60 protein-coding genes, 1 tRNA gene, 1 other RNA gene and 4 pseudogenes (2 of these 66 running past the window's edge) are annotated in these 57,671 nt (G+C 34.5%); 21 read left to right on the forward strand and 45 right to left on the reverse strand.

Annotation, left to right across the window (positions count from 1 at the left end):
• The 7 genes and pseudogenes from guaA to IPH11_04785 all read right to left on the reverse strand — a co-directional run.
• A pseudogene (gene guaA, locus IPH11_04755) lies at window positions 1–1,451 on the reverse strand (glutamine-hydrolyzing GMP synthase); it reaches 87 nt to the left of the window's first position.
• A 78-nt stretch (window positions 1,452–1,529) separates the two neighbouring features.
• A complete protein-coding gene (gcvH, locus tag IPH11_04760) occupies window positions 1,530–1,910 on the reverse strand; it encodes a glycine cleavage system protein GcvH (GenBank protein ID MBK6912995.1) in 381 nt (126 codons plus the stop codon).
• A gap of 16 nt (window positions 1,911–1,926) precedes the next feature.
• Entirely contained in the window at window positions 1,927–3,261 is a 1,335-nt protein-coding gene (accC, locus tag IPH11_04765) for an acetyl-CoA carboxylase biotin carboxylase subunit (GenBank protein ID MBK6912996.1), read from the reverse strand.
• 26 nt (window positions 3,262–3,287) lie between these two features.
• The gene (accB, locus tag IPH11_04770) at window positions 3,288–3,731 is read right to left on the reverse strand and encodes an acetyl-CoA carboxylase biotin carboxyl carrier protein (protein ID MBK6912997.1); all 444 of its coding nucleotides are present in this window, start codon (window positions 3,729–3,731) and stop codon (window positions 3,288–3,290) included.
• Window positions 3,732–3,767: 36 nt separating this feature from the next.
• Window positions 3,768–4,331, reverse strand: coding sequence for an elongation factor P (gene efp / locus IPH11_04775; protein MBK6912998.1), 564 nt, complete (start codon window positions 4,329–4,331; stop codon window positions 3,768–3,770).
• A 176-nt stretch (window positions 4,332–4,507) separates the two neighbouring features.
• Window positions 4,508–5,197, reverse strand: a complete 690-nt coding sequence (locus tag IPH11_04780; protein MBK6912999.1) for a tetratricopeptide repeat protein — start codon at window positions 5,195–5,197, stop codon at window positions 4,508–4,510.
• A gap of 84 nt (window positions 5,198–5,281) precedes the next feature.
• A tRNA-Arg gene (locus IPH11_04785) sits at window positions 5,282–5,355 on the reverse strand.
• A 149-nt stretch (window positions 5,356–5,504) separates the two neighbouring features.
• Between IPH11_04785 and IPH11_04790 the strand changes: the two genes are divergently transcribed.
• The 15 genes from IPH11_04790 to IPH11_04860 all read left to right on the forward strand — a co-directional run bounded on the left by IPH11_04790 (window position 5,505) and on the right by IPH11_04860 (window position 16,109).
• A complete protein-coding gene (locus IPH11_04790) occupies window positions 5,505–6,410 on the forward strand; it encodes a tyrosine-type recombinase/integrase (protein ID MBK6913000.1) in 906 nt (301 codons plus the stop codon).
• Window positions 6,379–6,543, forward strand: coding sequence for a tyrosine-type recombinase/integrase (locus tag IPH11_04795; protein ID MBK6913001.1), 165 nt, complete (start codon window positions 6,379–6,381; stop codon window positions 6,541–6,543). The genes IPH11_04790 and IPH11_04795 overlap by 32 nt, the downstream gene beginning before the upstream one ends.
• 513 nt (window positions 6,544–7,056) lie before the next feature.
• Window positions 7,057–7,854 carry a tetratricopeptide repeat protein gene (locus IPH11_04800; protein MBK6913002.1) on the forward strand — a complete coding sequence of 266 codons (798 nt, stop codon included), beginning with the start codon at window positions 7,057–7,059 and terminating at the stop codon, window positions 7,852–7,854.
• Between the two features lie 69 nt (window positions 7,855–7,923).
• Window positions 7,924–8,349, forward strand: a complete 426-nt coding sequence (locus tag IPH11_04805; protein MBK6913003.1) for a tetratricopeptide repeat protein — start codon at window positions 7,924–7,926, stop codon at window positions 8,347–8,349.
• Window positions 8,350–8,441: 92 nt separating this feature from the next.
• The gene (locus IPH11_04810) at window positions 8,442–8,867 is read left to right on the forward strand and encodes a hypothetical protein (protein ID MBK6913004.1); all 426 of its coding nucleotides are present in this window, start codon (window positions 8,442–8,444) and stop codon (window positions 8,865–8,867) included.
• Window positions 8,868–9,014: 147 nt separating this feature from the next.
• Entirely contained in the window at window positions 9,015–9,983 is a 969-nt protein-coding gene (locus IPH11_04815; GenBank protein MBK6913005.1) for a hypothetical protein, read from the forward strand.
• A 2-nt stretch (window positions 9,984–9,985) separates the two neighbouring features.
• Window positions 9,986–10,747, forward strand: a complete 762-nt coding sequence (locus tag IPH11_04820) for a hypothetical protein (GenBank protein MBK6913006.1) — start codon at window positions 9,986–9,988, stop codon at window positions 10,745–10,747.
• A gap of 239 nt (window positions 10,748–10,986) precedes the next feature.
• Complete coding sequence (locus IPH11_04825) at window positions 10,987–11,160, forward strand: hypothetical protein (protein MBK6913007.1); 174 nt, start codon at window positions 10,987–10,989, stop codon at window positions 11,158–11,160.
• Between the two features lie 864 nt (window positions 11,161–12,024).
• The gene (locus tag IPH11_04830) at window positions 12,025–12,441 is read left to right on the forward strand and encodes a hypothetical protein (GenBank protein ID MBK6913008.1); all 417 of its coding nucleotides are present in this window, start codon (window positions 12,025–12,027) and stop codon (window positions 12,439–12,441) included.
• Window positions 12,441–12,722, forward strand: coding sequence for a hypothetical protein (locus IPH11_04835; GenBank protein ID MBK6913009.1), 282 nt, complete (start codon window positions 12,441–12,443; stop codon window positions 12,720–12,722). The genes IPH11_04830 and IPH11_04835 overlap by 1 nt, the downstream gene beginning before the upstream one ends.
• 342 nt (window positions 12,723–13,064) lie before the next feature.
• A complete protein-coding gene (locus tag IPH11_04840; protein MBK6913010.1) occupies window positions 13,065–13,331 on the forward strand; it encodes a hypothetical protein in 267 nt (88 codons plus the stop codon).
• Between the two features lie 164 nt (window positions 13,332–13,495).
• Window positions 13,496–15,319 (forward strand): primase C-terminal domain-containing protein, encoded by a 1,824-nt coding sequence (locus IPH11_04845; protein ID MBK6913011.1) that lies wholly within the window; start codon window positions 13,496–13,498, stop codon window positions 15,317–15,319.
• 44 nt (window positions 15,320–15,363) lie between these two features.
• Window positions 15,364–15,654 (forward strand): hypothetical protein, encoded by a 291-nt coding sequence (locus IPH11_04850; GenBank protein ID MBK6913012.1) that lies wholly within the window; start codon window positions 15,364–15,366, stop codon window positions 15,652–15,654.
• A complete protein-coding gene (locus IPH11_04855) occupies window positions 15,641–15,898 on the forward strand; it encodes a hypothetical protein (protein MBK6913013.1) in 258 nt (85 codons plus the stop codon). Before IPH11_04850 ends, IPH11_04855 begins: the two co-directional genes overlap by 14 nt.
• Entirely contained in the window at window positions 15,885–16,109 is a 225-nt protein-coding gene (locus IPH11_04860; GenBank protein ID MBK6913014.1) for a hypothetical protein, read from the forward strand. The genes IPH11_04855 and IPH11_04860 overlap by 14 nt, the downstream gene beginning before the upstream one ends.
• A 9-nt stretch (window positions 16,110–16,118) precedes the next feature.
• Here IPH11_04860 and IPH11_04865 read toward each other — a convergent pair whose 3' ends face one another.
• The 19 genes from IPH11_04865 to IPH11_04955 form a co-directional block, all read right to left on the reverse strand.
• Entirely contained in the window at window positions 16,119–16,349 is a 231-nt protein-coding gene (locus IPH11_04865) for a hypothetical protein (protein MBK6913015.1), read from the reverse strand.
• Between the two features lie 11 nt (window positions 16,350–16,360).
• The gene (locus tag IPH11_04870; GenBank protein ID MBK6913016.1) at window positions 16,361–16,663 is read right to left on the reverse strand and encodes a hypothetical protein; all 303 of its coding nucleotides are present in this window, start codon (window positions 16,661–16,663) and stop codon (window positions 16,361–16,363) included.
• Window positions 16,664–16,683: 20 nt separating this feature from the next.
• Window positions 16,684–17,049, reverse strand: a complete 366-nt coding sequence (locus IPH11_04875) for an SET domain-containing protein (protein MBK6913017.1) — start codon at window positions 17,047–17,049, stop codon at window positions 16,684–16,686.
• Window positions 17,036–17,191 (reverse strand): hypothetical protein, encoded by a 156-nt coding sequence (locus IPH11_04880; protein MBK6913018.1) that lies wholly within the window; start codon window positions 17,189–17,191, stop codon window positions 17,036–17,038. Before IPH11_04880 ends, IPH11_04875 begins: the two co-directional genes overlap by 14 nt.
• Before the next feature lie 42 nt (window positions 17,192–17,233).
• Window positions 17,234–17,383: a hypothetical protein gene (locus IPH11_04885; GenBank protein MBK6913019.1), complete on the reverse strand. Its 150-nt coding sequence runs from the start codon at window positions 17,381–17,383 to the stop codon at window positions 17,234–17,236.
• The gene (locus tag IPH11_04890; protein MBK6913020.1) at window positions 17,320–18,063 is read right to left on the reverse strand and encodes a hypothetical protein; all 744 of its coding nucleotides are present in this window, start codon (window positions 18,061–18,063) and stop codon (window positions 17,320–17,322) included. The genes IPH11_04885 and IPH11_04890 overlap by 64 nt, the downstream gene beginning before the upstream one ends.
• Window positions 18,064–18,950: 887 nt before the next feature.
• On the reverse strand, window positions 18,951–19,988 hold the full coding sequence (locus IPH11_04895) for a CehA/McbA family metallohydrolase (protein MBK6913021.1): 1,038 nt from the start codon (window positions 19,986–19,988) through the stop codon (window positions 18,951–18,953).
• A gap of 83 nt (window positions 19,989–20,071) precedes the next feature.
• Window positions 20,072–21,103, reverse strand: coding sequence for a hypothetical protein (locus tag IPH11_04900; GenBank protein ID MBK6913022.1), 1,032 nt, complete (start codon window positions 21,101–21,103; stop codon window positions 20,072–20,074).
• Complete coding sequence (locus IPH11_04905; GenBank protein ID MBK6913023.1) at window positions 21,060–21,623, reverse strand: hypothetical protein; 564 nt, start codon at window positions 21,621–21,623, stop codon at window positions 21,060–21,062. The genes IPH11_04900 and IPH11_04905 overlap by 44 nt, the downstream gene beginning before the upstream one ends.
• Window positions 21,624–21,725: 102 nt before the next feature.
• A complete protein-coding gene (locus tag IPH11_04910) occupies window positions 21,726–22,382 on the reverse strand; it encodes a hypothetical protein (GenBank protein MBK6913024.1) in 657 nt (218 codons plus the stop codon).
• 32 nt (window positions 22,383–22,414) lie between these two features.
• Window positions 22,415–26,722 carry a hypothetical protein gene (locus tag IPH11_04915; protein ID MBK6913025.1) on the reverse strand — a complete coding sequence of 1,436 codons (4,308 nt, stop codon included), beginning with the start codon at window positions 26,720–26,722 and terminating at the stop codon, window positions 22,415–22,417.
• Window positions 26,701–28,251 carry a cytochrome C gene (locus IPH11_04920; protein MBK6913026.1) on the reverse strand — a complete coding sequence of 517 codons (1,551 nt, stop codon included), beginning with the start codon at window positions 28,249–28,251 and terminating at the stop codon, window positions 26,701–26,703. The genes IPH11_04915 and IPH11_04920 overlap by 22 nt, the downstream gene beginning before the upstream one ends.
• 43 nt (window positions 28,252–28,294) lie before the next feature.
• On the reverse strand, window positions 28,295–29,566 hold the full coding sequence (locus IPH11_04925) for an NAD(P)-binding domain-containing protein (protein ID MBK6913027.1): 1,272 nt from the start codon (window positions 29,564–29,566) through the stop codon (window positions 28,295–28,297).
• A 229-nt stretch (window positions 29,567–29,795) separates the two neighbouring features.
• On the reverse strand, window positions 29,796–30,398 hold the full coding sequence (locus IPH11_04930) for a tetratricopeptide repeat protein (GenBank protein MBK6913028.1): 603 nt from the start codon (window positions 30,396–30,398) through the stop codon (window positions 29,796–29,798).
• Between the two features lie 8 nt (window positions 30,399–30,406).
• Window positions 30,407–31,330, reverse strand: coding sequence for a hypothetical protein (locus IPH11_04935; GenBank protein ID MBK6913029.1), 924 nt, complete (start codon window positions 31,328–31,330; stop codon window positions 30,407–30,409).
• 112 nt (window positions 31,331–31,442) lie between these two features.
• Complete coding sequence (locus IPH11_04940; protein MBK6913030.1) at window positions 31,443–31,742, reverse strand: hypothetical protein; 300 nt, start codon at window positions 31,740–31,742, stop codon at window positions 31,443–31,445.
• A 14-nt stretch (window positions 31,743–31,756) separates the two neighbouring features.
• Window positions 31,757–32,623 (reverse strand): diaminopimelate epimerase, encoded by an 867-nt coding sequence (locus IPH11_04945; protein ID MBK6913031.1) that lies wholly within the window; start codon window positions 32,621–32,623, stop codon window positions 31,757–31,759.
• A gap of 212 nt (window positions 32,624–32,835) precedes the next feature.
• The gene (locus IPH11_04950) at window positions 32,836–33,021 is read right to left on the reverse strand and encodes a TM2 domain-containing protein (protein ID MBK6913032.1); all 186 of its coding nucleotides are present in this window, start codon (window positions 33,019–33,021) and stop codon (window positions 32,836–32,838) included.
• The gene (locus IPH11_04955; GenBank protein ID MBK6913033.1) at window positions 32,984–33,214 is read right to left on the reverse strand and encodes a DUF2752 domain-containing protein; all 231 of its coding nucleotides are present in this window, start codon (window positions 33,212–33,214) and stop codon (window positions 32,984–32,986) included. The genes IPH11_04950 and IPH11_04955 overlap by 38 nt, the downstream gene beginning before the upstream one ends.
• Window positions 33,215–33,339: 125 nt before the next feature.
• On the opposite strand from IPH11_04955, the gene IPH11_04960 reads away from it, so the two are divergent.
• On the forward strand, window positions 33,340–34,434 hold the full coding sequence (locus IPH11_04960; protein ID MBK6913034.1) for an alpha/beta hydrolase: 1,095 nt from the start codon (window positions 33,340–33,342) through the stop codon (window positions 34,432–34,434).
• Between the two features lie 103 nt (window positions 34,435–34,537).
• Here IPH11_04960 and IPH11_04965 read toward each other — a convergent pair whose 3' ends face one another.
• Complete coding sequence (locus tag IPH11_04965) at window positions 34,538–35,176, reverse strand: NAD(P)-binding domain-containing protein (protein MBK6913035.1); 639 nt, start codon at window positions 35,174–35,176, stop codon at window positions 34,538–34,540.
• Between the two features lie 248 nt (window positions 35,177–35,424).
• Between IPH11_04965 and IPH11_04970 the strand changes: the two are divergent.
• Window positions 35,425–37,230: pseudogene (locus tag IPH11_04970) on the forward strand (hypothetical protein).
• A gap of 98 nt (window positions 37,231–37,328) precedes the next feature.
• Here IPH11_04970 and ssrA read toward each other — a convergent pair.
• The 5 genes and pseudogenes from ssrA to IPH11_04995 all read right to left on the reverse strand — a co-directional run bounded on the left by ssrA (window position 37,329) and on the right by IPH11_04995 (window position 41,802).
• Window positions 37,329–37,683, reverse strand: a transfer-messenger RNA (tmRNA) gene (gene ssrA / locus IPH11_04975).
• A 67-nt stretch (window positions 37,684–37,750) separates the two neighbouring features.
• Window positions 37,751–38,298 (reverse strand): annotated as a pseudogene (locus tag IPH11_04980) (cob(I)yrinic acid a,c-diamide adenosyltransferase).
• Entirely contained in the window at window positions 38,295–39,398 is a 1,104-nt protein-coding gene (locus tag IPH11_04985) for an aminomethyl transferase family protein (GenBank protein ID MBK6913036.1), read from the reverse strand. The pseudogene IPH11_04980 and the gene IPH11_04985 overlap by 4 nt, the downstream one beginning before the upstream one ends.
• A 151-nt stretch (window positions 39,399–39,549) precedes the next feature.
• Window positions 39,550–40,407, reverse strand: coding sequence for a hypothetical protein (locus tag IPH11_04990; GenBank protein MBK6913037.1), 858 nt, complete (start codon window positions 40,405–40,407; stop codon window positions 39,550–39,552).
• A 30-nt stretch (window positions 40,408–40,437) separates the two neighbouring features.
• On the reverse strand, window positions 40,438–41,802 hold the full coding sequence (locus IPH11_04995) for a dipeptidase (protein ID MBK6913038.1): 1,365 nt from the start codon (window positions 41,800–41,802) through the stop codon (window positions 40,438–40,440).
• A 245-nt stretch (window positions 41,803–42,047) separates the two neighbouring features.
• Between IPH11_04995 and IPH11_05000 the strand changes: the two genes are divergently transcribed.
• Window positions 42,048–43,430: an LptF/LptG family permease gene (locus tag IPH11_05000; protein MBK6913039.1), complete on the forward strand. Its 1,383-nt coding sequence runs from the start codon at window positions 42,048–42,050 to the stop codon at window positions 43,428–43,430.
• Window positions 43,417–44,499 (forward strand): LptF/LptG family permease, encoded by a 1,083-nt coding sequence (locus IPH11_05005; GenBank protein MBK6913040.1) that lies wholly within the window; start codon window positions 43,417–43,419, stop codon window positions 44,497–44,499. Before IPH11_05000 ends, IPH11_05005 begins: the two co-directional genes overlap by 14 nt.
• 59 nt (window positions 44,500–44,558) lie before the next feature.
• Here IPH11_05005 and IPH11_05010 read toward each other — a convergent pair whose 3' ends face one another.
• From IPH11_05010 to IPH11_05025, 4 genes and pseudogenes are all read right to left on the reverse strand, one after another.
• Complete coding sequence (locus IPH11_05010; protein ID MBK6913041.1) at window positions 44,559–45,917, reverse strand: hypothetical protein; 1,359 nt, start codon at window positions 45,915–45,917, stop codon at window positions 44,559–44,561.
• A gap of 16 nt (window positions 45,918–45,933) precedes the next feature.
• A complete protein-coding gene (locus IPH11_05015; GenBank protein ID MBK6913042.1) occupies window positions 45,934–47,502 on the reverse strand; it encodes a hypothetical protein in 1,569 nt (522 codons plus the stop codon).
• 183 nt (window positions 47,503–47,685) lie between these two features.
• Window positions 47,686–48,010, reverse strand: a pseudogene (locus IPH11_05020) (DUF3467 domain-containing protein).
• Between the two features lie 13 nt (window positions 48,011–48,023).
• Window positions 48,024–49,193: a tetratricopeptide repeat protein gene (locus IPH11_05025; GenBank protein ID MBK6913043.1), complete on the reverse strand. Its 1,170-nt coding sequence runs from the start codon at window positions 49,191–49,193 to the stop codon at window positions 48,024–48,026.
• A 253-nt stretch (window positions 49,194–49,446) separates the two neighbouring features.
• On the opposite strand from IPH11_05025, the gene IPH11_05030 reads away from it, so the two are divergent.
• Entirely contained in the window at window positions 49,447–49,794 is a 348-nt protein-coding gene (locus IPH11_05030; protein ID MBK6913044.1) for a cyclic nucleotide-binding domain-containing protein, read from the forward strand.
• A gap of 83 nt (window positions 49,795–49,877) precedes the next feature.
• On the opposite strand, the gene IPH11_05035 is transcribed toward IPH11_05030, so the two are convergent.
• The 9 genes from IPH11_05035 to IPH11_05075 form a co-directional block, all read right to left on the reverse strand.
• Window positions 49,878–50,309 carry an Rrf2 family transcriptional regulator gene (locus IPH11_05035; GenBank protein MBK6913045.1) on the reverse strand — a complete coding sequence of 144 codons (432 nt, stop codon included), beginning with the start codon at window positions 50,307–50,309 and terminating at the stop codon, window positions 49,878–49,880.
• A 72-nt stretch (window positions 50,310–50,381) separates the two neighbouring features.
• Window positions 50,382–50,696: a cupin domain-containing protein gene (locus IPH11_05040; protein MBK6913046.1), complete on the reverse strand. Its 315-nt coding sequence runs from the start codon at window positions 50,694–50,696 to the stop codon at window positions 50,382–50,384.
• A gap of 11 nt (window positions 50,697–50,707) precedes the next feature.
• Window positions 50,708–52,936 (reverse strand): nitric-oxide reductase large subunit, encoded by a 2,229-nt coding sequence (locus IPH11_05045; GenBank protein ID MBK6913047.1) that lies wholly within the window; start codon window positions 52,934–52,936, stop codon window positions 50,708–50,710.
• A gap of 20 nt (window positions 52,937–52,956) precedes the next feature.
• Window positions 52,957–53,553, reverse strand: a complete 597-nt coding sequence (locus IPH11_05050; GenBank protein MBK6913048.1) for a hypothetical protein — start codon at window positions 53,551–53,553, stop codon at window positions 52,957–52,959.
• 21 nt (window positions 53,554–53,574) lie between these two features.
• On the reverse strand, window positions 53,575–53,961 hold the full coding sequence (locus IPH11_05055) for a cupin domain-containing protein (GenBank protein ID MBK6913049.1): 387 nt from the start codon (window positions 53,959–53,961) through the stop codon (window positions 53,575–53,577).
• 14 nt (window positions 53,962–53,975) lie between these two features.
• Window positions 53,976–55,319 (reverse strand): NAD(P)/FAD-dependent oxidoreductase, encoded by a 1,344-nt coding sequence (locus tag IPH11_05060; GenBank protein MBK6913050.1) that lies wholly within the window; start codon window positions 55,317–55,319, stop codon window positions 53,976–53,978.
• 148 nt (window positions 55,320–55,467) lie between these two features.
• Window positions 55,468–55,698 (reverse strand): 4Fe-4S binding protein, encoded by a 231-nt coding sequence (locus IPH11_05065; protein ID MBK6913051.1) that lies wholly within the window; start codon window positions 55,696–55,698, stop codon window positions 55,468–55,470.
• Between the two features lie 153 nt (window positions 55,699–55,851).
• Entirely contained in the window at window positions 55,852–56,553 is a 702-nt protein-coding gene (locus IPH11_05070; protein MBK6913052.1) for a methyltransferase domain-containing protein, read from the reverse strand.
• 1 nt (window position 56,554) lies between these two features.
• Complete coding sequence (locus IPH11_05075; GenBank protein ID MBK6913053.1) at window positions 56,555–57,010, reverse strand: hypothetical protein; 456 nt, start codon at window positions 57,008–57,010, stop codon at window positions 56,555–56,557.
• Between the two features lie 274 nt (window positions 57,011–57,284).
• On the opposite strand from IPH11_05075, the gene IPH11_05080 reads away from it, so the two are divergent.
• Window positions 57,285–57,671 carry the 5' portion of a cytochrome c gene (locus IPH11_05080; GenBank protein MBK6913054.1) on the forward strand. 57 nt of this gene lie beyond the right edge of the window, so only the first 387 of its 444 coding nucleotides appear in the window; the start codon lies at window positions 57,285–57,287; the stop codon falls past the right edge of the window.

The raw sequence follows: 57,671 nt of genomic DNA on the forward strand, positions 1-57,671 counted from the left end.
GGAAACATCTACAAGGAAATCATGATCAAAAGTGAACCAATCGGCGGTCATACCGTCAACGGAAGTTACTGCACGAAGAGCTAAGACACTTTCATAAGTGCGTGCATCCCCATTACACCAACCGATTGAACCGGCAGCAGAACTGCAAAAGCCTGCCAGATTGAATTGTAGATTCCGGCTTTTTTAATTTCTGAAATAAAAATATCATCTGCTTCCCGAAGTACATTTAATTTTTGCTCTGTGATATTACCAAGGATTCTAACAGCTAATCCCGGGCCGGGAAATGGATGACGATCAATAAATTCATCGGGAATATTTAACTCCCTCCCTACATTTCTTACTTCATCTTTGAATAATTCTCTGAATGGTTCGATAAGTTTCAGATTCATTTTGTCCGGAAGTCCGCCAACATTATGATGTGATTTTATTGTGGACGATTTGCCTTTTACTGACACAGACTCAATAACATCAGGATATAAAGTCCCTTGTACAAGAAAATCAACTTTGCCAAGCTTCAGTGCTTCCTCTTCAAACACTTCGATAAATGTGTTTCCAATAATTTTTCTTTTCATTTCAGGATCGGAAACTTCTTTCAAGTTCGCTAAAAATTTTTCTGACGAATTAACATGAATATAGTCGAGGTTTAATTTTTCATTAAAAAGTTTTCCTATCAAATCGCTTTCGTTTTTTCTCATCAGCCCGGTATCAATGTGAATTGAAACAAGCTGATCACCTATTGCCTTTTGAACAAGAACTGCAGCGACAGTCGAATCAACCCCTCCGCTGAGGGCGCAAATAACTTTTGATTTACCTACTCTATTTTTTATCGTTTTTATTGTTTCATCAATAAAATTTTTAGCAGTCCAATCACCTTTACAGCCGCAAATTTCAAATAGAAAATTTTTAATAATTTTTTCACCCTCCTGCGTGTGAGCAACCTCGGGATGAAACTGTACGCCGTAAATTTTTTTTTCTTCACTATAAATTGAGCAAATAGGAGAATGGTCGGACTTGCCTGATACTTTAAATCCTTCGGGAAGTTTTGTTAGATAATCACCGTGACTCATCCAAACAATTGACTGCTCGTTTACATCCTTAAAAAATTTATTTTTTTCAGTTATAATCAGATTTGATTTACCGTATTCTCTATCTTTAGCGGGCTGTACTTGCCCGTTAAACTTTTTACAAAGTAATTGAAGCCCATAGCAAATGCCCAGAACAGGAATATTCATTTGCAAAATTTTAAGGTCAATATCAGGAGCATCCGCATCGTAAACACTCATTGGTCCGCCGGATAAAATAATCCCGGAAGGATTTAATTGGTTAACCTGCTCGAAGGAAATTGTGTGTGGATGAATTTCAGAATAAACATTGGACTCTCTAATTCTTCGCGTGATGAGCTGAGTAAATTGAGAGCCGAAATCAATGACTAATATCGTCTGATGATTCATTTATTTTTTGTTCTATTTAAAAAAGAAAAACAAAACCTCAAGGATTTTGTTTTTCGAAATAAATTTATGAAGCAAATTTTACTGCCCTATTAATTTCTTATATGCCGCTGCATCGAGAAGTTCAGATAAATCAGAAAGATTGGTAATTTCCATTTTCACCATCCAACCTTCTTTGTAAGGGTCAGAGTTTACAATTTCAGGATTGTCGGCAAGTTTAGAATTAACTTCGATTACATTACCACTGCAAGGAGAAAAAAGATCGCTAACAGTCTTGACTGCTTCAATAGTTCCGATGGATTGTCCTTTGGATACACTTTTTTGATTTGGGTCAATATCAACAAATACCACGTCGCCCAGCTCACCTTGAGCATAGTCGGTAATTCCAATAGTGCCGGTCTTACCATCAACCAAAATCCATTCGTGATCTTTTGTATATTTTAAATTCTCTGGAAAATTCATAACACCTCTTTAATATTTATAATTGAAAATTATCTAAAAAACTTGTATCAAATTTACCGCTTAAAAATCTTTGATCTTCAAGAACTTTAAGGTGAAATGGAATAGTTGTTTTTATTCCTTCAACTGTAAATTCTTCAAGGGCTCTTCGTCCCCTTGCAATTGCGTGTTCGCGATCTCTGCCCCATACAATTAGTTTTGCAATAAGTGAATCATAGTATGGAGGAATTGTGTACGATTGATAAATGTGAGAATCAATCCGCACACCAAACCCGCCTGGAAAATGTAATGATTGAATAACGCCGGGCGAAGGTCTGAAGCCATGTTCAGGGTCTTCAGCATTAATTCTGAATTCGATGCTGTGTCCGAAAGGTTTTCCCGGTTCTGCTTCGATTGCATGCCCGGCAGCCACTAAAATTTGCTGCCGTATAAGATCTACTCCATAAACTGATTCGGTAACAGGATGTTCAACCTGAATTCTTGTATTCATTTCCATAAAATAAAAGTTCCCGTTTTTATCAACAAGAAATTCTACCGTGCCAGCGCCTTCATAGTTAATTGATTTTGCACCAAGAATTGCCGCGCCGCCCATTTTGTCTCGCAACTCATCATTCACAATAGGTGAAGGAGACTCTTCAATTAATTTTTGATGCCTGCGTTGAACGGAACAATCTCTCTCGCCGTAATGATAAACATTCCCGTGGGTATCACCCATGATTTGTATTTCAACATGACGGGGATTTTCAACAAACTTTTCTAAGTAGATAGCTGAATTAGCAAAAGATGCTTCGGCTTCATTACTCGCCGTTTGAAAAGCTTTCTCAAATTCACTTTCTTCCCAGACTACTCTCATTCCTTTGCCCCCACCTCCGGCAGAAGCTTTGAGAATTACAGGAAATCCTATTTGGTGGGCGAGGGCGATCGCAGATTTTATATCTGTGATTACTCCATCACTGCCAGGAATAACCGGTACGCCGTTTTTTTTCATTGTATCTTTTGCAAATGACTTATTACCCATAGCATTTATCATTTGCGGTGATGGTCCGATAAATTTAATATTTGATTCTTCACATATTTCGGAGAAGTTCGCATTTTCGGCAAGGAAACCATAACCGGGATGAATTGCATCTGCACCTGTAATATGCGCTGCAGAAATTAGACTGGGGATTTTCAGGTAACTTTCTTTACCTAAAGGAGGACCAATACAAACAGCTTCATCGGCGAACGTAACGTGCAAAGAGTCTTTATCGGCTTCTGAATAAACGGCAACTGTTTTAATTCCTAATTCCTTGCAGGTTCTTATTACGCGGAGAGCAATCTCTCCCCTGTTTGCTATTAAAATTTTATTGAACACTTTTTTCTCTAAATTAATAGTTGAGATCAACTTAGTTCAATTAGAAACAAAGGCTGATTATATTCTACAGGCTTTCCGTTTTCGACAAGTATCTTTATAATTTTGCCGGTAACATCTGATTCTATTTCATTCATTAGTTTCATCGCTTCAACAATGCACAGAACGGTTCCGGAAGTTATCATATCACCAACTTGAACATAAGCATCTGCATCCGGTGCCGGAGCCCGATAAAATGTTCCAACAATTGGTGATTTAATTTCGTGGACGTTCGTTGTTTTCGTTTCTTCCGTTGCGGCAATGTTTTTTTCAATTTCTGACCCGGAAATTTGAACTGAAGTTTGAGATGGCTGGGCAAATGCCGGTTGAATTAAATTGCCATTTACTCTAATCTTTTTAGCAACTTTAATTCTTAAACCATTTTCCTCAACCTCAAGATCGGTTATCTCACTTGCATCAACAAGTTTGATCAATTTTTTATGAGATTTAAATCCATCATTTTCCTTTAATTAAGATTTTACTCTTTCGACGTATTCACCAGTTCGAATATCTACTTTTAAAACATCTTCAGCATTTACAAATAGGGGCACGCTGATAGTCGCACCAGTCTCTAATTTAGCTGGCTTAAAAGTATTGGTAGCAGTGTTTCCTCTAAAACCAGGTTCAGTTTCAACAACTTTTAGATTTGCAAAATTTGGAGGTTCAACTGTTATTATTTCTGATCCGTTAAAAAGTATCTCGATTTCTGAATTTTCTTTCAGATAAAGAACGCTGTCACCAAAAAGATTTACCGGAACATTTATTTGATCATAGGTTTCATTTTCCATACAAACAAGAAAGTCAGCGTCACGGTAGAGATACTGATATTTTCTTCTTTCAACCCTTACGATATCAATGCCTTCGCCAGCTCTGAAAGTATTATCTAAAACTCTTCCAGTTTTAAGGTTTTTGAGCACCGTACGAACAAAAGCTCCGCCTTTACCGGGTTTGACATGTTGAAATTCCACAAGAGAATAGAGATCATTTTTAAATTTAATTATTAAACCAGTTCTGAAATCTGAAGTATCTGCCATAATTCTTTAATATATAATTATTAATAAGTGAATGAAAAAATATCTATCTGCCGCCTGAAAGTCAAGAAGTATAGTTTTAAAGTTTTAGTCAAAATAAAAACATTTTGACCTATTTAAAACAAAAAATCAGGCAGATTATTAAAAAAATGCCTGATTTCTTCAAGTCAGTTTATGTTTTATTCGTTAATTAAAACAAGGTATTTATTAACCTCACGAGCGGCAGGCGAGGTTTGATAATTCTCGGTAATCTCTTCCAGTATCTCTTTAGCTTCATCTTTTTTACCAAGATTGAGGTAATTGATTCCTGCTCGTAAAAGATAATCTGAATTGGATGGATTAGTAGCAGAAATCTTTGAAGCTTGTAAATAATAATCTAGTGCCTGTTCAAAATCCTTTTTATATTCAAAATATCCAGCTTGCCCTGCTAATGAGGCGGCATTCAGAACATCAATGCTGCCGCTGTAATCTTCATAATATTTATATGCTTCTTCATGTTTGCCAAGCATATTGTAAGAGCTGGCTAGATAGATTTTTGCAGTTTCACCGTTTTCAGAGTTTCCATATTCTTCAACAATTTTTTTCAAGCCTAAAGTGTTAGTGCCTTGTTTACCTTCAATTGCTTCAAGGAAAGCTCCAGAATCATAACTCTTCATCACTCTGGAAAGTTCGATAGCTGCTTGCTCGTTGGTTTTATCTTTCTGGGAAATATAAAAATATACTGCTGCTACTATCGCCAGTAAAACACCAATTCCGATCAGTACATTTTTTTTATTTTCTTCAACGAAACCATAAACTTTATAATAAGTGGTTACAAGTTTATCTTCTTTAATTTCTTTTTTAGAAAGTTTTTTACGCTTAGTTAACATTATTAATCCTTAAAATTTCATTTTTATAAAAAAGCAGGTTAAAAATAGCATGAAATTGTCAATGTTCCATAACAAAATATGAAGTACGCCCAGAAGGATTCGAACCCTCAACCTTCGGAACCGGAATCCGACGTTCTATCCAGTTGAACTATGGGCGCATTTGTGATTCAGCTTAATTTCAAAGGTTTCTTTACCAAATATAATAATTCAATCCTTACAAAAAGCATATTTGGTTAACGTTTTGCTTAACACTTTACTTAACACTACTTTTATTTAGATCACCAGAGAATAGAAAGGAAAGTTTCTAATGAGAAAACCCTTTTTATTCAAGAGGAATAAATATTATCACCTTCAGTATTTTGATGAATCCGAGCAAAGGATTAAACGTATCTCAACAGGTGAAGGTAAAAAGAATGATGCTTTAAGCTTTCTTATGGAGTTTCAAAAAAATCGGATAAACAAACCTCAATTAAAGTTTATTCTGCTTTCAGAATTCTCTAAAGAATATTTTCAATTTGTCCAGGATAACCTTTCAAAAAAATATCTCAATGATATTAAAACAACTTTTAAAAAGTTAACTGAATCAACAAGTGATATTCCTTTGCAGAAATTGACTAACCGGTTGATTGAGCAATTTATATCAGATGTTTTCAAAGGAAGCAAACACCAGGCAAGAAAACACTACGCTACTTTAAGGAGTGCTTTCAATAAAGCTATTACCTGGGGATATCTTTCGATTAATCCTATGACTGGTATTAAGTCTCCTAAAGTCCCTCAAAACAATCCATCGTTTATGGATGAGAAGGAACTGAACCAAATCCTTAGTTATGTTGAGAGTAATGATATGAAGGACATTTATGTATTCGCCTTTCATACCGGAATGAGGTTGGGTGAAATAATAAACCTTCAATGGAATCAGGTTCAGTTTGACGAAAGAATACTCCGTGTAATCAACTCGGAAGAATTTACTACTAAGGGTAAAAAAGAAAGAGTGATTCCAATAAATACTAAACTCTATTCCCTCTTACATAACAGGCTCCCGAAAGTCATAAATATTCAAGGTAAAGATTATGTATTTAATAATAATGGTTTCAGGTTCAACGGAGATTATGTCAGTAAGAAATTCAAGAAAGCTGTAAGAGATGCAGCAAAGGAATTTTCTATAAATTTAAAAACTTCACCTGCACGATTTAAGGCATTCATTCGCCTCTAATCTGGCTAAGAATGGAGTATCATTATTTATTATCAAAGAATTACTCGGACAGAGAGACTTTAAAACAACTCAGATTTACGCTCACTTAACAATAGACTCATTAAAAAATGCTGTCAAAGTTTTGGAGGGATAAATTTCAAAATCTATAAATTTTCTTAACTGATAACGAAGTATTTTTTTGACCGGAACTGAGTATGTCAATTCAATTTCTAAATGCGCTCATTTCAATAAAGTTTTTAAGTTATATCTGATAATAAAAACTTTTTAAGGAATTATTATGTTTGATTTCTTTGCGCAGCGATTTAGCTTAGGTAAGTTTATACACCCTCCTCTTTTCAAATTAAGCATTTACATCCTTTCGCTTCTTTTTGTTTTCTCACCCAATATTTATTCTCAGACTTTAACAGCAGAAAACATTTATAAAAAAAGTTTCTGACGCTGTAGTGGTTATTCTTGCTTATGATTCTAATGATGAATTATCAAGTCAAGGCAGCGGTGTTGTTATTAACGATAAAGGTTATGTTGTAACTAATTATCACGTCCTTGCCAAGCAATGATAGGCTTGAAGTTTTACATAATAAAGAAATTATCCCTTATGTTGATATAATTGGAATTGATGTAGAGAAGGATATTTTAATCATAAAAATTGAAGATAAAAAAGTTTCCCTCTATAAAAATCGGTGATTCAAAAAATTTAACAATTGGTCAAAGAGTATATGCTATTGGGAGTCCTTTAGGTTTTGAAAACACTATCTCAGAAGGTATAATAAGCGGATTAAGAAGCTACGAAGAGTCAGGTAAGGATTTTATTCAGATAACTGCAAGCATATCACCCGGAAGCAGCGGCGGCGCTGTTGTAAATGATAAAGGAGAATTAATAGGTATAAGCACGCTTACCGTTAAGGAAGGGCAGAACTTAAATTTTGCTATTCCGATTGATGATGTTCTAAGTGTTGAAATTAGTTCATACTCAAAAAATGATGCATATAAAGAGTTTGAACTGTTTAATAAAGGATATGATGCTGCTAAAAAAGGTGACTATAAAAATGCAGTTAAATATTTCACAAGTTATATTAAAAAATTTCCTAATGATGCAACAGCATATTATAATCGTGGTCTTGAAAAGTATTATTTAGAAGACTACAGAGGGGCAATTCAGGATTACAACAGAGCGATTGAGATTAATCCGAATCTTGCAGCAGCATATAATAATCGTGGTCTTGCAAAAGCTAATTTAGAAGACTACAAAGGAGCAATTCAAGATTACAACAAAGCGATTGAGATTGATCCTAATGATGCTGATGCATATTCTAATCGTGGGAAGGCAAAATACAGTTTAAAGAAGACTACAGAGGGGCAACTCAAGATTACAACAAAGCGATTGAGATTAATCCGAATCTTGCAGCAGCATATTATAATCGTGGTCTTGCAAAATACAGTTTAGAAGACTACAGAGGGCAATTCAAGATTACAACAAAGCGATTGAGATTAATCGAATCTTGCAGCAGCATATATTAATCGTGGTCTTGCAAAATATGATTTACAAGACTATAGAGGAGAAATTCAAGATTACAATAAAGCGATTGAGATTAATCCGAATCTTGCAGAAGCATATATTAATCGTAGTCTTGCAAAATATGATTTACAAGACTACAGTGGAGCAATTCAAGATTACAACAAAGCGATTGAGATTGATCCTAATTATAAAGCATATTATAATCGTGGTCTTGCAAAATACAGTTTACAAGACTACAGAGGGGCAATTCAAGATTACACCAAAGTGATTGAGATTGATCCTAATGATGCAACAGCATATTATAATCGTGGGATTGCAAAATATCTAATAGGAGATAAGTCCGGCGCTTGCTTAGATTGGAGTAAAGCAGGAGAATTAGGAGATGATGGTGCTTATGATTTGATTAAAGAATATTGTCATTGATATTATCGTTGCACTCATATTTCTTATATCTTTGATTGCATCAAAGGAGTATCAATATTTAAAATATTTATTAAAAATTAAGAAGTGATAAAATGAAAAAATTATTAAGTTTCTTACAAAATCATATATTCAAAATTTTCATCCTCCTTTTTTTAATTTACATTATCATTAGAATTGAAGTAATAAACAATAAAATTAATAGTATTGAAACTTTCGTTTCAATTCTGAATAATGATTTATCCTCTATAGAGAGAACGGTAGACGACATTGATTCTAAAGTTGATGATATTAGATCTAAATTTGGCGACATGCCCAAATTGTTAGGTCTGAAAGATGTAACATTCAACCACAAACCTTATGAGCCTAAAGAACAGCCAAAGAAGATGTTAAATAGAGACTTTAATAGCATTAAAAAAAGGGTTCAATATAAACTCAAATCTGCGTTACGTAATGCACTTTCCACTTTAATAGCATTAAAAGGGTTCAATATGGCAAACACCAATAAAATGGAACAGTGATAAAAAAACTAATTAGGAAACTAAATTGAAACCTTATGATTTATTTAATAAAAAACTATACGAATTAATTCAAGAATGTCTCAGAGGTCAAATTCATTATAGAATTTGGAAAAGGTTAAATGAAAGTTTTGAGAAGGAAAAAACACAATTGAATTATTCCCCCTATTCTTTGAGTTCACTGCCGAAGCTCATTTTAACTGCACAAGATTACATTTATTTAGAATTATTGACGACACTAAAGGCGCTAACTCAATTAAAGCGCTTGTTGAATTTGCTGAAAAACATCCAGAATTTTTTAGTAGTGAAATTCGGTTTAAAGACGTTATCCAAAGGCATAAGAAATTACTTAAGGAAGCCAAACCCAAAATAGATATACTGCTTAAACAACGTCATAAGCATTTCATTCATAAATCGAATGAGTATTTAATTAGCGGTTATGATAACCTCTATAAAGAATACAAATCATCATACCTTGATTATTTTGAACTCCTCGAATTAATCGGTAGAATGTTAAATGAATATTTAGAAAACCTGAAAGGAGAATCTTATTTTTTCAGTGTGATGGATGAGCAGCAGGAATTTGATGCGCTAATAAATTCTTTGAATAAAGGGACTGAAATTATAGAAAAGACGAATTTATCGGATCAGACGGAGAAGCAGATGAAATTATCGGAGGAACAAATCCAGCAGAACTCGAAAAACTTAAAGAAATCTCTGATACTGTTGGGGAGTTTGGACAAAGACCTGCTACAGGAGTTGAAGGAATTAGCTCCGATATACAAGAACCTAAAGCAAAAAGCGATTCAGAAGGACAAAGAAATGAAGCAATCTCAAAAGTCTAAAAATGTAGGGATACAAAATATGATTACAAAAGAACAAGCAATTGAAATAGCAAAAAATATTATCCCAGATATAGAAGAAAGAATCTATAAAGTTTCACTGGAAAAACCAGAAGGAGTAGCAATGTATGGTGGTGTTCCTGATGGTTGCTGGTATATCATTTATTCTTATCAGCCCAAAAAATCTGGTGATTTAACAAATCTCTCAAGAGCAATTTTTATTAATAAAAATTCCGGGGAAATAGTCTATAATGATGTATTGAACGATGAAGGATAAGAATGGATTTTTCAAAATATAAACTACGGTTAAATAGAAACAATATTATTCTTATTGCATTTCTTTTACCTGCACTTATAGTATCTCTTTTTCCACCTTTTGAATGGGGCAAGGAGAAATTAAAAACTTTGAGTGAGAGAAGATCAAATTCAATTATTGATGAACTTCCTATTAAATGTTATGATTTAGTTTTTAATAGCAATAAAAAGTATTTCAAAATTGGCGATTATAATTTTGAGAAAAAGTATTACCCAGTGGATTACAAAAGGTTAAATAAAATACTCGGAGATGCACTAAGTTATAGGTATGAAAGTGGCGTTGATACTTTCAAATCAAACTTCAGATTAGCTTATAAAAAGACTAAGGAAATGCTATTGGAAGAAATTAAAACAAAAGAGACGATCAATAAATCAAATAATAGTAAAAAAAATGATGATGATTCCTATCGCACTGTTCGCCAAAGAATAAAACAAATACAATTTAATAATTTTGATTGGAGCGAAATGGAGAATGACTACTTTATAAAACAATCTAAAAATTACAAAGAGATAAAAAACGATTTTGAAAAGAATCCCAAAGAATGGACAACAAGGATTGAATCACATATAGACAGCGTTAAGATTTACAGACTATACAATATTAAAAAACCTGAATATTATTTACTGAACAGAGAGATTTTAACATTAGAGTTAATCATCAACTATATTTTGTCATTCTTTGTGGGTATTGGTTTAAGTTTTATTATTGCAAAAATTAGAAAGTAGTTTGATGAAAAAATCTCTGATAGAATTTATTTAATTATAACGAATATTTTAATTTATATATGAATAAACTCATTTGATAATTAAACCCACTTGAGTTTTTAAGTGTAAAATTATAATTTTATTATGAACTTATTAATAATTGCCAATAAAAGTTTCATCCTTCACTTGTGTCCCTTTAGGGAGGCTGTGGCAACAGCTACTAACACAGGTGAGGGATTTTTTATTAGTGAGATGAAAAAATGGATAATGTAGTCCAATATTTCTTAGATAATCCACAACCTAAATATTTTACTCTTAAGGATATAGCAAATAGAAATAAAAAATCTAATGATTTAAAAGGGGAAATACCAAGAATAGATTATCAGCATCTTCGATTGGGTTCATTTCGAGCCTTTATGCCAAAAGACATATAATTTAGTTCTTGAAATAGTTGAGAATTTCATCTCTGAACTCAAGACTGATTATTATTTTATCGACAGCAGGAATAATAGTCTCATTGGAGATGCTATACGTGATTATTTTTTATTAACCATATATAAAAAAATAGAAAAGGATGAGACTTTTAGAAAAAACATTGGAGATTATGAAAGAGACGCTAATAAAGGAGATTTAGCCAAAATAATAAAAGCATTCCATAAAGACTTATTATATTTTCAGCTTGAAGATTATTTCAAGCTTCTTAGAATGTCCTCATTATTTTTTATTACTAAAAATAATCAAAAAGAAATTATGCAAAAAAGCTTGGCATCTACAAACCATATAAACCACAGGGAAACAAATATTCTGAAGAACGTGAGATAATTTATGCTTTTATACCTGCTATGCAATTAAGATTAATCGAAGAGTATGGGGGCATTAAAAATGGAAAATCTGATAAAAAAACTGCGGTATATAAGGCAATAAAACAATTGAAATTTAGGAAGGTAATTTCAAAGGAACACACTAGACAAAGTATATGATGGATTTCTTAAATATAATCCCGACAAGGTATATCAAGATTTAATAAAAGAGGCACAAACCAAAAAAGACTGAAGTTTCATTTTTTAACGAGGCATACTGTTTCAAACCGAAAATAACCCACCAAAAATAATTTGTCCACTTCCGCCCAAAAAAGAATAAAATAGTTTTAGCAATAGACATAATAAGTTGACTTAAATAAAAAGTTTACAATGATTTTGAAATGCCGGTTGTCTATTGCATAAGACTTTCCGGCTTTTCTTTTTTAAAAAATTGTCGGTCTGAAGTTCAGAATCAGCCGGCAATAAAGGATTTTTCAAATGCAAAATACACAAACCAGTTTTGTCAATCAATTGATTGAAAAGCAACTGCGCAATGGCAGAATAGCTATTTATACGAAGGTCAATAACTTTAAGTGTGGTGAACTCGACCTGAATGATTCAACTTTTTATTGTGCTCATCGCAGCTCGAAAAATATTATGAGAATGTTTAATAATGGCTTAGGCATTAATGAGCAGATATTATCTCTATACAATTTTACATTCATCGTAATTCCATTCAATGATTCCGTATTAAAGACAAGCAGAATTAAATGGTTAAAAGAGGGAATTCTAAGTCCATTCTATAATACCTCAGTTGACCGACAAATCATACTACCGCTCAACAAGATCAACCTCCAGGAATCATTTCCGGTTCAAGATCAATCACAGCTAACACTTTTTCAAGGATTGGGTTAATGGTAGATTCAGAACGACAGATATTGAACAACTATTATGATAGCATCCGCCGTTTGTTACAAATAACAGAGGGTTATTATTCATCCTTTGATATAGCTTTCATAGAGACGGACAAAATAGAAAGCGAAATAAAAAAATCTATCCTTAAAGCAATCAGAAAAATCCAGATAGATTTATTCTCTGCGCTTGATCTGATTGATATAATTCAAAGCACTGAAAATGAATTTGAACTTCAGAAACTTCTTGATAAGCAGCAGGAACATTTCGAGGAGGTGAGTTAATTGGATGGGTGGGTTAAACTTTGGCGGAAATCTATTGATAGCGAAGTCTTTAGGAATCCTAATCTATGGAAAGTTTGGTGCTATTGCTTAATGAGAGCTACACACAAAAAGACTCAATTTAAGTTTAATGGAGAATAATTTCCTTACAACCTGGACAATTTGTAACCGGAAGATTCGAAGGAGCAAAAGACTGTAAAATGGAGTCCTTCAACTTTTCGAAATCAAATAAGTAAGCTAAAAGCTGGTGGAAATCTGGACAACAAATCGGACAACAGAAAATCCATTATAACTATTGTTAATTGGGCTTCCTATCAAGCTGACCAAATAAAAGAGGACAGCACTTTGGCGGAAAACAGGACACAAACAAGAAGAAAGAATAAACTAATTGAATTAGCTAAATCTCTTATCGAATCAGTAAACAAAGAGACTTCTTTCTACTCGATATTAAATAAATATTCAGTCTCGCTCGGTGAAGAAAAGATGCTGACTATTCTGAACGGCTGTCTTAATAGAGAAAACAAATTCCCGAATGAAAATAGACTCGCTGCATATCTCGAAACGTGTGTAAGAATCCTGACCTGCGGGGCAAGAAAAGAAGCGGTCAAATAACAGAATCATTACCAGAACTTACAGGGAAGGAACCGCAATGGTTATAAAGAAAAAATATTTTGCAAAGAATTCAAACCTTAAGGATATAATTTCAATATGGTTTGCTCTGCCACTAAAAGAAAAAGTCATAATGATACTAAAACAATTTTATAGAGGATTTTAGAATGTCGAATCAATTAAAAGATTATTGCTATGCCGAATTCGTTACAGGCGGAATTCAAAACAGAAATAAGATTTACCGCCTAAATGAATTTAAGTTGAACGGTATTCGTAAAGATTGTTACAGGTCTTTATTCCTGTATAACGAAGAATTAAAATTTTATGTTGAAAAAACGGGCTCGATAAAAGGTTATGCAGGTAAACATATTTCTGATTCATTAGTTTTTGATTTTGATGGTGAAGACCTTGAAGCTGTTAAAAACGAAACTTACAAATTCATAATGTATCTCTATCATACTTTTGATATTCCATTTGAATATTTAAGAATTGCATTCTCCGGCTTAAAAGGTTTTCACATTTCCATTCCTATGAATGCAATCTGTGATAATCCTCAGCCCAAAGAAGATTTCTATAAAACTTATAAAAATATTGCTGAAGACCTTTCAACAGATTTTAAGTTTATTGATGCAACGATCTATGAATCTAAAAGATTATTCCGTATGATGAATACGATTAATAGTAAGTCCGGTCTTTATAAAATCCCTTTAATATATGATGAGTTAGATGGCTTCAGTATTAATGAAATAAAAGAGCTTGCAAAGAACCCAAGAACCATTGAGCAATTACCTATTTCAGAAATTGCAGTGGTCAAACCTCTGAATGAGCTATATCTAAAATGGATTAACATAAACACCCAAACCTTAACACCACCCCGCAACGCCGTAAAGCAGAACAAAGAGGGGCAGAAACCCAAGCGTGATGAAATACTTGACCTTCTGACAGATGGCGCTCCAGAGGGCAACAGGCACAGTGCATTGATAAGAATAACAGGTGCATTAAGGAAAAAGAATCTTGATTATGATTTTATTCTTGAAATACTCCGGCAATGGAATGAGAAAAATTCACCTCCCTTGAATGATGCAAGGTTAGAAGCAGAATCCTTAAGAGTTTTTAATGATAGTTTTTTGTCTCAGGAACAGCCCGAAATTTATTCTCTTAGAGATGCAGGCAGGAAATACAGCGAATACATATCTCAGATAGATCATTGCAAGGTTAAGACCGGATTTAATTCAATTGATAATAAGATAAGAGGACTGATGCCCGGTGAAACTTGCTGCATACTTGGGAAAACTTCAGTAGGCAAAAGTGCATTTTTACAGAATATAGGATTGAACTATGCGAAGTCATCCGGCGAACCAATTCTCTTTTTCTCAATGGAAATGCCTCTCACCTCAGTCTATGAAAGAACTTTACAAATAGAAACGGGGCTGTGCGGTTATGATATTGAGAACGCAGTCAAACGAAATGATCAGGATATTCAAATCAAAGCCGATATTATATTTAATCAGTTACCTAACTTTTACATCATCACTAAAAGCGGACTGAACCTTGAGCAGATTGAACATCTTATTTCATTTGCGGAACAAAATATTTATCATCGAAAATCAGGATTAGTTTTAATTGATTATTTAGGACTTGTCAAATCAAGCGGAAAAGATTTATACGAACAAACCTCCAGGGTTGCAAGGGGTATGAAAGACTTAGCAAAAGAATTAAATGTTCCTGTTATCTATCTAAGTCAGGTTACAAAGCAATATACAGAGTATGACGAGCTTCAGATCAACAGCGCAAGAGATTCCGGTTCAGTGGATGAAGCAAGTGATTTCGTTTTAGCGTTATGGAAAGAAAAGGATAAAAGACTTGACGCTGATCAAACCGATATTCCTCAAATGCTGGGAATTCTTAAAAACCGTAAGGGTGGATTAGGAAAAACTAAGATTGAAATGGATAAGAGAAGTCTTAGGATAAAAGAATCTGAATTGAAATAATTATACAAAAATAAGAACGATATATTTATCAAAAAGAGGTTAATATGAAGCAAAAATTAAATCAAAATTCTCTGCAAGTAGTTGAAGTAAAGGAAATTCCAGAAACTCCCGGCAGGTTAAGATTGTTTACCCGTGATGTAAGGTATCTAAAAGTAAAGGATGTAAAGCGAGCATATTCAAAATTGATTCAGGATTACTGCAAGGGCTTAGTCACTAATGAGGATGCGAAAACAGTTACATATATGTTCAGCGGCTACCTTCAGCTTATAAGAGATGTTGAGTTTGAGGATAGATTGAAAGAAGTAGAGGAGAAAATAAGTGATGAGAAATTATGAAATCCGGCTGGAGAAACTTAGAAAAAAAATAATTCCTAAAAATGATTCCAGAGTCTTTAGCATTGATGAAGTCAATTCAGCAATTTCGGCAATTGAAGAATACAACCTTGAAACGGGAAAAAGTGTGACGATTGAAGAAATAATTAAGCGGGCGCAAAATATTCCTGAATTGCCGGATGACGATTTGAAGGAATTAAGCTACTTGTTAAAACATATTTTTAGGACTCCTGATGAAAAACTATGAATCCAGAATATCAAAATTAGAGCGAGTAGTTCAAGAAATACTGAATCCGGATTATAATAGATCGTTTACAATAATAGTTGATGAAAGGGTAGGAGAAACTTTGGAAGGAAAGATATTAGAAATGGAGAAGGAATTAGGTAAAAAAATAAACAGAAGTAATTTATCCCTTCTATTTATCCGCAATTATGGAAGTAAAGATGAGAGTCTGTAAAAGAATTTTTTACTGCTTTCTCCAGCTTCTTATAAGAAAGCCTAAAACAATTAAAGCTGCTCCGATTGATGCACCAATTATATATCCTTCTTGGTAATAATAGTAACCAGTAATTGAATTATCAAAACTGTATCGAGAGACATTAGTATGATCAAAATTCAATAAACTAAATATTAATAATAATGTTCCTCCGATAAAACAGGTAATATCTAAGATGATTGTATATAATTTATTTGACATTTTAAATCTCCTTAATCTTTTTTTCGCCATAAATAAATAAACAAATAAATCACAACAGGAGCTATTAAATAAATTATAAATTCGGAATAGTCATATACTCTTAGGTCAAATTGCTCCATTCTCAGAGGAAATGAATCAGGAAAAGTGAGGATAAATTCTCCTGTGGCTGCTCCTTTACTAAACGGATAAAAATATTTTAAATAGTTGCTGCCTGTAAAACTCCAATTTATTAAAAGCAATACTAAATGTAATGTGAACCATAAAAGATAAATAGCTTTAATTTTATTTGGTATGGACTTTAGAAATGCTTTCATATTATTATTCAAGTTGGCAATTATATTGTTTTAAATTTAAACCTTTTTTCTTCTCCATCCCATCCGTAATCAATCGTTAGTTCTTCGCCGTGCCTAATATCTTCTAATGCAATTATCCTTACCTTATTCCCCACTTCATCATAATCTATATTCGGATTTTCAGAATGATTCAAATATTTTAGTTTGCATTCTCTTAAATCATATATGCTTTCAAAAAAGAAAAATCTTTCTTTATCCTCAACCAAATTATCCCATTCGTCCTCCTCTATAATAGGAAGTATGTATTCGCAATATTCATCTTTGTTTATCTTTTGTTCTGAGAATAATCCTAATCCGTTTATTTTGGACTTTTTAACCGAAAGATTGAACCTGTCATTTAGACTCATAATTACCTTTTAAAAATATTGGTATAATATACGCCGGAATATCGCAGCAACCACCGCCCCATAATTTCGGGGTGTATGGGGGTAAATCAGGTTGAATTTTTACAATAAAAAACCCCTGCCAACTTTCATTAACAGAGGTCATAAAAAAAATCACTCTTAGTTATTACTATTACGACATTTGTCTCTATTTTAATAATATCATTTTCTTTGTTGAAGTATTTGAACCAATAACAAGCTGATAAAAATAAGTTCCTGATGAAACCTGAGTTCCTATATCATTCCTTCCATCCCATACAATAGAATATTCCCCTGCTGAATTATGTTCCTTTTGAATTTTTTTATCAGTTCACCTTTTAATATCGTATATGAATATTTGCAGCCCCCTGGTTCATTTATACTGTATCTGATGGTAGTAGTAGGATTAAAAGGATTTGGAAAATTTTGTTTCAGATTGAAATTAATAGGTCTCGTGTTGTTGTCATCCGATATTGCAGTTAGTGGAACACCAGTCGAATAAATTAGATTTAAAAATTCACCTTGAACATCATCTACTATCAATAGTTCTAATATACCATCATTATCAAAATCATTAAGGGTTTTAAACTTATCACGTATAGCTCCACTCTCTGAATCATATTCAAAAATTATTTCATTACTTACGGGATCAATTATTCTTGTGATTGCATTAAAAGAATCATAAAATATAAAATCGCGCACACCATTCCCATTGAAGTCAATATATGGATTAAAGTATTCCGAATAATTTAAATAATTAACAAAGTTTGATAAATAGCCGAAGTTTATAATTGAATATTTTTTACTGAGTGAAGCTCCGTCGTAAAACACAACAGAATCAACATCAAATAACATAAAATCGCCAATGTTGTCTTTGTCTATGTCCCCAAGATAGTAGGCGATTCCCCAAGAGGGTAGCTGTCCTTCAAATGTAAATTGTTGTGCGTGAACTATGTTTGTAAATAAAATTATCGATAAAAGCACAATTAAAAGTTTCATTCTATTTTCCTCTTGTTCTTTATTCTAAGAAGTAATTTTTGATTATCAATTTTCACATTTTTATTCCCATGCAACGAACAATAAAATATTATTAGTAAAATACACTGATTGCATTCGGAAGGCAAAATAAAATAAATTTCTGATATAAAAAATATATGAATTCAAAAGCTTATTCTTTAATATGCTTACTATAAAATCTCAACCCCCGCCTATTCATTTCAGGGGATATAGGGGTCACTTTTGGTTGAGATTTTTGATCAATTATTTTACGATAATGTTTCTAACATCTAAGTGTAGATTTCTCTCCTAATATTATGTTAAAATCTAAATATCCTATTGCTTAGATAAAATAACAATTCAACCTTCACAAGAAAATAATAAAAAAGATTTTTATTGACATTAGTCAATTAGATGCTTATATTTGAACCAAATGAAAATAGAAACTTCTAAACTGAAAACATTCACGAACTTTGGTAAGATGAAAAACATATCAAGGCAGCGAATACATATTGCAGTGCAGGAAGGAAAGTTTGATACCTTAGAGATTGATGGAATAAAATTTATAGTTCTAAATGACAAAGCAGTCAAATACGAAAAGCAATTTCCCCGATAAATAATTTTTTGAAAAACTGAGAAATACCACCTTGACAAACATTTTGAATATTGAAGAAGCCTAAGCAGTTTGGGGAGTGGTATCCCTTCAGTTCTGTTTAGGCTTTTTTTTAATAAACTGTTCTTTGGTAGTCTGAAATAAAGGTAAAATTTTATAGAATGGTTAACAAAACAGTTAACACTTTGATTAAAAGATTAGAATTTAAGCTATTCGAACCCTCAACCTTCGGAACCGGAATCCGACGTTCTATCCAGTTGAACTATGGGCGCAATTGTTAAACTATTCTAATGTGATTCGAGTAAATCCAGGCTTTATTTTGATGGAAAACCTCAACTCGATAAATACCTGATTTGCTTACATCAAATTTTATGGTTCGGGCTATTTCTGAATTTACTAATTGACCGTTATGAATCAATCTGATTTCTGCTTCTAATTTAGGAATTTCAACTACTAATTTAATATTTCCCTCTGATTCTATTGTCTCACCCATTTGGAAAATTTTATTATCGTATTCGGCATAAAACTTAAATCCGCGGGAATCAGCATGATAGTCATTTGCAACAAAACAAAGTCCTTTAGCTAAAGAATTATATAAAATATTTTTTGCTAAGGTCTTATCTGTTTTATTATTTATTTTTTCCTTAGCAAAAATGTGTGTGCGAATTGATTTAAATAATACTTTATACGGAAAAATTTGGACTTCAACAAAACCTAATAAATTATATTTATGAGCATGTGCATCAATACCGCCAATGCCAACTACTTTGCGGCTAAGACTTAATTCGTCCCATACTTTTAAAGTTTCGGGTGGAGGTGCAACAATCGTCTTTAATGGATGAAGGAAAGATTGATATTTATTTTCTTCGGTAAGGTTTTCCATCCACTCGGACATGTGATTCCAGATTTCAATTCCGGTAAAGTCTGTTGTATTCCATTCAACCCAGGGATAAGGAGGGTGCTCGGCAAGGTGATTCCGCTTTTCATGAGGATGAGCAAGAAAACTAATACCGCCTTTTTCTTTTACCATCCTGACATAATCTTTTGCAGGCGTTCTTGTGGAAATTGTTTCATCAATATTGAAAGCTAATACATGATTTTTATTTTCTTTATCATTGATTTCACAGCCTACTAAAAGCAGTGTGTTTTTATACCATCCTTCAAAACCGTCTTTAAGTGCACGCAGCGTGTTGTGGTCGGTCAGTAGGATAAAATCTAACCCAACTTCAGAAGCTGCCTGAGTGATTTCTTCTACTTTACCGGAGCCGTCCGAAAATATAGAATGGATATGTATTGCACCGATGTATTCGTTCATAGCTTAAAAATTATTTGCCGGCAAGATAGAAAGAAAAGAAATTATTGAAAAGGTATTAAATAGAAGAAAATTGAAAAACTCTTTTAGAATCTTGTTGACAAATCAAGTATGACTCGTCCGTATGTTCTCTCGGCTTCAAATGTGCCTTCGTAACCCAATGATAAAAATATATTATCAATTATTCGCGAGGAGAGATCGAGCCCGATTGAACTTTGTTTAAGTGCGGCGGGATTGTTGAGATATTTATAATCAGTAATTCTATAACTAAATGAAGTATAAATATTACCATTAAAAATATCCTTGGATAATCTGAATCCATAAAGCGAGCCGTCAATGAAGCTTGACATAATACGAGTGTATGATACAGTTGCTGATGTTTCAATTAACGGCAGACTCGAATATGTAACGAAGCCAGAAAAATTCCGGCTTGGTTTAATATCGCTTTCCTGACTTCGATATCCAAAATTAAACCCGAAGAAAAGCCCATTTATAGGTTTGATATTTACTCCAAGTCTAAAACCCTGACGCGTTTCTCTTTCAATAATGCTATCGAGATAAGACTTGAAAGTTTCGTAATAGATAACATTTTTTCTTGCATCATAAGAAGCAGAAAATGACAGCACGTTTGATGGATTATATCTTCCGGAAATATAAATGCTCGTTAAAGAAAAATCGCTTTGGTCCTGTCCCAATTCGCGTTTGAATAAATCAACTTCGGAAGAAATAAAAATATTTGTTTTATCAATAGCGTTATTGGTATGCTGAAAGTAGATAAATCTACGGTCAGTTTTAAAATCATTTGTTTGCTGAAAGATAGACAATGTATTATCCATTCTTTTTTTACCAATCGAATCGCTGCGAGTAATAAACACACCGTACTCGAATAATTTAACATTGTACCCCATATCATAGTAATTCGGTCTAGAGCCGGCAATTGCACCTAAAGAAAATTTTCCAAAATATTTTTCGATGTGCAATCCGTCAACGGTGCTAATATTGGTTACTTTTCTATTTAAATGACGACCAAGCCATATATCCCAATTATTTTCAACTTTGTAATTCAAAGCGAAATCATAAACGCGCAAGCTTCTTCCCCCCGCCAATATTTTCCGCATTGAATCTAAATGAATATCTCCACCTTTGATAATCATCATCAAAAATTAAATTGGAAAAATTAGAATACGATTGTACTGAAATTTTTCCGGAGATTTTTGGTTCAATGATTTTAACATAAGATGACTTTACTGTGGATAAAGAATCTTCAACAGATAGGATTTGAACTGTTGAATCAATCGAGGAATCAACTCCTGCAAGTTGATTTTCAAGCACTGAAGTTTTGATGCGGGCAAAAACTTCATCACCAACTTTTAATTCACTTTTTTCATTAAGTAATTCACCTGCCACAGAACGCGATGAAATAAAATTCGCTCTCAGTATGGGTATCAGTTTCTTTTTAGATCGGACAAACAAAGAATCTCCAACTGAAATTCCTTCAGTATTTTCAAATTGCACATAAACATTCTGTGAGGAAAGATAAGTAACCTTTCCGCTTATTTCATGAAAATTTATTTCTTGTCCATTCGCAGAGAAAATAAAAAGCAAGAGCAGATTTAATATTATAATAAGTCTTCTCATTGAATCTTATTTCTCTTACCTTTTATTTTCAATTTTCTATTATCCCAATCATCAGTGCTATGACAGGACCAGCAATCAGTTCTGTCACCCGGATCATGTTCATCAAGAAAATCTTCCATCTTGACAGCTTAAACACTGCGGATCATAGTTTGTACCCGAATGACAATCAGAACAATCGAAATTATTATGTGGATTGTTTAAAGTAAAAAAGTTATGATTGAATGTAGCCGGAGTCCAGCCAGTCTGAGTATGACATTCCAAACAATCGTGATTGAAATTTAAAGTAACATGCGGCGGATCATTTGTTACATTAAAATCATTGTCGTGGCAACCGAAACATGTATTTGGAGTATTATTATAATCACCATTATGACAGCTTGCGCAATCATTCGCTATTGAAGCATGCGCTCCAACAAGCTGATAAAAATCATTATGAATCGGGAATGTCGCCGGTGCCCATCCAGGATTTGTCGTGTGGCAAGTCTCGCAAGTTGTTGGCAAAGCTAATACAGTATGGTTTGGATTAATACTTTGGCTGTAATCAGTTTTGTGACAGGCAAGACACTGAGTAGGCGTGCCTTCAAAACCATTAGCATGACATTGTGAACAATCTGTTGTCAGATGCGCTCCCGTTAACGGGAAGTTAGTCGTTTGATGATCAAATGTGACATCACTCCAGGCAGAAGCATTATGACACATTTCGCAATTTGTGGGATAGCCCTGTGTAAGATGATTCGGCGCAATTTTAAATTCTGACATATGACAAGAGATACAATCGGAATTTAATCCTGTTACAGTACCTTGATGGCAGGATGAACATTGAATCTGCGAATGTACTCCTGTAATTCAAACCCGGTTGTCGCGTGATTAAAGGTGGAGGGTATCCACGCTGTGGTTGTATGACAGCTTTCACAATTAGTTGGCAAACCTGCAGCCGGATGATTTGGATTTTGTGTTGCATTATATGCTGCGATATGACAAGCATCGCAATTTGTAGGTGTTCCCGAATAGCCGTTTGCATGACAGCTTTCACAAGCAACTGTAAGATGTGCGCCAGTCAATGGGAAATTGGTGGTATTATGATCGAATAATGCCCCATCCCAGGTAGAGGTGGAATGACATTCCCAGCAATTGGTTGGATCGCCGGGATCATGCTCATCATTAAAATCATCAAGATGGCAGCTTAAGCATTGAGGCTGATAATTTGGTTGTGAATGACATTCTCCACAATCAACATTATTATGCTGCGAAGATATAGGAAAAAAGCTGTGATCAAATGAAGCCGGCGTCCAGGCAGTCTGGGTATGACATTGCAGACAGTCGTGATTAAAATTCAGTGTCACATGCGGTGGATCATTTGTTACATTAAAATCATTATCGTGACAGCCGAAACATGTGTTTGGCGTATTGTTGTAATCCCCATTGTGACAGCTTGCACAATCATTCGCGATAGAAGCATGTGCACCAATCAACTGATAAAAATCATTATGAATCGGGAATGTCGCCGGTGCCCAGCCAGGATTTGTAGTGTGACATGTTTCGCAGGTTATTGGTAATGATAATGTTAAATGACTTGGATTTATACTTTGCTTATAATCCGACATATGACAAGCATCGCAATTGGTAGGTGTTCCCGAATATCCATTAGCATGACAACTTTCACAAGCAACTGTGAGATGTGCGCCGGTTAACGGGAAATTAGTAGTATTGTGATCGAACAATGCCCCATCCCAGGTTGAAGTAGAATGACATTCCCAGCAATTGGTTGGATCGCCTGGATCATGCTCATCATTAAAATCATCAAGATGGCAGCTCAAACATTGAGGCTGATAATTTGCCTGTGAATGACATTCTCCACAGTCAACATTATTATGCTGCGAAGATATAGGATAAAAATTATGATCGAATGAAGCCGGCGTCCAGGCAGTTTGGGTATGACATTCCAAACAATCGTGATTAAAATTTAAAGTCACATGCGGCGGATCATTTGTTTCATTAAAGTCATTATCATGGCAGCCGAAACATGTGTTCGGTGTGTTGTTGTAATCACCGTTGTGGCAGCTTGCACAGTCATTGGCAATTGCAGCGTGAGCCCCTATCAATTGATAAAAATCATTGTGAATCGGAAATGTCGCCGGTGCCCAGCCAGGATTTGTAGTGTGACATGTTTCGCAAGTGGTAGGCAATTGTAATGCAGTATGACTTGGATTTGTACTTTGATTATAATTCGTCATATGGCATGCATCGCAATTGGTTGGGGTTCCTTCAAAACCATTAGCATGACATTGCGAACAAGTAACAGTTAGGTGTGCGCCGGTTAACGGAAAATTAGTTGTCTGATGATCAAATGTAACATCACTCCAAGCCGAAGCATTATGACACATCTCGCAATTTGTCGGGTAGCCTTGAGCAACATGTTCAGGCGCAATATTATAATCATCCTGATGACATGATATGCAATCCGAGGAAAGACCGGTAACAGTCCCTTGATGACACGAAGAACATTGAATAACAGCATGCTGCCCTGTTAATTCAAAACCAGTTGTTGTATGACTAAAGGTGGAGGGAACCCATGCAGTTGTGGTGTGACAGCTTTCGCAATTTGTTGGCAACCCTGCTGCCTGATGATTTGGGCTAACAGCCCCATCATAATCAGATTGATGACAACCAACGCATTCGTTTGGGGGATTATTATAATTTCCATTATGACAGCTTTCGCAATCATATGATATTTGTGCGTGTGCGCCTGTTAATAAAAAGTACTGATCGTGTTGCGGAAATAATGCCGGCGACCAACCAGGATTTGTAGTATGGCAAGTTTCGCAAGTGATTGCTATTCCCAAAGTCTGATGATTGGGATTCGTTGTGTTATTAAAATCTGTTTGATGACAATCACTGCATATCGTACTTGTTCCTTCATAACCATTTTGATGACATGCTATACAATCAAGTGAAAGATGTCCACCTGTTAAAGGGAAGTTTGAGAATTGATGATCAAATGCGCCGTCAGCTTTTCCATCCGGATGGCAGGCATAACATTCTTCACTCTGATAAATATAACCTTGAACCCCCTGATGTTCATTATCCGTATCAGCTTGATTGTGTTCATGACAAGTGATACAAGAGAAAATAGAAAAATCACCCTGATTAGTATGGCAATCAGCGCAATCATTCCACTCCCCATTGTGTTTACCACTGTATATCGGGAAGTATTGTCCATCGTGATCAAAATTTGCCGGCGTCCATCCACTCGTTGTATGACAATCCTCACAGGTAGTTGGGAAGCCCGCAGCAATATGATTTGGATCAACAGAATTTTCATAATCTTGTTGGTGGCATGCATAACAATCCGTTGGTGTTCCAGTGTATCCATTCGTATGACACTGCTGACAATCAACTGTTAAATGTTTTCCCGTTAATGGAAAGTTAGTATTGTTATGATCAAAGTTTGATGGAGTCCACCCCGCCGTTGTGTGGCAAACTGTGCAATCAGTTGGATAGCCTTCCAGCAAGTGATTCGGATCTGTGGTCCCGTTATAATCCTGTTCGTGACACGCGAAGCAATCCGTTGGCGTTCCAGTGTATCCATTCGTATGACACTGCTGACAATCAACTGTTAAATGTTTTCCCGTTAATGGAAAGTTAGTATTGTTATGATCAAAGTTTGATGGAGTCCACCCCGCCGTTGTGTGGCAAACTGTACAATCAGTCGGATAGCCTTCCAGCAAGTGATTCGGATCTGTGGTCCCGTTATAATCCTGTTCGTGACATGCGAAGCAATCCGTCGGTGTTCCAGTGTATCCATTAGTATGACACTGCTGACAATCAACTGTTAAATGTTTTCCCGTTAATGGAAAGTTAGTATTGTTATGATCAAAGTTTGATGGAGTCCACCCCGCCGTTGTATGACAAACTGTACAATCGGTTGGATAGCCCTCCAGCAAGTGATTCGGATCTGTGGTCCCGTTATAATCCTGTTCGTGACAAGCGAAGCAATCTGTGGGTGTTCCAGTGTATCCATTCGTATGACACTGCTGACAATCAACTGTTAGATGTTTCCCAGTTAATGGAAAAGCAGTAAGGTTATGATCAAACTGAGCATCGTTCCAATCATCAGTATTATGGCAAAGAGTACAGTCGGTTGGATAAGCTTCCTGTATATGATTCGGATCGTTTGCAGTATTATAATCTTGTTCATGACAGGCAAAACAATCCGTTGGTGTTCCGGTAAAGGTGGTAGCATGACATTCCTGACAATCAACAGTTACATGCTTCCCTGTTAATGGGAAGTTAGTAAGATTATGATCAAAGTTTGCCGGTGACCATGCATTTATATCGTGACACTCTGTACAATCAATCGAAAATTCCGCAGCGATATGGTTGGGGTTAACCGACTCATCATAATCTTGTTTGTGGCAAGCATAGCAATCGGTTGAATGTCTGGTAAATGTTCCGGGTTGATGACACGAAAAACAAGGACTCATTTTGTGTCCGCCAACAAGCGGGAAAAAATCATGGTTAAAATTGTCTGCAGCCCAGTTGAGTGAATTTAGGTTGTGGCATTCCTGACAATCAGTTGAAAACTGGGATTCAATATGATTTGGATTTTGTGTCGCAAAATAATCAGCAGAGTGACAATCAAAACAATTTGTTCCCTGCGGCTCAAATGTAAAATTTGGATAGCCTGAATGACACTGCACGCAATCAGCTCGAAGGTGAGCTCCGAGTAAAGGGAATCTACTCATCTGATGAAGATTATTCATATCTTTAACAAGCCATGATTGAGGGGTGTGGCAGCGGGCGCAGTCAAAACCAACTGTGCCTTGATGAATATCTTTATGACATGTCTGACAATCGGTATCTGCATCTTTAAATATCAGTGTACTGTGACAACTCTTGCAGTCAGCGGATTGGTGTTGTCCTTCGAGAGAAAATTTTGTTTCGGAGTGGTTAAAAATAATTTTGGCTTTATCTATTTTCCAGCTTGTTTCGCTATGACACTTTGAACAATCAATGTTCAAGTCCTTTTCGTGCGGAGATTGAGCGAGCAGAGTCCCTGCGAGAATCAGCGTTAGTATTATGAATGACAAGATGCGCATTTAAAATCAGCTAATTTATATTGGATAAAAATTTGTCCGTTTTTTTCTGAAGGCTTATGACATTTTGCACAAAGAACTTTTTCGTGCGCACCAGCAAGAGAAAATTTAGTTTTGTTATGATCAAAGTTTTCCGGTTTCCAATTATTAAAAGCATGGCATCGCTGACAGTTAGATTCATCGCCTTCGTTAAATTGTCCTTGATGTTTATCATTATGGCACGATTCGCATTTTTTATCTGAAGACAAAAATAAGTATTTCTTATTTAAGTTCTCATCAACTTTAACGTGACATTTAGAACAATTAACATCAGCATGTTTTCCCGATAATTTAAATTCAGTTGAATTATGGTCGAACTTTATAGTACGCCAGCTTGCCGTTTCGTGACAAGAGGAACAATTATTTTTTGGAAGATATTTTTCTGACAATTCTTTACTGTGGACATTTTCATGACAATCAATACAATTTTCGCCAAGCTTTTTGAATTTCCAATTATCTTCTTTTAAATGACAACTCTGGCATGGCACTGCAAAATGGGCTCCGGAAAGTTCATAAGCGGATTTCTTGTGCTGCTCAATTGTAAATAATGAAGGCTTGAACCCATCCACATTGTGACAATCAACGCAATCGCGGGTAGAATTATTTAGAGCAATCTCCCCTTTGTGATAATCAGAATGACAATCAACACATTTTTCAAATTTAGGTTTTACAGAAATTCCATCTTTATGGCAATCATTACAGCGCACTGCCCTGTGTTTTCCAATCAGAGGGTATTTGGTTTTACTGTGATCAAATGTTCCTTCATTAATCTGATGAAAGCTTGATGTAACGTGACAACTTTGACAATTAGCTCCAAACTTACCTTGATGAATATCTTTATGACATGATTGACAGCTTGAGAATGCCACATCCTTAAATTTCTGAAAATCCTTTCCGTTTCTTGTCTCCCTCGGATGGCATTTTACACAATCAACTTTGATGTGAGAACCGGTGAGTTTATACTTAGAGTTATTGTGATCAAAATTCTTTGCCGGCTTAAATTTATTTGTATCGTGGCACTTTTTGCAATCCGTGCCTAAAGTCTTTTGGTGGCTGTCTTCGTGACAAGCAGAACAGAAATTTTCCAAACCCAAATAAGTTTTTTTTCTTTTCTTTAAATCGCTGCTCGAAATAAATTTAGCTTGATGACACTTGCTGCAATCCAAATCTTTATGCGAACCTTCAAGAGTATAGCCGGCTTTGTTATGATCAAATTTATTTTCGTCAAAATTTATAAGTTTAAATCCTCTTCCGTAATGTTCGCCATGACAGCTCCAGCAGTTTTGCCCTTTGACACTGCTGCTTGAGTGATATCCTCTCCCTGATGAAATTAAATTTTGCACAGCTTTGTGGCAGTCGAGACATTTAGAATTGTTTACTTTCTCACCCAGCACATGACACTTGGTGCAATTACTCATTCCTTCTAAACTTTTATGTGCGTTACTTAATTCACCGGGAGATATCTGTGCAAATGAAAAATTGGTAAACGAAATAAATGCACTGACAAGCAGCAAGCACTTCAAAAAAGAAATATGATTAGTTAGAGTGTTTGAGAATAGCATCGCCAAATTTCTTTGTAATTGTTATTCCAATTTTTTCCAAAAATTTTGTCGGCAGTTCACCGCCAGCAAATACGTAAATTAAATCATTCTCGAGCGAAATAATTTTTCCATCATTAATATTGAGAATAACTGCTGTGTCTAAAATTTCAGAAACATTGGAATTGAAAATTACCTTTATTTTACCTTCTCTAACTGCAGTATCTATGTTTTCATGATTTCTTGGTTTCAATCTTGAAAAATTTTCGCTCCTGTAAGAAAGAGTAACTTCGTTATGTTCATCTGCCAAAAGGATAGCTGATTCGATTGCGGAATCTCCACCGCCAACAACAAGAATATTTTTTTGATGAATCAATTCAGGTTCAAGAAGTCTGTAATAAACTTTTTCCTTTTCTTCACCAGGAACACCAAGTTTTCGTGGTGTACCGCGTCTGCCAATGGCAAGCAGAACCGCTTTGCAAGTATAATGACCCACTGAAGTTTTAACAATAAAATGATCATCAACTTTTTGGATTTGTTCGACACGCTCATGCTCATTTATCTGAATATTATTTTTACTTAGCACTTCATTCCAAAGATTAATCAATTCGGTTTTGGTAGTTTCAACAAGCTTTATTTTTCCGTATAGAGGTAAATCCATTGGTGAAGTCATTACAATTTTTGCTCTCGGAAAATTAAAAACTGTACCGCCAAGGCTATCTTGTTCGAGTGTTAAAAAACGCAATCCCATTTTTTTTGCCGATAAAGAAGATGAAATTCCGGCGGGACCGCCTCCAACAATAATCACATCATATTGCGTCTTAATATTCTTATTTATTTTTTTGTTGAGATAATCCATTGCCTGTTTGCCTTGTTCGACTGCATTCTTAATCAACCCCATCCCTCCAAGTTCGCCAGCGATAAAGATTCCGGGAATGCTGGTCTCAAATTCCTGACTGACTTGGGGCAGTTCAACCCCCCTTTTTTCTGTACCAATGCACAGTGTAATTGCTTGCACAGGACATGCGTGGAAGCATGCACCGTGTCCAACGCATCTCGAAGCATTAACAGTGCTCGCTCTTCCGTTAAATAAACCAAGTATGTCTTTTTCGGGGCAAGCAGTAATGCAGGCACCACTGCCAATGCACATATCAGGATCAACAACCGGATGCAGTGATACCGGTTCAAAAATACCGAACTGTTTTGCTTTCTCAATTTTTTCTTCCGTGACTTTTGTTTTGTTTTTATGACTTCGGAGATAGACGAACATTGTTATAGCAAAGAGAATAAAGATCGTTCCATAGGTTAAAATATTTTCTATTAGAGTTTCCACTAATTTTCCTTCATTGATTGTTAACTTAACGGAGTAAACCAATGATTGTCATTTTAGCTTCAAATTTCGTACTCTAACGAAACTTATCAAATCAAAATAAAATAGCAACCATTGCTAACTATTTAGGTAATTAGTACAACCGATCAGTAAAAAGTGCCAATAATTTCTACTTGAGTTGCGAGAGACTTGTTTTGGTCAAGTCGGAGACTTCTGAATTTGGAAATTCAGAGAGGAGATCTTCCCATATTTTTTTTGCTTTTTCTTTATTTCCAATGCTGGCAGAAATTGCGCCTAAATTATAAAGAGCTTGAACATTTTTTTTATCATAAGATAAAATTTTATTTGTCAGTTCTTCAGCTTTGGTAAAATTTTGATTATTGTAATAAATAAAAGATAGGGAGAAATAAATGTCAGTTCGTTTTGGGTTTATTTGAAGTATTCTTTCATAATATTGAATTGCATCTATTTGTTTGTGGGCTGCAGCAAGAAAATCCGCATACTCTCTAATTTTTAAAGTATCATTTGGATTATCATCAACTGCTTTTTTTAACATTTCAAGTTTATGCTTTACATTTTCGGTAACATTATCTTTCGTTGGATTTTCCGCGGTCGGGTTTCCTAATCCACTATGGATTGAATCCTGCGGCATTACTTTATTGGAAATATCCGAGGAGTTGTTATCACTACCATTAAATTGAGTCAAAATTATTAATGCTAAAATTGCAATAACTGCAAAGCTTCCATAAAGGTACAAAGGTTTTATTTTCATTTTTTCTCCTAAAAAATCCAGGTGTAACCAAATGTAATCGCAACTATAATGTGAATTATCATTATAGCAAACATAGCAATTGCAAAGGGTAGGTGAAAGATATGCCAGTATCTAAAAAATTTCTGCATAGTACGCAACAAACCGATTCTTCTGGCAAGAATTATTTCGGATTTTGCAATATGGACTACTTCTTTTACTGTACGTTTTGGTAATCCCGCTAAAAGAACATTGCTTTTAAGTTTGTGAAGAACTTTTCGTACATCAAAAAAATCTTTTACTGCAAAGATTATACTCGTTGATAATTTAAAACTTTTGTACCTATCAGGGGAAGCTAGTCTATTAAAATCATAAAGTAAGTCTTCATCTATTTTATATTCCTTAGTTAGTCGAATCGTTAAATCATCTTTAATTTTGTTCAGTTCTTTTATGTCAAGTTCCTGTCCTTGAATTGTGTGAGGTATTTGAATATAAATAAATCTTCCAACAACCCCACTTAACACAACCAGAACCATACTCCAGAAACTTACAGCAACCAGTCCGCCAAATTTAAAAGAAGTATGAAAAAGAACGAAGATAGGTCCGACAGTACACAAGAAAATATGAAACTCAAGCCAGTTTTTTAGATAACCAATTCCATAAAATCTTTTCACTCGTTTTCTAATCATATAAGAAGCAACACCAAACACCATCATAAAACTGCCCAGAATGCCTATACCATGACCGATGAAACCCGTTGGTTTAAGATTTTCATGTTGGTATTTCAATCGGTTGTATTCCGTAGTGCCTTTTAGATCCGGATTACTTAAAGTCGTTCCAATTTCCTCTAATGGTTTAGAGTAATAGTCATAGCCATTATAGATCAACAACATAGTTGAGGCTATCCCGACTATAACAAAAAGTAAAACGTAAATTGTGTGAAGGGTTTTATTCATAATAGAATAAATATAGTGATGAGTATGACGGGAAAAGGGACATCTAATCCACTGCCATTATTTTATTCTATCTGGAAAATCTGTCCACACGGCAGACGAAGATCCTTAAATTTCAAGAGACCTCAAACATAGTTGAATATTTAGTAGTGTTTTTATTTGTCAGGTCGCTAAGTTTTCCAATTAAAATATTTATTCGTTCATTATCATTATCATCAAAAGCTTCGTAAGCCTCCATAGAGCTGAATTCATAAATCTCTTGATACTGCAAAGATTTTCCCTTGACTTCATAAACAGAATACTTTTCTAAACCTTCTGCTTTCAGAAGTGTTTTTAATTCTTTCACAACTGAAAGATATTGATCCTTATTAGTTTGGTCAACTTCATATTGTACAGAAAAAATAACTTTAGCCATTAACTCTCCATTTGTTATTGATATTTTTCCGCCGCAAATTCTCCTTCAAAGATTATTTCGGCTGGACCGGTTATAGAAATATTTTTAAACTTTCGTTCGATGATTTCAAAATTTACAATTAGTTCGTCACCCCCATAGGTTATTAATTTTATTGGTGGTTTTAATCCATCAGTAAGGGATGCGATCAGCGATGAGGCTACCGAACCTGTTCCGCAAGCAAAAGTTTCATCCTCAACTCCGCGCTCAAAAGTTCTGATGAAAATTTTATCATCAACTATGTTAATAAAATTTACGTTCGTGCCGGAAGGATAAAACTCCGGTAAATTTCTAATTTCTTTGCCAAAATTAAATACTGGGAATGTTCGAATATCGCTATAAAAAAATCCTGGTTTCTTTGAATCTACCAGCATATCTTTTATCTTCACAACTACATGCGGTGACCCGGTATCAGCATAGCAAGCAGTAATCAATTGATTGCTTGCCTTAACTTTGAAATTCAGTTTAATATTTTTCGGGTTGTTTAGATTGAATTTAACCCTGCCGTTTTTAAACACTTCGCCGCTGTATTGAACACCGTCAGATAGGAATAAGAAATCGCCTTTATTTTTCAGAAGGTTTTCACTGACATACTTTAATGCGCAGCGAGCACCATTCGCACAAAGAGTCCCGGTGGAACCATCAGCATTAAAATATTCCATGCCAAAATCATATTCACTTGATGAAGCAATTGTGATTACTCCATCTGCTCCAATTCCAAAGCGTCTATTGCAAATTTTATTAATTACAGATTGTGAAAGAACTAATTGCTTATTAATATCTTTACTGATAATCACAAAGTCATTACCAGCGCCGGACATTTTTGTAAAAATAATTTTACTCATTTCTATATGCAATTTAGCCCATTACCATTTGCATATCAATAAAAATATTAGTTCAAAACAGGATAAAATTTTTTAATTGACACTTAGTTTGCCCGAAAAAGAAGTAACTTTAAAATGAAATGAAAACAGTCAATTCACTATTACAGATTACTTGATTACACTGTCGCTACGTTTTGAAATTTGAAAGAAAGAAGATTCTCAGAACACTTATTTCAGTTGAAACTTCTCATCATCATCATAACTTCCTGAGCAACTTTTTGATTGTACTCAAAGGTTAATTTTTTATAATTAACCAGATCGACTATTGTACCAATAAGACAAAGCCCGCCGGTTAAGACATATAAAATTCCTAACCCAATATTACCAAGTACAAAACGATGAATCCCGGCTAAAAATATTTATTATCGAACTGCCCAATCCGCAGCCGGGGCAGTAATCAAATCCCAAATTCTTGAGCGGACAAATTGTGAAATGACTTTCTGAATTTAACGGACTGAATGCCAGATACGCTAAACCTACCAGCCAAAAAATCAATTCGATGTTTAGATTTCTAAAAAAAATATTTTGTTTATTAAAAATTAGTCTTATCATCAGGATAAATTAATGGAATTTTTTCGTCTTTTATTTAATGATATGTTAAACATAGAAAGTTAATTTCAAATTGACAACAAGTAATTACTCAAGCGGAGTTTATTTTATTTAAACGGAATCCCTGCGTGTTAAAGAATTTTATAATAATCTTATTTTTCATTATTTGTACTCCATTTGGTTTCTCGCAATACACTACATTTACTTCGATAGACTACATCGGCAGTAATAATCCGAGACAGACACTTGATCTTTATGTTCCGGATGACATCACCCAAAAAGTTCCGCTGATTATTTTTATTCACGGAGGGGGTTGGCATTCAGGAGGTACGGAAAATGTATTAGCATGGTGTGATACTTTACTATCAAATAATTTTATTGTTGCAGCTATTAATTATAGATTTAGTCAAGACTCAATCTTTCCCGCACAGATTTATGATTGCAAAGCCGCTGTCAGATGGTTAAAAGCTAACGCCGATTTATATTCGATTGATACTTCAAAAATTGGAGTGCTCGGTGTTTCGGCAGGTGCTCATTTGGCATCTTTGATCGGACTTTCTTCAGATGTTCCTCTGCTTGAAGACCTTTCTCAAGGCAACAGTAATTTTAAAAGTAGAATAAATGCAGTGGTTGATTTTTATGGACCATCAAATTTGCTGGAGATGAGTGATTACTCAGGTTCAGAATGTCCAAGCCCGAGAAATTATGATGAGGAAGGTTCCGTAGTCACTCAACTGCTTGGATGCATTGCTGCAGATTGCCCCGAGACAGCATTATTCGCCAGTCCGATTAGTTATGTTGATAGTGATGACCCACCCTTTTTAATTTATCATGGGACGACCGATTGCGTTGTCCCAAATAATCAGAGCATTAAGCTGTATTCTAAATTGTTAGAAAATAATGTAGATGCACATTTAAATATAATTGAAGGAGTTGCCCATGGTGATCCAATCTTTTATAATTCCAATTCTAAAATTGAAGTTCTAAATTTCTTCAATGAAAAACTAAACAACATTTGTCAAGCTTGTGATTCATCTATAACAGATACTGGAGATGAGATAAAGGTTTTCCCAAATCCATTCAATTCATTTACAACTATTGAATATACCATTTCGTCTGATGGGATAGTAAATCTTAGTTTTTTGATATGCTCGGAAGAAAAAATTAAAGATATTTTAAATGAATTTCGAAAACCAGGAGTTTATAAAAATTTTTTAAATTGAGCAACTTTATCAAGCGGAATCTATTTTGTATCATCAAAACCGCTCAATCATATTCTCAAAAAAATCATTTTTGTAAAATAAATTTTTTTAAGAACAAGATTATTTATTTTTCAATAGTTTGAATGACATGTCCAATTATTGTTCTTGAAACCATAAATAATCCACAGATGGGCAAAAGCTTCAAGAAAAATGATTGGCTGATATCACCGAGATCAATTACGCTGCCCCATCCCCACTGCATAGCAATATCATTTACAAAAACTTTGGCTTCTTTATCATTACCAGCGATAAATAAATCGGGAACACCTTCTTCGCGAGGAGCGTTAATCATTATATAAGCTGAAATGGTATTAAAAGCTTTGACTACTTTCGCAAGCGGAAGCATTTTCTGAATCTGTTCACCTCCGGAGTTGCCGAGCGTGGCTGCAAACTTAGGCGGAACACCTTGAGAAAAGTCAAGAGGATTAGTAACATCAATTACAATTTTATTAGAAATATTTTCTATCCCTGCCAATTTAATTGCGTTCACTGTTCCAGCCCAGTTTGTTGCGATGACAATTACTTCACCAAATTTTGCAGCATTTTCAAAATTACCTGTTGATGCATTTTGCCCACCAGAATTTTTCCATTCAATTAGTTTAGCTTCATCACGTGTGCCGATCTTAACCTGATATCCAAGCTTTATGAATCCATTACCCAGTTGCTGCCCTACTGTTCCAGAACCAATAATTCCAATTTTCATAATGACTCCTTGCTGATAATTTGAAATGAACTTTCTTAAAAATAATCAACTTCAAACAACAGACAAGCAAATATATTGTCTGAAAAACTCGAACTAAAATTATCTATTGAGTTATTCACTGCGCTTTTAAAGGTTTATTTTCATCATTCATACGCAAAGTTTTATTTAATCAGGTTAGTATTTCTATTGCAATTATTCGATGTGATTATCTTAGATTACTAATTGAAAACTTATTAATAAAAAGGATAATGATTTTAATGCACACTTTTCATATCCCCGTGATGGGATTAGCTTTCACGATTGACACACCGGTTAAAGCCGCACCTTATGGTATTTCCTCAGTAATATCAATAGTAGATGACGGACTTATCGAAAAAATGCGGGAATATTATTGCAACAAAATTGGGCTGCCCTACTCGTTCATATCTGAAAAAGTTAAAGACTCAAGAGCCGAAAGAATTACAAATTATCTAAATCTTATTCATCATATTGTAAACGAAAAGTTTGAAGAAGTAAAAGATTCGATTCGTGCAAAAGGTGAAGATATTTACAAACTAATTGAAATGCTTCCTGATTATTCTGAAGTAAAGAAAAAGTTCTATGAACTGATGGAAAATGGAAGTCTCCTGAAGCAGGATATCCAAAATTGGCTAAGTGAAAATATTCACCTGGGAATATTGATGTTAATATTATGACAAAAGTTGACAACGAAAATTTTCAGGGTGACGAAAAACTTCCTATTGAGTTTAATGATGCACACGCTGCTCTAAGGGGATTTGCGAAGAGCAAATTAAATTCTTCGCTCGTCCTGTCTGCAGGAATGAACCCGAGATTGTACAGCTACATAGAAAAGTTTGAAGATTTTTATCCTGATAACAATGGTTATCTACCTAAGAAAATAACGATAAAAGTCAGTGATTATCGCTCTGCAATTATCCAGGGAAAGTTTTAGCTAAAAAGGCTTGTGGGTTTCCGAGTATAGAATTGAATCCGGACTTAATTGCGGGGGGCATGCATTTGCGAGCGATGGTTTTCTATTAGGACCAATTCTGGAGGAGTTTAAAAACAATCGGGAGGAATTAATCGGAATTACTTATGAAATCTACGTTAAGGCTCTATCAAATAAGAATCGATTTCACCCCGACACACCACCTTCAATAAAAATAACTGCGCAGGGTGGTGTAGGTACTTCTAAAGAACATAATTTCCTATTGAATTATTATCAGCTTGATTCCATAGGATGGGGCACCCCATTTTTACTTGTTCCTGAAGTTACTAATGTTGATACTCAAACATTGGAACTTCTTCGAAAAGCCAAAGAAGAAGATTTGTATCTAAGTAATATTTCTCCTCTTGGTGTGCCATTCAATAGTATTAGAAATAATTCTCAGGATATTGAAAAGATTGAGCTTGTAAATAAAGGACGACCCGGCAGTTCTTGTCCAAAAAAATTTTTAACCTTCAATAATGAATTTACTAAAAACTCAATTTGTACTGCTTCGCGCCAATATCAGTTTTTAAAAATCAAAGAACTTGACAGTAAAAATTTAGATGAATCAACCCGTCGAATTGAGTTTAACAAAATCGTTGATAAAACATGTATTTGCGTTGGTCTTGGCAATGCTGCTCTACTAAATAACAATATCGAAATAAAAGGGAAAAGTATTGGGGTGTCTGTTTGTCCAGGTCCAAACATGGCATACTTTGATAAAATCTTATCTTTAAAACAAATGGTAGATCATATCTATGGAAGAAAAAATTTCATCGATGAAAATAATCGTCCTAATTTTTTTATAAAAGAATTAAAATTATATATAAACTATTTAAAACGACTTATTAGCGAATGCGGGTCCAACATTTCCGATAAGCAAGCTAAATATTTTGAGTTATTTGCTGAGAATCTAAACAGTGGAATCGCATATTACAGAACTCTGTATCTAGAACAGAAAGACAAGTATAAGCACTTCAAAGATAATTTTTTAGATGAATTAGAAATTCTATCGAATGAATTAAAAAGTATTTTCCAAGAAATTTGGTTATATCAGATTTTTTAATCTGATTTTAATTAACAACTGTAAATTCGGATTAGGGGGTATATTTAAAATAAGCATTGCACAAATCGCTGTTTGATTTTTTCAACAATACCAAGCGATTGTGGAGGTGGCGGGAGTCGAACCCGCGTCCGAAGCTAAGACCCAAGAAACTTCTACACACATAGTTTGTTTTATTTTGGCTCGAAGTTACAAAACAAACAAAGCTTGCTTTAAGCCTGCTCATAAAAATTTCGCTTACATTATAAGAGCGATAATTTCAGCTATCACTTCTAAACGACGTTCATTCAATTCCCGAAGTGACTAGAATTGACAAACGGCTGCTATTTAATTAAGCAGCGAGGGCGTAATTATATTCGCCAGTTATTGTTTTTACCATTTGTTTAACGTGTAATCCGGTGAACACGGTGCGCAGTTTAATGCATCTTCAACCCCGTCGAGACCAATTTCACCCCCGTAATCAGTTCTTAGTCGGCAGTCTTCAATTAGCAAGAAAAAAATGAAGGTCTGCAGATGTTTGAAATTACGGAACCCATTTTATGTCGGGAATATTTGAATGCTTATTTTCATAACGAGAAAGAACAAAGAATAAATCTGAAATTCTATTTGTAAAAATAATAATATTCTCGGTGATTTGTTCACTTTTTTTAATTCCACTATTTCCCGCTCTGCTCTTCTAGCAATTGTTCTGCAAATATGGAGTAATGCAGCACCTTCTGAACCTCCAGGCAAAATAAAGTTTTTCAAATCATCAAGATTAGAGCTGAACTCGTCTATCCAATTTTCAACTTCGGTAATGAATTCGGTGGGAGTTCGCTGAATGTCTAATTTTTTATTTTTTTCCGTAGAAGGAGTTGCCAAATCAGATCCTACGATAAAAAGTTTATTCTGTAAGTTGAACAAAACTTCTTTTATTTTTTCGTTTTTTACTTTAGCAAGTGTTAAGCCAATGAATGAATTAAGTTCATCTAAACTGCCATAAGCTTTAATTCTTATATTATTTTTTCCGACGCGCTCCCCCCCGAAAAGACTTGTTTCTCCCTTATCTCCTGTCTTAGTATAAATTTTCATTTCGTAAACGGAAGCTCGGAGACAATAATTTTTGTTTGAGTGTTCGGATTTAAATCTAAAATCAATTCTGATCCAGGATGACAGAATGACTTTTTTATATAAGCTAATCCAATTCGTTTTTTGAGGAACGGAGAATAACACGATGAAGTCAGTATTCCAGCTTCTTCTCCCAGATCACTTCTGATCATTTGCGGCAGACTCAATTCACTTGTATGATCTATAATTACCCCCACCAATCGTTTTTGTACTTTATCATAAGTTTGCAGCCTCGCAATAACTTCCTGACCAATGAAACAACCTTTTGTAAAACTAATATATTTTGCTAAACCTGTTTCATGCGGGTTGTACTCATCGTTGATTTCATTTGGCGCCACTGGAATCCCTTGACCGATTCTATAAATGTTATATGCATCTTCTCCAATAAAACTAAAGTTGAAGGGCGATTTTTTTTCTATTAAATATTTGATGATCTTCTGTGCGTTATTGAAATCGGAAATTGTAATGAAACTTATTGTTCCATCATAATTTTCAACTTTTAGAATAAAAAACAACATCTCTTCTATATTTAAAACTTTAAATGAATTCGTCTGCAAGGAATCTGCAAAATCTCCACATAGCATGGAAATAAATGAAGTTGCTTGAGGTCCAAGAAATTCTAGTATCGTATATTTCCCCCCTGCATCATCTACTCTAACTTCATCAGTTACAATATATTTTTTTGTCCAGTTCTTCACTTTCAATTTATGTACATTGCTGCAAAGTATTAGTTGGAAGTCTTCAAAATTTACCAGCGTCACCAGATCAATTACTCTGCCCTTTTCTGTGGTAAAAATTGTTTTAGCAATTTGTTCTTTAGCAAGGTTTTTCAGATTGTTTGTTGTTATGCGATGCAGATAGTCGATCGAGTCTGCCCCCTTCAACTCCAGTACGCCAATATGCGAAATATTTCTAATCCCCACCCCACCATAAATTGATTCAAGCTCTCTCTCAGTCTCGGAATAAACTTTAAATATTCTTTCACCGTCAAGTCCGAATGATTTGAACCCAATGGATTCCAAGTAATCCACTATAGAAAATTTTTCTAAAGCACCGTTGATCATTTTTATCCTTTAACCAGAAATTATAAACATGTTTATCATTGAAAATATTAAATTGATTTTATAATAAAATGAACATCTAATATTTTCGCTACAAAGATAAGTTGAATATTAGTTTAATAAAAGAGTGGCATATCGCCGAAGCATAGAATTATTAATATGGACGTACTTGACGAGAGTTTTTCGTATTGACATAAACACTGTCTTTCGCCCGCCATATAAATGCTACAGAATCCCGTGAGAAAACTTTATCACCAGTGTCATAAAAAATATGCTCGTAATAATCGGGGAACTTATCGTTATTCACATTAGCAATTGTTCTTTCAAAATTTATCCCTTTATACGTCATCAACAAATGCGGCTTAACAGTCAGTCCGTCAACTAAAAAATAGTTGTGATCAATATGTCCAACGCTGCTGCCATAATGAAAATTAACTTTAATAAATTTAGTCCCTCTATAATTCCATTGGCTAAGAAAAAAATTATTAAATCCTCCGTGTGAAGGTATAGGGGCTTCCCAGATCATTTGAAAATTTCCATCATTACACTTAAACAGCGTAAGATAGAAAAATGCGGTGCCAAGTTTGGTGCTGTCCAAATCAATAAAACTTTGATCATAGCCAACAATATTCTTCGGCTCAATCAATCTCTCACCCGGCTTTGATTTGGCCACAACAGCGAAAACATATTCCCCCCCATCATTATAATAAATAACCGCCGAACGAGGAATATCATAAGTAAGTTTTTTATCAACCTCTACGATATAAGTACCTTCGGGATAATTATTCAGCACATGCTCCAGTAATGCAATTGTATCACATTCGGTTCTGTTTGATGACTGCTTCTTCTTTAACTCAATATTATATTTTTGAATTTCAAAATCCTTTTGGGGGATATGCTCAACTTTTTCATTATAATCAATCTCCGAGTTTTCCTCTTTCCCGGAATCACTGCAAGAAAAGAATAAAGCTGCAACAAGAATTGTTAAACTAATATTTAAATATCGTTTCAATTTTTATATAAAAAATGAATCTATAATTATTTATTCAGCAAGTTCCGATAAAAAGTATGCTGAACTTTTAATGCCTAATTGAAAATGATTTAAATCAAAATGTTCGTTTGGCGAATGCAGATTTTCAGAGTTCAATCCCAATCCCATCAAAACAGGAGTTGCTTTTAGGATTTTTTCAAATTCCACAACGATTGGAATTGACCCGCCTTCGCGCATAAAAACGCATTTTTTCCCAAATGCTTTTTCCATTGCTCTTGCCGCAGCTTTTGTAATAGGATTGGTTATTGGTGCAACGAAGGGGCTTCCGCCATGCAAACTTGTTACATTTACTTTTACAGATTTGGGCGCAATTTTTTTTACGAACTTAGTAAATAATCTTGCTATTTTTTCAGGATCCTGATATGGCACTAATCTCATACTTATTTTTGCAGTAGCTTTTGAAGGCAAAACTGTTTTGGCACCCTTGCCTGTAAATCCGCCGATGATTCCGTTACAATCCAGTGTTGGTCTAACCCAAGTACGTTCCAAAGTAGAGTAACCTCTTTCTCCTGCAAGCTCTTTGACCCCAAGTTCTTTTGCATAAGCTTTTTCAGAAAATTTTAATAGCTTAAAATTCTTCCTCTCTTCCGTACTCAATTTCAACACATCCTGATAAAACCCGGGAATTAGAATTTTGCCATTCTTATCAATCATTTTAGAAATCATAGTTGCCAGTATATTAACAGGATTTGCTACCGCCCCCCCAAAAGTTCCTGAATGCAGATCTCTATTTGGACCAACAATTTCAAGTTCCATGTATGCCAGACCTCTAAGTCCGTAAGTCAAAGTCGGGACACCTTTAGCGAATAAAGAAGTATCAGAAATTAATACGGCATCGCATTTCAACCTATCTGCATTTTGTTTTAAAAAAGAAGAAAGACTGCTGCTTCCAATTTCTTCTTCGCCTTCAATTAAAAATTTGACATTAAGCGGAAGACTGCCTGTTGATTTGAAAAATGCTTCAACGCTTTTGATATGCATATACATTTGCCCTTTATCATCCGTAGCACCGCGAGCAAAAATTTTATCTCCAATTATAGTAGGCTCAAAAGGAGGGGTGTTCCATAACTCAATAGGATCCACAGGCTGCACGTCGTAATGTCCATAAATCAAAACAGTTGGTTTACCAGGTGCGCCGAGCCATTCGGCATAGATTAGCGGGTGACCCTCGGTTTTAATTACTTCTACATGATTCATACCTGCAGATTTTAGTTTTGACGAAACAAATTCTGCTGCGCGATTTATATCTGCCTGGTTTTCAGATAATGTGCTGATACTTGGAATTCGGAGAAACTCTTTCAGTTCTTCAATGTATCCGCCGATGTTTTGATCAATGTACTGTAAAATTTCTTTCAAATGGACCTCCGTAATGGGAAAATGTTATGTAATAACTTGTTATGAAAGCATTGTTTAAAATAATTATAACTAAAAGAGTTTTGATCTTAAGCGCCTGAAACATAATCAATTCAATAACAAGTTGGAACATTTTTGAATCTATTTTGAAAATATTTTTTAATTAGAAATTTATTAGCTAATGATTCAATCTTGTTATCCGATTATCAATTTTTGTTAAACGATACTGCCTTCTTTATATTAGAATTATGATTTTATCATTGTACATACTAAAAAATCACATCGCCCCATTTGCATTCTCTGTTATCACTTTAATATTCATTTTGCTTTTACAATTTTTAATGAAATACGCTGATATGCTGGTTGGTAAAGGACTTGATACATGGGTAATAATTCAATTAATTGTCTTTAATCTTTCCTGGATGGTGGTGCTGGTAGTTCCGATGGCATCTCTGGTAGCAACTCTGATGGCGTTCGGTAATCTTTCTCAAAATAATGAAGTGACAATTATGAAGTCATCTGGAATAAGTTTATACAGAATGATGGCAGCACCGGTTTTAGCGAGTGTAGTGCTTGCATACCTGCTTCTCATATTCAATGATGATATACTCCCCGATGCAAATCATCAGGCAAAAATTTTAATGCAGGATATTTCAAGAAAAAAGCCGACACTATCTCTAGTCCCCGGTTTCTTTTCACAGGAGGTTAATAACTATGCTATACTGGTAAGAGAGATTGATGAAAAATCCAATGATCTTTTTGATGTGACCATCTACGACTATTCCAATCCTGCAAAGGTGAATGTTGTTACGGCAAAAAAAGGAAAATTGTATTTTTCATCAGATCAAACAAAATTAATAATGGATTTAAAAGAAGGAGAAATACATGAATCAGAATCTCAAAAGACAAACCTTTATAGAAAATTAGAATTTACACACCATAGGATTGTAATGGATGCAGAACAATTTTCATTTCAGCAATCCGGTCCCGGTTCACCAAGGGGAGAAAGAGAATTAAGTATAAGTGCGATGAATTACATTATTGACAGCCTTAAGTCAAGAAACTTTACAAACTATCCTGAACTTAATGATGATGTTAAAAAATATTTTTTTGTTGATACCGCAACAACAAACAAAACCTACCGAGGTGGAAGTTTTTCGAATAAGCAACTCGTTTATACACGTGCAATAGACAGAGTTAAAGAAGTTAAAAATATTGTCCTCGCACATTTTAAAAGAATAGAATGGGTAAACCGTGAAATAGAAAAATATGACGTTGAAGTATATAAAAAATATGCGCTTCCAGCAGCCTGTATTGTATTTGTTCTAATCGGAGCGCCGCTTGGCGTTATGGTTCGTAAAGGAGGGTTTGGTGTTGCCGCCGGAATCAGTCTTTTTTTCTTCCTGATTTATTGGGCGTTTCTGATAGGCGGGGAGAAACTTTCCGAAAGAGATTTCTTCTCCCCCTTTTGGGGAATGTGGGCTGCTAATATTTTAATTGGAATTGCAGGTATCATTTTAACTATTCGAACCAACCTCGAAACGGTTAATATTAACTTTGATTTTATAAAAAGATTAATCCCGCTGAAATGGCAAAAGAATTTACAAAGTTCTAATCATGAAAATTCTTGACAGATATTTAGTAAAACAATTTGTCCAAACTATTTTTTTCGGACTGCTTGCTTTCACACTCATATTTGTTGTGATTGATGCAATGGAAAACCTTGATGACTTTATTGATCAAAACGTAACTGCCGATATTATATTTCACTATTATTTCGTCTTCAGTCCGGAAATAATTAAGCTCGTTACGCCAATAGCCGTTTTATTTGCTGCGATGTTTACTGCGGGCAAAGCAGCCAGTACAAGCGAACTGACAGCAATAAAAGCCAGTGGTGTAAGCCTTGTCCGCTTTATGGCACCCTTTCTGATTACATCATTTTTCCTTAGTTGTTTCTCGATTTATTTTTCCGGATACGTTGTGCCGATGGCAAATAAAACAAAATTGAGCATCGAAATGACTTATCTTAAAAAAGGACTTGGTTCTTCAAGTGCTAATATTTTTTTTCAGGACTCAAGAAATAGAATTGTTTCGATTTCATTTTTCGATAATGCCACAAATACAGCAAACCGCGTAAGCATTCAGGATTTTGACTCACAAAATTTGAATTCAATGACTGGAAGAATTGATGCGTTAAAATTAGTTTACGATTCTACGGCTCATCTTTGGATGGCGATAAACGGTACTACCAGAAAGTTTAATGGTGAAAAACAGACTGCCGATTACTTCAAAAATCTTCAACTGACGGATTTAAATTTTACTCCAAAAGATCTTTCTTCGAAACAGCAGAAGCCTGTCGAGATGAACCTTGATGAATTAAATTCTCTAATTGATTCACAAAAAAAAGCGGGCAACAACCCGGCATCTACACAAATTGAATATCATTCGAGGATTGCGTTTTCGATGGCGAGTTTGATTGTCGTCTTGTTTGGACTTCCGCTTTCGGCAAACAGGCGCAAAAGCGGTTTGGCAGCACAGGTAGGGTTAAACATACTGATTACTTTTATTTACTTGGTATTTATGAAAGTAAGTCAGGCTTTTGGAAAAAACGGATCGCTTGACCCGGTGTTAACAGCCTGGGTTGCAAATTTAATTTTCTTTGCAGCAGCGCTGATCAACTTGCCGCGGGTTAAACAATAATTAGTTGATTCGCCAGCGCGAGCTAATTGCTACTGAAGTATGACTAACTGCATCAGGCATTAGGTAAGATTGAAATTCGTTTGTTGCAAAATTGAATTCAAAATGTCAGTATAAAACCCAAGCCCGAATGTCCAATTCAGTCCGATTAGTGAACTATAAGTTAATCCCGTTCTGATGTAAGGGATCCAATTGCCGGGTTTCCATTCTGTACCAATTGCAAATCTTGGATTTTTTGTGTTACCCGGTAAATCGTTAAATCCTTGATTGTAATCAAAAGCTAAAAGTAAGTTACCGGGGATAAAATCTTCATCATTCGAAAAATATTTTGAAACTCCAAACCGCAAGGCAGTGGGTAATCCGCTCGAATAACCACCAATGGGAACCGCTTCACCAGTTAGTTTTTCTTTAACTGAGTCAATCTGATCTTTATTTGAAATATCGTCTAAAAATATTTCTCCATCCGAAACAAACTTTGCGGTGTGATCATTCCAATTCATCGAACCAATATCGGTAACAGCTAAACCGATTGTCCAGTCATTTTCAATTGATGCCGAAAACCCGAAATCAAATGCAAATCCATTTCCGGCAGGGGTGGGGAAAAGACCAATATTTGAAGAAGCAACTTCCGGTTCGAATTTGTATCTAACACCAAAACTTTTTGAGAATGCCGAGTATGCAAGGAAATCGGCGCTGCCGGTGATAACATTTTTATCACCTGTAACAATTTCAGTATTAATATTTTCAGTTTGAATATCAAAGAAACCCTGATAATATTTTAAAGAAACTCCTGCTCCAAATTTTTGAAATACTTCTGTGAATAATCCGGAAATATCTCTTGCATAACTAATAGAATACGAACGAAGCCACCAGCTTTGCACAAATGCATCGTTGAGGTTAAAAACTTTTTCAGTCGGATTTCCATTTAATGCTAAATCAACCAGGGCTTGCGGAACTTGTAATTTCCCACCTGCAAAATCTGTAACAGAAATTCCAAATGATCCAATATCTTTTCCTGCATTGATTGACCCGGAGATTAGGTTAGCTGAAATATTAACGAACACTAATCCCCCCTGCTGAAACAGAGAATTTAACCTTTGTTTATCATCTTCATTCAGGACTCTTCCGGAGCCGTTTACTCCGCCGAAAAAGTAGTTTAAATCGTCAAAGCTCAGAAAATCAGTGCCGCCTCTTAAACTTAGAGAAGGTGCAGGAAGTAGCAGTGAAAAATCAATAGAACCTTCATCACTAAAAATTAAATTTGCAGGGTTAATTCCAAGTGAATTTACTCCGCGCGAATTTGATGTATAAGTTTTCCCCATCCCTAAACTTCGTGCATCAACCGTTCCTATTGAACCATATTGAGCATTCGAATTTACAGTTAGAATTAAGATAAAAATAAATAGCAGTAATTTTTTCATGGCTTTTCTCAATTGATTATGGGGTTACTCTGAAATTTAGATTTCCATATATGCGAACGTTCATCCAATCTGTCGGACGAACTGAAACAATCGGCGCATCTGGTTTTTCAGCATCTTTCGTTTGAACACTGAGTGAATAAATAGCATACTTAGATTTTGATAACATTTCAATTTGTTCAGCGTCAAGCAAAATTGTTTGAATAGAATTATGCACAGATGCTGTCACCTCGCCATCCAAACCAACCTCTGCAGGTTCAATGTAAAAAGAATCTTTGCCGGTGGTAGAATTAATTAGAGTGAATAAATCATTATTATTTTCATCGGCAAGTGTAATTTTCATCCAGGATGCAAGTGGAATTGCATTATCAATCTCAATATTTAATTCGGCGCTGTTTCCATCTTGCAAAGAGTTTCTGTCATTTTCAGTTAGCTCAACTGAGGATGTATCTTCAACCGAAGATTTTTTTAATGTCACATAACTCTTTGTGCTGAAGTTCGTTTTAAAAATAATTGAATCTTCATACGAAACCATACCTTCCTCATGGTAAGGATTGATAATATATTCCGCTTCAACAACAATAGTATCGGGCAGGAAGCTAATTAAATCATTTACGTTGCTGTTATCCTGCGTAAACAACTTATAGTAAGACCCATTCAAAATAAAAATATCAAATTCAGAACCGCCTGATTCATCTTTTAGCAGAAACTCACTGCCGTCATTTCTCTTCCCGATTATATTGGTATTATGCAGCTCTATCGTGTATGGATTAGACAATTGAGTTTTATAATAAGCATAAAAATTAAGAGAAGCTTCTTTCAATACGGTACTGTTGTCATAATTCACAATACTATTTGTAATAAATCCAAATGGCTTGCGCTGATCGCCAATAGATTTTGAAGGAATATTTCCTTCCAAAAAATCGAAGTAATAATCAGTGTTATAAAAATTTAAGTAAACGAGCGTGGGTTGATTTGAAGTTGCTTTAACTATGATCATCAATTTGTCCCGATCCGAAACCGACTGATAGGCTGGCATTCGATATTTATAACCGGATATATTTTTTTCGGATGAATCTACTTCAAATGCCGAAACTATTTGTTTGAACTCTAATTGCTCACCGGTTGGTTTAGTTATACCCGGGACTCTAATAGTTACTGTCGCTTTGATTGATGATGGGTTGTTAATAATAGAAGTAAAAGCACCCTCAAGAAATTCTGCCGAATCTATCTTAATGTCCTCCGGAAAATCAATATAGATTATTGCAGAATCAGTATCGGAAGTTGGCAAAGGATTGTTAAGAGATTTCGAACTCGAGTTAATTTTTACATACTTAGTAACTCCTGTGCTGCTGTTATAATTTTCTGAAAGAATTAAAAATATATTTTCGTCTGAAGTAGTGTCAACCGTAATTTGTGCTTGTCTCTTAACTATATCCTGCATCAAAAATGTTTTATTCATTATTGGCACATTAAATCCTGCATCCCACTCGGGTAGGACTATGTCATCAGGAACATTAAAACAATTGATTGATAGAATAGATATGAAAATACTTACTGCAATTATTATTTTTTTAAACTTTCCCATTTTTATCTAAATCCTTTTCATTTTATCACAAATTGCCAATAATTATGCCATTAGCAACTAATGCTTTTCAGAATATATGTAAAGAATTATTATAAGAGATGTAACTATTACAGAAGTAAATGTAAGATTTACATCAGTAAAAAATTACCGGAAAGGATTATAAAGTGTGAACTGAAAATAAAATCAGTTCACACTTTCATCTTTTTTAAGGGGTACAAAACCAAAGTGCTGATTTTGAGGAGCGTCAATTCTTATCTCCCCGAAGCGGGCTTCAAATTTATCAATGTTATCTTTTAAGGCTTTCATAAACATTTTTTGCTGTTGGGGTGGTAATGATTCGTGCATGTACTTTTGCTTTTGGAACGCCGGGAACAATACGGGTAAAATCAATCACAAATTCTGCAGGTGAATGAGTGATAATTGCAAGATTTGAATAAATACCTTCGGCTTCTTTTTCACCAAGTTCGATATTTATTTGCTGATTTGGTGGTTGATTTGTATTGCTCATAATAACTTTCTAATTATTTATTTCTTATTTCGTCTGCTTTTTTGAAAGCGTTATTGGCATCATCCTGCATACCAAGTACTGAATAAACTCTGCCTAAAAGTTCCCACATTCCAGCATCATCATTTTGCATTTGAACAACTTTTTCTAAATGGGGTAATGCCTGACGATACTTTTCTTTGAACTCATCGCCCATCTTACCTTCGGCTTCGTTCTTTTTATTTATGTCTGTTCCCCACTTAACGTAGGTTACGGCTAAGTTGTAAACGGCGTTTTGATATTCAGGATCAATTTGAATTGCTTTTTGAAATTGCTGTTCAGCACCTTCAAAATCATCCTTCCCTAAAAGTAAAACACCGTAGTTGTAACGGTAATATTTATTTTCAGGATCTTGCTCAACGCCGGTTTTAAATGCATCAATTGCAGTCTCAATTTTATTTGCAGCTATGTATGAATTGGATAATACGACCAAAATATCTGTATTTGCCGGGTAAAGATTCTTTCCTTCTTCGAGCAGAGTAATTGTTTTGTTGAAATACTCCTGTGCTTTAATGCTGTCCTCGGGATTTTTTGAAACGGTGTACTCGTTTTTCAGATTTAAGCCTTCGGTGTAATAAATTTCGCCAAGGTAACGATAACCATCTTCAGACTTTTCTAACTCAATTAATTTTTGTAGTGGTTCGATTGCTTCGCTTTCTCTTTGAGCGCTTAAATATACGAATGCAAGATTTTTATAAGTATCGGCTGAATCCGGCTCGAGTTGAACGGCATATTTAAAATTATAAATTGCCTTGTCCAAAATCATCTTACTGCTATCGGGATCGGCGGTTGCCACACCCTTTTGATATAAAGCTACACCTTTATTAAAAAGATTTGCCCAAAAATATTTTTTGGAATCGTTTATCTGCGATTCGAATTTCTTACTAATACCGAGTGATTTGTCATAGGAATCAATCATCTCAGGATACATTTCTTTTTCTCCGTAAACATAGCCCAACAAATGATAGCCTTCATCGCTGGCAGGATTTTTTTGAACTTCTTTCTGTAATGTTTCTAATGCTTTGTCATAATTTTTTTGCTGGATATATAATTTTGCACTGGTTATCTCAGTTGATGAGCATTGAAAACCAGTAAAAAACAATCCGATTAGAATAAGAGCAGCAATGTACAGTTTAGAAATCTTCATTTATTCTCCATATAATTAAGTATTTATTGGTTTCAAAGTTAGTACTTTACAAAAGTATAATCAAGCTGAAATTAAATGAAAAAAATAAGCTAATTCTAATGTCAAATTTTGATGGCATATTGAAGCTTCTTTATTGTTTGCAAAGAATACCTATAATTTGTTTAGACTCAAAAATGTCAGCTACTTTCCAAATGATAATCTGCGTTTTTTGTATTATTCAAACAAGTTTTAATAAAAATAGGAGAAAATAAATATGGCAGACAAAACAAAGCTATGGTATTTAGAAAATTTTAATATCTTTCAGGGGTTGAAAGAAGTAGACATGATGAAGTTAAATTCTATTTCATCTATGAAAGAAATTAAAAAAGAAGAACCGATTTATTTTGCTAATGAGCCTTCTAAAGCGATTTACTTTCTAAAGACCGGGAGAGTTAAAATAATTAAATATCTCTCAGACGGCAGCGAAAAAATTCTTACAATTATAAATCCCGGTGAAATTTTTGGAGAAATGGCTTTTTTAGATGAGGCACAACGAACAGACTTTGCGGTTACAATGGAACCTTCTTTAATTTGTGCTATAAATAAAGATGACTTTTCTTAATTCCTCATCAAAATTTTCAGTTGAACTAATTTTTTTTTTGTTACTCATTTCAGATACTATAGTCTTATTATAAACTATTAATATTAAATATTATTAATTTTTTTTAGAGTTTTTTCTTTGAATTTATCAATCGTTTCGGTACTCAGCATTTCATAAGCTTTTGTTCTTAACTCGCCCCATTTTTCATGAACCGGGCAAGGTTTCTCTGGTGAACATTCCGGAAAACCAAGCACGCAAGAATTGAAACTATCCAATCCATCTATCGCATCAACAATATCAATCAATTTTATTTTGGATGGATGCTTTGCGAGTTTAAATCCGCCAGCTTTTCCTTTTTTGGATTCAATAATTCCGCTTTCAGTAAGGCTTTGCAAAATTTTGGAAATAAATTCTTTTGGGATGTTTAATTTTTTTGAAATTTCTTCAGCGGGACAAACACAATCGCTATCGTTAGCAGCCATAAAAAGAACTGCCTGTAATCCGTACTCACACTTTTTTGAAAAAAATACTGTCATTGCATAATCAGATTAAATAATCTGATTAAAATTAATTAATCAAAATCAAAATATCAAATAATACTTTTGGTTTTATTTAATCATAGTTAAAAGCATTTTTGATTTTACAGTTGCCTTCAATCCGTGAGGCACATCAGGTGGCATTACAATTATTTCCCCAGCTTTAACACTGTAAGGGTTTCCACCAATCTTTATTTCCATTTCACCATCAACCATATAAACAACTCCTTCGTAAGGTGATGTGTGCTCTGTTAATGATTCATCTTTATCGAACGCAAAAAGTGTAATGTTTCCATTTGGCTTTTTAATTATTTGTTTGCTTACTATCGATCCGTTCTGATAGTTTATTGCATCAACAAGATGTTCTATATTAATTAATTCACTCATTATAATTCTGCCTATTCTTTATTAGATTTTTCTTTTTTAAACTTTATTGATAACTGAAATACAAAGTACACAAGAATCACTGCTCCAATAGCGAAAATGGTATCACCAAAAGCTCTAAGCCATCTTAGGGTTTGCATTAAACTTGTTTGTAAAAATTCAGAACTTCTTGCGTACCAGTAACCATGTTCAACAGATGCCCAGGTTTGCATCAAACCAACAGGCAACAGACTAAAAATAACCATCGCAAATAATCCAAAATTGATTAGCCAGAAAGACCATCTAAGCGGCTTCTCATTCCATTCTATATCGGGTCTAATTCCTCTGAGTGAAAACAACATTAACCCAATACCGAGCATACCATAGACTCCGAATAATGCAGCATGTCCATGAAGCGGAGTTGTATTTAATCCCTGCATATAATAAAGTGCAATCGGTGGATTGATCATAAATCCAAATAATCCCGCTCCAAGCATATTCCAAAATGCAACCGAAACGAAAAAGTTAATTGGCCATTTATATTTTTTTACCCACTCAGTCGCACGAGAAAGTTTAATATTTTCCCACGCTTCATATCCAACAAACATTAATGGAACAACTTCAAGTGCGCTAAAGACAGATCCGAGTGAAAGAACTACCATTGGTGTGCCAGAAAAATATAAATGATGAAGCGTTCCTATAATTCCACCTGATAAAAATATTGTTGCAGAAAGAACTGTTGCCTGCCCTGCAGTTTTAATCGATACCAATTGAAGTTTTGCAAAAAGAAAAGCAATAACTACTGTTGCAAATACTTCGAAGAAACCTTCAACCCAAAGATGAACAACCCACCAACGCCAGTATTCAGCAATAGCAAGATTAGTATGTTTGCCATACATCAAAGCTGCGCCATAAAAAGAAGCAATAGCAATTGTTGAAATTAGAAATAAGGTTAGAATAGGTTTTTGTTCATCGTTTTTCTTAAGTGCAGGTCTAATGGCGCGCCACATCAAAAATAACCATAGGAATAATCCAATAAGCAATGCTATCTGAAAAAATCTTCCAAGGTCAATATATTCGTAACCGCTGTGTCCAAAGTAAAACCAAAACTGATCAGGTAACAAGTGCTTTATGCTCAACCATTCACCCGCCATTGATCCGAGTACAACAACTAATAATGCAACGAAAAGGACATTTACCCCTAACCTTTGACCTTTCGGTTCTTCCCCGCTTACAGCCGGTGCAATATACAAACCCGCAGCAAGCCACGCTGTTGCTATCCAGAAAATACCGAGTTGTGTATGCCAGGTTCTTGTAATTACATAAGGAAGAATTTCTGCAAGAGGGATTCCATAAAAAGCTCCGCCTTCAACTCCGTAGTGCGCGGTGATAACTCCAAGAAATATTTGCAGAAGAAATAATCCAGATACGATCCAAAAATACTTAATAACTGCTTTCTGCGACGGTGTTACAACTGCTCCAAGAAGCGGATCTTTTAAAGGCATTTTATTGTGCTCAATTTCACCTCTATTTGCAGCATAGTACCAAGCCATTCCACCTATACCAAGTAAAAGTATAATTATACTTACTCCGGTCCAGACAATTGTATCCGGCGTTGGGACGTTATTAATTAATTCTTCATGAGGCCAGTTATTTGTGTAGGTAACATTGTCGTTCGGTCTGTTTGTTGAAGCAGCCCATGCACTCCAGAAAAAGAAGGCATTTAATTTTTTAAGTTTTTCAGGATCGCTTAATGCATTTTTTTGAATTGCGTATTCATCTTTTCCGTTAGTAAATATTTCGCTGTAATGTTTTATATTTATTTTGATTGCTTCAAACCGCGCATCATTGATCGTAATATTACCAGTGCGCTTATCATAAGTATTAATTTTATAAATCTTTTTTAATCCTGCTTTAAGCAACGCTTGTTTTTCCGAGGATAACTTATCGAACTCAATATTGTATTGATGTTTAGCCCAGATATTAAGTACTATAACCGCCTCGCGATGCAGCCAATCTGCAGTCCAATCAGGTGCAACATAACTGCCGTGTCCCCAAACGGAGCCGGATTCCATTCCACCCATAGCCTGCCAGATATTTTGTCCATCTTGAATATCTGATTTTGTAAAAACCAACTCACCACTTTCGGTAACAAACTTTTCAGGAATCGGAGGTTTTTGTTGATAAATTTTTACTCCCACCCAACTTAAAACAGTAAATGATATTACAATTACCAGTGAAAATGCTATCCAATATTTTTTCATCTAATAACCCTTAAATGTTTTTAATGTTTGTTTTCGTTATGTGTATCGTTAATGTCTTCACCTTTGAAAAGTCCCTCTACATAATGAATGAAATGAACATAAGCTTCACCATATTTTCTTCCAGCCGTAACGTCATTCACATCATAATTTTTCTTTGATTGAAGGTTATCGAATAAATCTTTTACTTTTGAATGATATTTTTTATCTAAATGAGTTAAGATATTTTCCACAGAATTTTTCTCAATTGCAATATCCGCAGCTTCAATTCCTTCTGCTGGATGATATCCAACCGGTTTAAGTCCGGTATATGGTTCACCTTCACCCATCCTGTGAACTCTTACAACAGTTTCAAAGAAATACATATCGGCAAGTTCTTTTGCTTCAGGACTTAATGTTCGCACTTTATTCACTTTATCGAACATTGCTTTTATTTCCTGTTCGTCTTCTGCTCTTACCCAAACAAACACATAATTTAAGTTTCCTGTTTCAAGAGCTTTTTGAGATGCTTTAACAACCGGTCCCTCCACAGAATCACAGTGCGCAGAAGCTGTGTTTGTAAATATGAAAATAAATGATGCTAAAAATAGCATCGCTGCAATTTTTGATTTGTGTAACATAATATTTCTCCTAACTTATTTTTAGTTATATTTTTTCTGAATGATTGTGAGAATGAAAGTTGTATCTTCCAGCGCTTCAACATCGTGAGGAATTGCTTTTTCTAAAACAATGAATCCATTGGATTCTGCAATAACTTTTTCTTCTCCGACAATAAAATTAATCTTTCCAGATAGCACAAACAATGTTATCGGTCCTTCAACTTTGTGTTCGTGTAATGTAGCTCCTTTACGCAGAGATATTAACACTACGCGTAAGTTTGAGTTTTTTTGTAAAGTGACAGCGTTACGATCTCCGTTCAACCAAGCGTTTTCACTCTTTAACTTATCTGTTTCCGTGTCTATTGAAAAAGACAGCAACGTATCTTTAAGTTTTCTCTCACTTAACTTTGGTCTTTCTTGTTCTGACATTTTAGTCTCCTTTTTTAATATGTAATCCAATTTCTGCTTTCTTTTCTTAAAAGAATAATATGTTTTTCACGGATAGCTGTTTTGAGTAATCTTCCGAGAAATCCGACAAAAGTGACTTTCTTAAAAAACGGCAAAGCTAACCAACCAATAGCAAGATGTTTTCCAAGACTTACAACTTCGCCCAAAACTTTCGGATGATACATTTTTTTAGGTTTGCCAAATATTTCTGCATAAATATTTTCCGCAGCTAATCTGCCTTGCTGAAGTGCAAACTGTGCTGCAGCGGGAACAGGATTGCCAGTAACCGGATTTACTGCATTAGCGCTATCACCAATTGCGTAAATATATTTATTGTTTTCTGATTTCAAATACTCATCAACAATTAAACGACCAACTGAACTTGTTTTTAAACCACCGCGTTTAATTAAATCTGAAATACGAATCCCGCCGGTCCAAATAAAGTTTTTAGATTTAATTACATTGTTATCGGAAAGAAAGACATCATCCGCTGTTCGTTTTATAATTTTTGAACCCAACAAAATTTTAATACCTTTTTCGATAAGACGATTTTTTATTCTTTCAGAAAAATTTTCATCCATAAATGGAACCAATCTGTTAGCAGCTTCAATCACAATGATTTCCACATTACTTTTATTAATATTGAAATTAGAAACACACTTTGAGGTATGATCTGCTAATTCACCAGCAAACTCCACTCCTGATAAACCACCGCCGCCAATCACAAAACGAAGATTTTCTTTCCTTATTATTTCATTTTTTTCAGATGCAGCACTCGCACATATATTTGAAATATGCTCATAAATTTTATCAGCATCATTCAATGTTTGTAAAGCGAAAGAATGTTCTGCCATTCCGGGAATATTGTAGTAATTAACCTTACTGCCGATTGCAATTATCAGAAATTCATAGGGCAGCAGTTTATCATGTATTTGGACAGTTTTATTTTCAACATCAATATTTTTTACTTCGCCAAGATGAAATTGAATTTTTTTGTTCTTTAATATTTTGTAAAGGGGAATTGAAACCTCAGCATTGCGAACAGCAGCTTCATGCAATTGAGTTTTAATTGTGTGAAATGGATTCCTATCAATAAGATGAACTTTAAAGGTAGGATGTTTTTTTAATAATCTTTCGATTCGTAACGCGGCGGTAAGTCCGCCGTATCCTGCTCCGATGATGACAATATTTTTCAAATCGTTATCTTCAATTAATTCTTTCACCTTTGTTTGCACAATTTCTTCCTTAGGCTCGAAGAATTTTGGAATAAGTTCATTGAATGATTCTCTATAATGTGCGCGCGCAATAATATGATCTCTCCCTTTGTATTCAGTCAACATAAACTCATCAAGAAATTTTTCAATATATTCTTTTGTTAGCTTGTTCATTATATACATTATCCTTTGTGAAAACCTTGTATGTTTAAAGTACAATAAAAGAAATTTATTTAACCTCTCTCTGGTTAAGTTTACATAAAAGACATCTACTTTATATTTTCTTAATTGCATCCATAGGACAAACGGCGATACATTTAATTTTATTTATACCGGCACACTCATCACATATTTCAGTTACAATAAAATAATGTTCGTTTGAAATAGGCGCTAAACTCTTTCCATTATTCTTCAGACTTTCGCCGGACTCATAGATTGCTTCAGTTGGACATTCAACTGCACACGCACCGCAATTGATACAATCATTAGTTATGATCATTGACATTAAAACTTTTCTCCTTTTGCTACTTGATAGTGACTTACGACTTATTTTATAATGCAAACATCTACTTGAAAATTAAAAGAACAGCTAAAATCTTTAGTGATAAAAAATTTAGAACCGTTTCTATTCAAGCAATTGCCCAACTACTTTCTCTCCTCACTTAATTTTTTGAGCTACCCATCCGCAATGTATAAATGAATTATAGAATCGATTAATTTTTTCAAATCCTGCTTCTGTTAACAACTTTAGTAATTCTTGTTCGTTAATTAAATTTTGCTTACTAGCTTGAAGGAATATCTTGTCGACCAATTCTGGTGGTGCTCCTTCAAATTTCATAAAGTTTTTCCAGGACTTTGTGGTATTAATAAATTCTTCTTTATTTGGATCACTGAATTGATCTATTATGACAAGCTTAGCACCAGGTTTTAATCTTTTAGCGATATTATTGAGCAGCGAAATTTTATCCTTTGTTTCAGGAATAAATCGAAGTACAAATAGTAAAGTTGAAAAATCATATTCTTCTTTTTCAGGCAAACTTTCTACATAACCTTGATGCAACAAAACACGATTGCTTAGATTGGATTCATCAATCTTCGCTTTGGATAATTTTATCATTTCTTCTGAGGGATCAACACCAATCAAACGCCAATTCGGCATAAGATTTCCAAATGTCGTTAATTCAATTCCACTTCCGCATCCCACCACCAATACATTTGCAGCCTCGTGATGCTCCACTTCTAAAAGAGATAGCACCATAATAAAAAGCTGATTGTAACCAAAAATTGCTTTACGAGCAAGCTGTTCATAATTAGCTGCATTCTTTAAATTAAAATTCACACTGATAATTTTTTCTTTCATTTTAAAACTTTTCTCCTTTTGCTTCTCTGTATTGACTTCCAACCGCTCTAATTCTACCCCACATCGAATAGAAGAATAAAATCATTGCAACAACTTGTAGTGATGAGAATATCACAATTGCCGTATTCACCCAACTGATAAAGTAAAATGATGCTGTAACCTGAAATATAAATCGTAGAGCTGTTGAGATACTTAGCGTCCAGTAAGTAACTAAAATTAAATCCGGGTTGTAGTTTTTATCATCCTTTTCGGGACGCGGAAAAAACCACAATGCAACACCCATAATCATCATCATAACTGAACCAACGAGAATCAAGTGAGTATGTGCAGAAATTAATTCTTGCGTATAACCTGTTTGATAGATGTATTTAGCAAATGACATATAAAGCCCCGTTAAGATTCCAAGCACAAGAAATGCTAAGCTTGTTTTGATAAAATACCTTACTGTAGTAAACATATTCTTCTTTTTAGAAATTGATAATTATTATGTTTTCAATAGTTAACTTAATTGCATTTCGTATTAGAAGCCTTGACTTAAGTCAGATTATAATCGAATTATAATATTGTAATACATTTCTAAAATAAAATGCTATGCGATCTTGATTTAATTAATAATTTTTTTTAAATACTACTTGTCAAAATGAAATAATAGTTCTAATTTTATATCGGACTTTTTATTCCGATTATAATGATCCAGTTCTAGTTTCTATGATTAAAAAAGAGAACCAGAAATGATTAAAATATATTTACTGATAACACTAAGCTGCTTCTTCATGTTTATGATTTCGGGGCGTGCTCAAAATCAAGGTGAGCAGCTCTTTAAGCAAAAATGTACAGCTTGTCATACTTTAGGTGGGGGAAAATTAGTTGGTCCTGATTTAGCGAATGTAAATGCAAGAAGAACGGAAGAATGGATTATAAAATTTGTTCAATCTTCACAAAGCGTAATTAAGTCTGGCGACACCACTGCAGCAGCAGTTTTTAATCAACACAACAAAGTTGTAATGCCCGATCAGGACTTGACTGCTAATCAAATAAAATCAATTATAAATTATGTAGCAACCAACAGTCCCGATGCAAATAATCCCAATCAAAAAACACCATTACAAATATTTGAC

The organism is Ignavibacteriales bacterium (assembly GCA_016709155.1).
Lineage (GTDB): Bacteria > Bacteroidota > Ignavibacteria > Ignavibacteriales > Ignavibacteriaceae > JADJEI01.

Bases quoted from the DNA above. Each gene is read 5' to 3' on its own strand.
- gcvH (MBK6912995.1), bottom strand. From the start codon at position 1,910: ATGAATTTTCCAGAGAATTTAAAATATACAAAAGATCACGAATGGATT.
- efp (MBK6912998.1), bottom strand. From the start codon at position 4,331: ATGGCAGATACTTCAGATTTCAGAACTGGTTTAATAATTAAATTTAAA.
- IPH11_04780 (MBK6912999.1), bottom strand. From the start codon at position 5,197: ATGTTAACTAAGCGTAAAAAACTTTCTAAAAAAGAAATTAAAGAAGAT.
- IPH11_04790 (MBK6913000.1), top strand. From the start codon at position 5,505: ATGAGAAAACCCTTTTTATTCAAGAGGAATAAATATTATCACCTTCAG.
- IPH11_04810 (MBK6913004.1), top strand. From the start codon at position 8,442: ATGAAAAAATTATTAAGTTTCTTACAAAATCATATATTCAAAATTTTC.
- IPH11_04820 (MBK6913006.1), top strand. From the start codon at position 9,986: ATGGATTTTTCAAAATATAAACTACGGTTAAATAGAAACAATATTATT.
- IPH11_04825 (MBK6913007.1), top strand. From the start codon at position 10,987: ATGGATAATGTAGTCCAATATTTCTTAGATAATCCACAACCTAAATAT.
- IPH11_04830 (MBK6913008.1), top strand. From the start codon at position 12,025: ATGCAAAATACACAAACCAGTTTTGTCAATCAATTGATTGAAAAGCAA.
- IPH11_04835 (MBK6913009.1), top strand. From the start codon at position 12,441: ATGGTAGATTCAGAACGACAGATATTGAACAACTATTATGATAGCATC.
- IPH11_04845 (MBK6913011.1), top strand. From the start codon at position 13,496: ATGTCGAATCAATTAAAAGATTATTGCTATGCCGAATTCGTTACAGGC.
- IPH11_04850 (MBK6913012.1), top strand. From the start codon at position 15,364: ATGAAGCAAAAATTAAATCAAAATTCTCTGCAAGTAGTTGAAGTAAAG.
- IPH11_04855 (MBK6913013.1), top strand. From the start codon at position 15,641: ATGAGAAATTATGAAATCCGGCTGGAGAAACTTAGAAAAAAAATAATT.
- IPH11_04860 (MBK6913014.1), top strand. From the start codon at position 15,885: ATGAAAAACTATGAATCCAGAATATCAAAATTAGAGCGAGTAGTTCAA.
- IPH11_04865 (MBK6913015.1), bottom strand. From the start codon at position 16,349: ATGTCAAATAAATTATATACAATCATCTTAGATATTACCTGTTTTATC.
- IPH11_04870 (MBK6913016.1), bottom strand. From the start codon at position 16,663: ATGAAAGCATTTCTAAAGTCCATACCAAATAAAATTAAAGCTATTTAT.
- IPH11_04875 (MBK6913017.1), bottom strand. From the start codon at position 17,049: ATGAGTCTAAATGACAGGTTCAATCTTTCGGTTAAAAAGTCCAAAATA.
- IPH11_04880 (MBK6913018.1), bottom strand. From the start codon at position 17,191: ATGACCTCTGTTAATGAAAGTTGGCAGGGGTTTTTTATTGTAAAAATT.
- IPH11_04890 (MBK6913020.1), bottom strand. From the start codon at position 18,063: ATGAAACTTTTAATTGTGCTTTTATCGATAATTTTATTTACAAACATA.
- IPH11_04895 (MBK6913021.1), bottom strand. From the start codon at position 19,988: ATGAACGAATACATCGGTGCAATACATATCCATTCTATATTTTCGGAC.
- IPH11_04900 (MBK6913022.1), bottom strand. From the start codon at position 21,103: ATGCGGAAAATATTGGCGGGGGGAAGAAGCTTGCGCGTTTATGATTTC.
- IPH11_04905 (MBK6913023.1), bottom strand. From the start codon at position 21,623: ATGAGAAGACTTATTATAATATTAAATCTGCTCTTGCTTTTTATTTTC.
- IPH11_04910 (MBK6913024.1), bottom strand. From the start codon at position 22,382: ATGTCAGAATTTAAAATTGCGCCGAATCATCTTACACAGGGCTATCCC.
- IPH11_04915 (MBK6913025.1), bottom strand. From the start codon at position 26,722: ATGCGCATCTTGTCATTCATAATACTAACGCTGATTCTCGCAGGGACT.
- IPH11_04925 (MBK6913027.1), bottom strand. From the start codon at position 29,566: ATGTTCGTCTATCTCCGAAGTCATAAAAACAAAACAAAAGTCACGGAA.
- IPH11_04930 (MBK6913028.1), bottom strand. From the start codon at position 30,398: ATGAAAATAAAACCTTTGTACCTTTATGGAAGCTTTGCAGTTATTGCA.
- IPH11_04935 (MBK6913029.1), bottom strand. From the start codon at position 31,330: ATGAATAAAACCCTTCACACAATTTACGTTTTACTTTTTGTTATAGTC.
- IPH11_04940 (MBK6913030.1), bottom strand. From the start codon at position 31,742: ATGGCTAAAGTTATTTTTTCTGTACAATATGAAGTTGACCAAACTAAT.
- IPH11_04945 (MBK6913031.1), bottom strand. From the start codon at position 32,623: ATGAGTAAAATTATTTTTACAAAAATGTCCGGCGCTGGTAATGACTTT.
- IPH11_04955 (MBK6913033.1), bottom strand. From the start codon at position 33,214: ATGATAAGACTAATTTTTAATAAACAAAATATTTTTTTTAGAAATCTA.
- IPH11_04965 (MBK6913035.1), bottom strand. From the start codon at position 35,176: ATGAAAATTGGAATTATTGGTTCTGGAACAGTAGGGCAGCAACTGGGT.
- IPH11_04985 (MBK6913036.1), bottom strand. From the start codon at position 39,398: ATGATCAACGGTGCTTTAGAAAAATTTTCTATAGTGGATTACTTGGAA.
- IPH11_05000 (MBK6913039.1), top strand. From the start codon at position 42,048: ATGATTTTATCATTGTACATACTAAAAAATCACATCGCCCCATTTGCA.
- IPH11_05005 (MBK6913040.1), top strand. From the start codon at position 43,417: ATGAAAATTCTTGACAGATATTTAGTAAAACAATTTGTCCAAACTATT.
- IPH11_05010 (MBK6913041.1), bottom strand. From the start codon at position 45,917: ATGAAAAAATTACTGCTATTTATTTTTATCTTAATTCTAACTGTAAAT.
- IPH11_05015 (MBK6913042.1), bottom strand. From the start codon at position 47,502: ATGGGAAAGTTTAAAAAAATAATAATTGCAGTAAGTATTTTCATATCT.
- IPH11_05025 (MBK6913043.1), bottom strand. From the start codon at position 49,193: ATGAAGATTTCTAAACTGTACATTGCTGCTCTTATTCTAATCGGATTG.
- IPH11_05030 (MBK6913044.1), top strand. From the start codon at position 49,447: ATGGCAGACAAAACAAAGCTATGGTATTTAGAAAATTTTAATATCTTT.
- IPH11_05035 (MBK6913045.1), bottom strand. From the start codon at position 50,309: ATGACAGTATTTTTTTCAAAAAAGTGTGAGTACGGATTACAGGCAGTT.
- IPH11_05040 (MBK6913046.1), bottom strand. From the start codon at position 50,696: ATGAGTGAATTAATTAATATAGAACATCTTGTTGATGCAATAAACTAT.
- IPH11_05045 (MBK6913047.1), bottom strand. From the start codon at position 52,936: ATGAAAAAATATTGGATAGCATTTTCACTGGTAATTGTAATATCATTT.
- IPH11_05050 (MBK6913048.1), bottom strand. From the start codon at position 53,553: ATGTTACACAAATCAAAAATTGCAGCGATGCTATTTTTAGCATCATTT.
- IPH11_05055 (MBK6913049.1), bottom strand. From the start codon at position 53,961: ATGTCAGAACAAGAAAGACCAAAGTTAAGTGAGAGAAAACTTAAAGAT.
- IPH11_05060 (MBK6913050.1), bottom strand. From the start codon at position 55,319: ATGTTGACTGAATACAAAGGGAGAGATCATATTATTGCGCGCGCACAT.
- IPH11_05065 (MBK6913051.1), bottom strand. From the start codon at position 55,698: ATGTCAATGATCATAACTAATGATTGTATCAATTGCGGTGCGTGTGCA.
- IPH11_05070 (MBK6913052.1), bottom strand. From the start codon at position 56,553: ATGAAAGAAAAAATTATCAGTGTGAATTTTAATTTAAAGAATGCAGCT.
- IPH11_05075 (MBK6913053.1), bottom strand. From the start codon at position 57,010: ATGTTTACTACAGTAAGGTATTTTATCAAAACAAGCTTAGCATTTCTT.